The following is a 57671-nucleotide window of genomic DNA, read 5'->3' on the forward strand; positions in this document are numbered from 1 at the left end:
ATCAAAAGCGGCTTGCGTTTTTGCAGTTAAGCTCTGCAAACGTAGAATTTACCGAATTACTGCCAGAAACCAACACAAGCAAGAAGATCGAGACGATTGAACTGAGCTTCGATGAAAACGTGGATTCATACTTTTCCGACTCTCCTGTAGCAGTTGCAGCGGATTCATTCCAGCGGAAGCAAGCAAGGAAGCGGGAGAAAATCGAAATCGCCATCTGAATTTATAAAAATACTTTCTTTCGCCGTCACTTATGGTAAGGTTCAGCTTAACGGGTCTATCGGCGAAAAATCCGCCTAAGTGTGCCGCGCAGCGGCATTGCTGGCTTCAAAGCAACTTGCATTTTTGCAGCTCGGCCTTGGCGAAGCCTATACGCAGCAGGTAGCAAGGGAGGCAATGAAGCATTAACACAAGAAGCAACCAAGGAGAACACCGCTATGGTCGAGGGATCAGGCGGTAAACACTTGCTTGTCTCATTACGTGATCCCTAATGTGGAGGAAATTTCAGACGGCTCGGAGTTCAGGGCGGAAATCATTCTTGAACAGGGGTTCCAGACCATTTAGGAGAAAGCGGTGAAGAATCGCTAAAGCAAGCCGCGTGGAGGCGAGATAGAATGCGCCTTATGCGGCACTATGCCCGAAATCGGCTGCGAAAATAATATTGCTATAGAGCTGCAGAAGAGGAGGCCGTTCGGTTCCCCGGACGGCCTTGCCGTATTTATAAGCGTCGATTATTGATCGCCGCTATTTTTCCGTTCTTCCCACAAAATAGAGTAGACGGCAATGTCGATGAACCGGCCTTTCTCGAATTCATGCTGCCGAAGCTTGCCTTCGTACTGGAAGCCAAGCTTGATGAGCAGATGACCCGAGACCTCGTTGTCCGGAATAATTTTGGCTTCGATCCGATTGACGCCAATATGGCGGAAGCCGAAATCAATCACCGCTTCGGCGACTTCGGTCATAATGCCTTGCCCCCAATAACGCTTTGCTAGATCGTACCCCAGCTCGATGCGCCGGTGCCCCGGCTCGTAGTTCAAGTATCCGCATGTGCCGATAACGGTGCCGGACGACGGATCCTCGATACCCCATCTGATTCCGGTTCCTTCTGCAAAAATGTTTGTACACCATTCGACAGCCTCCATGCCGTCTTCGATGGTAACGTACGGTTCGAGCGGTGTATATCGTACGACCTCCTCGTCCGCATACAGCGCCGCCATGTCGCCGGCGTCGCGGCGCTCAATCGGCCGCAGCACGAAGCGGGCGGTAGTTATCGTGGGCATCTCAGTAAACGGAAACGACATTTCTTTACTCCTCCTCCAGAACGATGCTCGTTCTTCATAACGGGACCCTCTCCCGATGATGTATTTAATGGCTTTGCAAAGCCAAAACAATCTATTTAGGAAATGTTGTTAATTATCCTTTATCACCTGCTCAATCCCCGACAGAATCAGCTTCAAGCCGAACTCAAACGCACCATCGGTCCCCATCAGCTCGAACAAGCCGTTATTGAACATCCTCCGGAACAGGCCCGCTTCCGTCTCACTCATGGAGGTCAGAAGGCGGATCATCTCCTCACCGGAAGCACTCCCTGTTCCTTAAGGATCGTGGAGACATTGCGCTGATGCTGATAATCGTCCAGAACAAAGTAGAAGACATAGTCCCTTGATACCCCTTTACCTGGCTGCAGTACAAGTGATCAGTTCCTCCAGCCATCAACAGTATGATCTCTCTAATTCCGAGGGAAATTAGAGAAATCGATTTAATTTAATTGTTTTGATTTTGATTTTTTACTCCCCATTCACATAACTCTTCCAAAACGGGCAATAGTGTTTCCGCTTTATCTGTGAGACTGTACTCGACTTTAGGGGGAACTTGAGGATACTCTTTCCGTTTAACCATACCATCTGCTTCCAATTCCTTAAGTTGTGAACTCAATGTTTTATAAGTAATAGCCCCTATCTGTCTTTTCAGATCATTAAAGCGAACCGGCTGGTTTTCTGCTAGGAGGTAAATAATAACCATTTTCCATTTACCACCAATAACTGACAATGTATAACCAAAAGGTGTGTCTTGAATATTCTTAACTTTACCTTTATATTCAGCCATACTCATATTTACACTATCCTTTCTGGTAGTACCTATCAATAAAGTGCGTACTATTTTTATATATGTTTTCATTCTATACTAACCTTACTTTAAATAAAGGAGAGAAAAAAATGACTAATGTCAAAACCTACAATCACGATCTTTGGGATCACGGAATTACCCAGGGATACTCCGTAAACGGAACAATCTACATTTCAGGACAATTTTCCCACGACATAGAGGGCACGTTCGTTGGCGAAGGCGATATCGAGGCACAGACCCGGCAAACGCTGGAAAATCTTGATCGCGTGCTGGCGGGATTTGATGTCACGAGGTCGAACCTCGCTTATGTGGAGATCTATTTGACAAATGCTCAAGAACATTCCGAGCCGGTCATCCGGCTGTTCAAGGAATACGTAGGACAACACCGGCCAGCCGGCAGTCTCATCGGCGTGACATATCTTGCGTTCCCTGAGCAGTTGATTGAAATTAGCGCCGTCGCACGCGCGGACTAACACGGCTACCGTGGTCGGCGCAACAAGAGCGGTCGGGCTTCGGATAGGCGCGGCCGCCATTGGCACAAGGCAGAACGGTTTTTCCAAATAACAATTTAGTTGTTTTCGGTTAACGTCCAATTCATGAGCTTTGTAAATACCTCATTTATACCTCTGTAACCGGAACCAATACCTATTCTTCATCATACCACACTGTGGAAAAAAGCGAAAAACGAACTAAAGCCCCTGAAACTCAAGGTCTCAGAGGCTCTAGACTTCCTTTATATTTCAACCACAAACACTCCTCCATCATACCCACAACAAAATTTTTCGCCGTCACTTATGGTACGGTTCAGCTTAACGGGTCTATCGGCGAAAAATGCGAAAGGAGCTGCCGCGGCGCATAATTGCCAAAGTTCTTGGTCCATTGAATCAAAACAAATTTCAATCCTTGGATTATAGCCAACCTTCATAAACATGCACCGAAGACCGTCGAAATTGATTTTGGCTACTCATTACTTCAACAAATAAAGAAGGAGCCGCCGCTTGGAAGCTCCTCCGCAATCGTCTCGTTAGCTTAACAAATTTAGATTTCATTTAGCCATCCTTCGATTACCTATCAACTGATCCAAAATGACATAAAAGCACCGGAAAACGATCTTTTAAAGTCTTCAATATCAACAAAGTGATTTTCCCAATTTAATTCAATACTAGATGATGGATGATTTACAATAAAACCTTGTAAAACTCCATTTTCTCTTACCGCTCCAATAACTACTATCAAATGGCCCCCCGCCGGAATAACTTCGCCTTCACTATTTATTTTCCCGCCATTAAATCCGACAGTAACTGATGTAATGCATGGTCTATTCTTCTCTAATTCGTTAAAAACATCACTTACACTGCATTGTCTGAATGTTTGGCCGTGAATTTTATATTCCATTGCAAGCTCAACTAACCCTTTATGAATCCATCCTCGATCACAATATGCTCCTTTTTCCACCCCCTTATAAATTAATTCTCCATACGGATCACTAAGCTTAAGACCACGCTGCTTCTGGAATCCATCTATTATCATTTTGAGGGAAGCGATCCCACAACCACGAACTTGCCAATGTTCGGCCTCTTGTTTACTCTTAAACCCCTGTAGATCGTCTTCATTAAAATCTACTCGCTGACTGTAAAAAGGGATAGGGTAAGACACTTTCAAAATTTCTTTTTGTTTTTGCTCATCAATTTCCAATGTTTTGACGCCCCCTTCTTATTTTATAATATCTATTATATTTGTAATAAATGTCGGATATCCTGTTAATAATTTAACTTTTTGTAAGAAATCTACCCGGTAGCCCTTAATAAAATGAACAAGCGCCGCAGCACGTAACAGCCACCTTTTGGCCTTTCAGGGATACAACGTATCTCTAAGAGTAAGCAGAATCTGTATAAATCCAAGAAATAACCTGCAAATCGTCCTTTACCTTGGCCTAATTCCACCAACTCTTCACGAAAATCGAATTTGGTTATTTTTTTCCCGTCTCGTATGATTACTTCGCGAGGTAAAGATCCATTATCCAAAACATACGGAGGCGAAAAAATGTTATCTTGGGAAGATGTTTACAAACAATACGATATTCTTTTTATATCCATTGTTATTGATGTTCCACCCATTCCACGCAATAGCCCACTTGCTGTTAGCTTTGAAGACCTGTACAGTTTAGGGTTAATTGAACTTTATGATTGCTACATCAAGTTTGATCATCTACCTTTGGACGAATTTATGTATTTGTTTAGCACTGCATTTCTGTCGGCCCTTTCAAACCCAAACGATAAATTTGAACTTGATACCAACCAAGTCCTTTCGATCATACCTCATCTTGAGTTATCGATTAAAAAATCACCAATCTCCCTCTAGGGGGCATTGGTGATTTTTTAATTCACGCCGATTTTTTCATGATCAGATTAAATTTATAACGGATGGCTAAACGCTTGAACCAACTCTTTGTTGATTCGTTTAACAATTTCAATTTGTTCACTCTTCAAGTTGCTGATCACAGCGATAAACTCATCTGTCGCTTGCTGCCGCGCAATTTCATCTTTGCTTTTAACATCATCATTTCGAAATAAATGTGTCACATCCACTTGAAGGGCCGTATGTATTTTCTCAAGCGTATCTATCGTGAAGTTTCGTTCTCCCCGCTCCACTGCGCCAATATAAGCATCGTCTAAATTTGAAAGCTCCGCAAGTTGAAGCTGGGTAAGTCCTTTAGCCTTTCTGATCACTCTGATTCGTTCACCGACTAATAATCTCAGTTCGGGCATTTGACCACCTCTACTCAAGCGTAGAAGGTAAGCCAAACAATATGCAGGGGGTTAAAGACGGTTTTATTGTTTGATTAAACTTCTTATAAGTAGTATATTAGCATTAATTGGCATAACTATAAGAAGGAAAGTAGGATAAAAAGGTGGACAAAGAACACACAGCTTTTGACGAACTATCCAAAGAACGTGAAGGTTACATCATGAAGAACCCTGCTAACGGAATTGAAATCAAGTGCACCGAGAAGTTCATAAAACATTGGGAAAAGCGCGGGTTTGAGATTGTTAGCAAAGGCCACATTCGCTTACTCGAAGACGAACCGGAGGATGATGCATGATGGATAATGGAAATCTAACATTCACGGACGATTCGATTAAGCTAGTCGAAGTTGTTGCCGATAGCCCCATTTCAAACACACAGTCCATCAAGACGCTAATTATCGATAAGAATGGGAAGCACTACATATCGTTGCAAAAATGGTGGCGAGAAGCAAAGGAAACTCCGTGGAGGGAAGGCAAGGGCTTTCACTTTGAGCCCGCGGAAGCTAAAGGAGCTGTAGAAGCCTTGAAAAAGGCGTTGGATGCGCTGACGCGAATGGACTGATTACTTGAATATGATATTGTCACTTATTTAAGTACGATATACGGTGCCTGTGGTGTAGCGGCAGACAGCCGAATATACTTGGATATCCGATATAGAGGGGAGTGTGTAGCTTGCAGTATATTAAAAATCCCGCTGTGACCGAGGAGCACTTGCGGAACTTTGCCAGCAACGATTATTATATTGAAGCGTGGCAAAAGAATTCAAAATGGAATTGGGGCGCTTTCTGGCTCGGGGGCATCTTCCTGCTATACCGAAAGATGTACCTCGCATTTATCATCTTCTTAGCTGCGAATATTTTCATGCTGATCGTTACTTCCAGTGTGAATTTAAGCACGATAGAATTTAGAGCGCTGTTTATGCTATTGCTCAATGCCCCGCTAGCCTTCTTCATTAACGAAATCTACCTGCGGCATGCCGAAAAGAAAATTGAAAAGATCATTAAGAGCAATCAAGACGAAAAAATACAGGATTACCACATCCGTAAAGCTGGTGGGTTCAACTTTTTCATTCCATACACGGTGCTTTTCGTGGCACCGATTTGTTTAACCTTGCTCTACGTCAATTTATTTTAATTAATACCCGCTTATTTAAAACCAAAATCAATAATCGTTAACGGACGAGCGAAAGCGAAGTCCTCCGAGCGTGAGCGAGGAGTGAGTGTTTCCCACATGCTCACGAACATACATCACATGCCCACTAACGCTCACTACCATGCACCACATGTTCTCTTTTCATGTGTGGCTTTATAATGCTTTGGCCCATGGATGCCCTATGGGCCTGTATCGCTCTCGATGACCATGCGAACTCAACATGCTTCGAACATGTCCTTTCCAAAATGTTTATGGACGATTTAAACCAGCCTCAAACATGCCTTACCTCGTGAATGGATATTTCTATTCTACAATCACCTAAGCGCCCCGTATGGCCCAATCTGGACGTCTAATCGTCCATGAATTGGCCAACGTCAAGGGCGCTTTTCTTTCCAAGATCGTCCCGGCTAAAATATAATCCATTCTTCCCGGAACTAGGATAAAGGCTATCACATGGAAATGAACTGTGCCGAGGCTTTATTATTCGCTGAATTCAATAAATCACACGACTTCTCTCGGCTGCTGAACCGCTATAACCCGCTTCCACGTTTGGATTAGAACGTTTTATGATATACTGCCTGTCTCGTTACCTGTATGGCTACGCTGTTGAAATTCGATATAGAAGCGCGGAAGCAGTCTAGCTTGAACGAATCCCTGCTCATGAACGACGATGGCACTAAGCCAAACGAGCCACCCTGTCGCCATGTTCATCCAGAGGCTCAATCCATTCGTTTTTAATGTAGTGATCGTGGCCGTGTGGTACGGTGTGGAGAATACAGGTGTTCTTCCACAAATGTATGGGACAAGGGCTACTCTGTCTGTTGCTTTACCATACAAAAGAATCCAAGTGACGGTTGTATTCTTTAGCACGTTAACGCTTTAGATAAAAGGGTATCCGATATTGTTCTTCAGAAGTGAAGAAACATGTTTGAACATGAACAATTAATCATAACAGGAGAAAAAAGAACAATGTGTTAGAAACATGCTTGAAGCTGCCTGAACAATCAAGTGGCTGATAAAACACAACAGAAGGAACAAGCAAAGAAGAACAATCTTCAGCGAAGCTGAAGTCTTCTGGAGAACAATATAAGCGCCCAACACATGTCTACCGACACAAAAGTATGGATGAGCCACTCCTCGCTCACGCTCGGAGAGACTCGCTTTCGCTTCGTCCTTTCACCGTTCTTTATGATAGGGCTCTGCTTAATCACTTGACCCCACTTGCGATACAATGGACGATTAACGTCCCGGTTATCGCTGGTGGGGCTTTTTGCTTCCGATGGATTCTGAACATTGCCTCGAACTTTGCCCATTCTCCATGTGAAGCTCACGGCATGAACATTCCCCTAATGAAACGCCCCCCCCTAATTTCGGGAAACCTCAACCAAAATTCCTGTGAACTGAAATTTTGGCTCTCCCACTTACAAGCGGGGCGACAAGCGATTTGAGGTCCATAATTCCAAATTCCCTAGATTTAACGTGTTGCGACAGTATATCCTCTTGGAATGCATATTCACACGTCAAAAGATCGTCCAACAATTTTGTGATAAAAAAATTTTATCGTATAAATCTACTTATATTTTCCATCCGAGTGATCGAGTTTCCAGTGTGGATTCTTCTAATTCCACCCTTTATTTAGCCGTGGGTGGGGAAAATACTGGGCTTTTATCCCCTTCTCAATCTTATCTCTAAATTGAAGGGAGCAATTAAAAATGAATTTCGATTTTAACAACGTACCGAACTCCATCCGGAGATTAAACCAGTGGATTTTATGGAAAGTTCAAACCCGCGATGGAAAGGCAACGAAAGTGCCTTATAATATCCACGGAACGCCTTGTAATGTTCAGGACGTTCGAAATCACATGAGCTTCCAAGCGGCTATCGATACGATTCTCAATAGCCCAGCCGGGCAATTCGACGGTATCGGCTTCGTCTTCAAAGAAGGAGGCGGGCTGACCGGCATTGACTTGGATAAATGCACCGACCCGGACACGGGAGGAATTGAGAATTGGGTGGAGGACATCATTACCAGCATGGATTCCTATACGGAATTCAGCGTCTCCGGTACAGGCTTTCACATTATCGTGAAAGGAATGATTCCCGGGAAAAGAAGCCGCAAGGACAACATCGAAATGTACGATTCCAAGCGTTTCTTCGTGGTCACCGGGAATGTTTTCGGGGAGCCACAGGAAGTCATGGAGCGGCAAGGCCAGTTGAACACGCTGTATAATCAATTGTTCCCTGATGAGCCTATCAAGCATGACCCTAATAGCAAGCCGCCAGTAGCTAAACAAGTCGAAGGCAACGCAACTGTTTTAACAGATACCGAGATTCTCGAAAAGCTATTCCGAGAGCGACAAGGAGCCAAGTGGCGAACGCTCTACGAGCAGGGATGGAGAGAAGGGCTAGGCTACAAGAGCCAGAGTGAAGCCGACTCTGCACTTGCGTACAAGCTTGCCTTCTACAGCGGTGACGCTGAACAAATCCGACGAATATTTAGCGCCAGCGCATTAGGAAAACGGGGGAAATGGGAGAGCCGTGCGGACTACCAGGACAGGGTTATAACCAACGCGATGGATGGACAGGCGGAGAGGTATTCCAGACACTTCAAGCAGACTCAGAACGAGGAGGCGTCGGAACATGAAAATCATGACGTCGATGGCTACGAATATCCCGAAATCGCACCTTTCGAAGAATATTCCGTCCCTGCGTTTCCGCTAGAAATATTCCCGAAGTGGTTGCGTGAATACGTGGGTGCTGTGGCGACCTTTTCACAAACTCCCGTCGATTTGGCTGCCATGATGGCTTTGGTATCAGTCGCGGTCGCTGTACATCGACGCTTTAAACTGGAGGTCTTTCCGGGCTATATTGAACCGCTCTGCCTATATGCCATCGTCGCATTACCGTCTGCTAATCGAAAATCAGACGTATTCAGTAAAATGATCGAACCTATTTACGCTTATGAGGAAAACTTACGGGAGGAAATTGCCGAAATGATCTCAGAACGTAAAGCGGAGATTGAAAAATTGAAAGCACAGTACGCTAATGCGCTGAAAGCTTACAAGAGCGGGAAACTCGATACCGATTCTCAGCTCGCTGACATTCAAAAGAAATTGGACAGGACGAAGGAACTCTTTCTACCTGCACTTGTGAAGCAGGATATCACCGCCGAAAAGCTGATTCAGGCCATGTCCGAAAATCACAATCGAATGGGTGTGCTTAATGCCGAAGGCGGCGTGTTGGATATCATTGCCGGACTTTACTCAGGAAGAAAGTCGAATGTAGATATCTTCCTGAAAGGGCATAGCGGTGAGCATTACACCTATGACCGGAAAAATGGAGGTTCGATTCATCTGAAGTCGCCTACTTTATCGGTAGGGTTATTGGTGCAAAACGATCATCTTCAGCGCATTTTAACCGATAGTTCGTTGAGCGGTCGAGGTCTATTTGCCCGTTTCCTATACGCTGTCCCAGATTCGCCGCTAGGAAGTAGAACACCGAGAAGTACCCCGATACCGCGAGCAGTGAAGGAAAAATATCATGCGATGATGACCAGCTTGCTGAAGAGAAAACCGTTGGCGGACGGAGGCCCCGGAACCGCTCCTGCCAGTCTTGCTGAATATGTAATGAACGCAGTCCAAGGAAACTCATATGACGAGGAAGAACTATCACAAACCATAAGTTCTGAAGAAGCCGTATTGTTATACGATCACCTATTTAATAAAAATGAGCCGCGGCTACACCCCGACAACACTGAGCTAACCATCGGTTTTCAGGCTTGGGCGGGCAAGCTAGTTGGGCAAATCATGCGCATCGCAGGCTTGCTCCATATGGCGGAACATGCGGATAAGGATGAACTACCGGAGGAAGTTGCCGCATCTACGGTAGAAGCAGCGATTCGTCTGGAGGAATACTATTACGCACACGCCTTAAAAGCGTTCGGGCAAGCCACCGAAAGCGTTTCTGTCGAAAAGCAAAAGTATATCCTGCAAGCGCTTGTTAAAGCACAAGGCAATGATCAATTGATCAAGTGGTACTCTAGAACAAAAATCTTGAAGCTCCTGAAGCGAAAAGGATACGCGAAAGTAAAGGATATGGACAAAGACCTGAAAGAGCTTGTAGAACTTGGTTACCTGCTCTCAGAGAGGGTAAAACGACACGGGGTGGGACAAGATTCAACCTACTATGCGCTAAATCCTAAAGTAGCTGAACTGCCATTTAACTTGTAAGAGGAAAGGACACGTACACGTTGCGTGTCCTTTTTATCTTGCTTCACTGTTATACTTCCTGGTTTTAGATTGACGAACCTCAGAACTTCGGAATTTTGGAATTTTGGCTCGTTTAAGCCCCTCAAGCGGCCCGCGAGTTGTAAACCCTTAATTCCGCCGTTTCGGAACTTCGCCGTATTTTAGGTTGGTAATTCGAATTTTGCCTTTAATCACTTCGATCTTCTCGCTTCCCTCCCCCACTCTGCATTGTCATCCTGCCGCTTAACTACTTCGAACGTAAAGGTTAAAAACATCCAACCGTATTTATTTTTACGATTCCATGCACATTTAGGAGTATCGTTCGCTCGGAACGCTTTATTTACGATAAAGCCGCAACCCCACCCCCAGCAAGGAAAAGGTGAACGATGCGGGCTTCATTTGAAATGAGGTGCTATCCGTGAACGATGCTGAACTGGATTGCGAGTTTAACCGTGCGCTTGATCTCCTTGTAGAGCTGCTGCTGCCACACCTGAAACCAAAGCGCAATGGCGATCACCTCGCCGAAATGAAAACGCCATCCGCCCAAGCTAAAGCGTGATTGGTTGTGATTGCCCAAGTACCGACTGTCTTAAGCCAGTCCGAATGGCGTTTGAACGACTCCACAATCGGGTACTATGCTCGGTTTACCATTTAATTTCCATTCGGAGGTGGTTAATACGACTATTATTGCGATTTATGTCCGCGTCTCCTCGGAAGATCAAGTGAAAGGTTACAGCATTGACGGACAGCTTGAAGAACTGCGCGCCTATGCTGGTGAGCACAATCTTTCCATCTACCGCGAATACGTGGACGATGGATACTCAGGCAAGACCATAGACGGAAGACCCGCGATGTTGGAACTGCTGGCGGACGCGAAGCACGGCCGATTCCAAACCGTCATCACGTGGAAGTTGAATCGCTTGGCACGGAACTTGGCAGATCAGCTCAGGATGCTGGAGATATTCAATCAGCACAATATCGGCTGGATGAGCCTGACCGAGCCGCTTGAAACCCGTTCAGCACATGGGTACTTCACGGCACAGATGCTCGGAGCTATCGCTCAACTGGAGCGGGAGCAGATTGCCCAGAACACACGCTTGGGGATGCAAAAACGCAGCGCGGCAGGGAATTGGAACAGCGGCAATAACGTTCTCGGGTACGAATGGGTAACCGGAGACGGTATAGAACCACACGTTAGAATTGTTCCGCATGAGGCTAATTTGGTGCAGATGATCTTCGAGCAGTATCGGGTGGGGAAAGGATTTAAAGCCATTACGCGCTATTTAAACGCTGCTGGATACACGACGAAACGAAATAAACCGTTCAGTATCGCCGCTGTACGCGGAATTCTGACGAACATCAACTATATTGGATTAATTCGGTACACCGCCCACGAGAAGTTTACCGGAACTTCCAGCGACCGTTCGAAGCGGGTGGTGCAAGGCACACACGAGCCAATTATCAGCATGGAGCTGTGGAATGAAGTTCAAGCGCTTTTGAAAAAGCGTTCCCGATCACCAACAAAGCATATTACCCGGTATTACCCATTAGCTGGCCTGTTAAAGTGCCCGGTGTGCGGGGGTAGCATGGTTCCGTTTCATGCAAAGCACTTTCGGAAGAACGGGAGCATTCGCATGAACCACTATTACGTTTGTGGCGAGTACAGCAATAAAGGTTCGACCGCTTGTAAAGCGAACGCCATTCCCGCTTCACCTATAGAAAACGAAACGATGTCCCGATTTCAGCACATGCTCACAAACAAGGGAATGCTGAACCAGATCGTCACGCGAATTAACCGGAGGAACCGCGAAGCTGAGCAGCCTTTACGCGAACAATTAGCCAAAATCAAAACGGAGCTAAAGCAACTGGAAAACCAGCAGCGGCGCTGTTATGAGCTATTCGAGGGTGAATGCATTGGGCATGTAGAGCTTGTTGGTGAAATCAATGCCATAAAGGCAGATATAGCCATGCTGAATGAGAGCCAGCATCAATTGGGATTGAAGCTTACTGAGCTCGAAAATAGCGCTATATCTCTGAAAGAAATCCGCCGCGCATTAAAGTCGCTGTTTAAGTCGTTTCAAGAAATCGAAACGAGAAAGCGAAATACCTTGCTTCGTGGGTTTATCCAGAACATTAATGTTCCACCTGACCGCGATGTAACCAAAATACAGATTCAAGGCACTGCCACGATTAAGCATTTATCTATCTGACCATGAAAAGGGAGAGTATTCACAATGACAACGAATCAAACGAAAGTAGCCATTTACGCGCGTACGAATCAGGGACAAAAAGGAATCGATCAGCAGCTCAAGGCTTTACGTGCCTACTGTGAAGCAAACGGAAAAGAAATCTACGCGGAGTATGTGGACGAAGGGGTAAGCGGAATTAGCATGGAAGGACGCCATTCACTTCAACGCTTACTAGAAGACGCAGCGAAGCAGGAGTTTCATGAAGTGGTTGTGTGGAAACTCAATCGGCTGGCAAGAAAGTCAATGGATCTTCTAACGGTAATACACAAGCTTGATGAACTTGAAATTGGCTTTCGATCCATCACCGAGAACTTCGAGAATAGTACACCAATCGGCAAATTCGCCTTTCAAATGATGGCAACAGTAACTGAATTTGAGCTTGAAAGCGGGAAGGACGATCATCATGACCAACATGCCCGTTAAAGTGGCCATTTATGCGCGTGTGAGCACCGAAGATCAAGCCGAGCAAGGCTATAGCATCGATGCCCAGCTCGACACATTACGCGGTTACTGCAAAAAGAACAGCTTGCAAGTATATGAAGAGTACATCGACGCCGGGATTAGCGGAACGAGCTTGAAAGGACGGGTAGCCCTGCAACGCTTACAGCGGGATGCCGAGAAGGGATTATTCGATGAACTTCTTGTGTGGAAAATTAATCGATTAGCACGTAATGCTTACAATCTTCTTGGCATTTTAGACCATCTTGAACATCACAACGTATCCTTCCGTTCCTATTCGGACAATTTCGAGACAAGTACGCCTATTGGGAAATTCGCTTTTCAGATGATGGGTGCTGTCGGAGAACTGGAACGAAACACCATCGTTGAGAACGTAAAAATGGGCATGAAACAGAGAGCAAAGAAGGGCGAACATAACGGAAAACTGCCGTTGGGGTATCAAGCTGTTGCTGACCCCAGTAACCTTTCCAAACGATCCAAGGCTGTTGTTATTGTGCCAGACGAAGCCATTATCGTCCGAAAGATATTCGAGCTTTACGCTGCTGGCCGTGGATTAAGGAGCATTGCAAATGAGCTAAACCACAGCGGCTACAAGACGAAGACAGGCAACACCTTCTCCACGACAGCCATTAAGGAAATTCTGAATAATCCGTTTTACAATGGTAAAGTCCGTTACAACCGCTACGAAAACTGGAGCAATAAGCGAAGACGAGGCAAGAGCGCGGAACCGATTATTGCCGATGGGAAACATGAAGCCATTATTCACGATGCGTTATGGGAAAAAGTCCAGTTCCTTAGCAAGAAGAAGTCTTTCACACCATCCCGTGTCTTTGACGGTGAGTTCTTGTTATCCGGGTTAATTCGCTGTCCGAAGTGTGGCGCGGCAATGGTAGCCAGCCGCACTCGAAGCAAGACGAAGACTGGAGAAATCGTGAATCGCCTGTATTACTCGTGTGGGGCATTTCGGAGTAAAGGCAGCAGCGTATGCTCAGCAAATAGTATCCGTAAGCAAGAAGCCGAAACGGAAGTCATGAATCGGTTAAGGCAGGTACTATCAAAAGACCGCATTCTAAAGGCCATCGTGGATAAAATTAACCATAAACTTGTTACCCGGACAGTACCGCTCCAAGCGGAGCTATCGCACATTAAAAGCCAATTAGAACAAGCTGAAAACAAAAAGCGCCGCTACCTCGATGTATTCGATCAAGAAAGCGTCGATAAATCCATCTTCATTGGACGGATGCAGGAAATTCAGGCTGAATTAAACAAGCTTCAAACGGAGAAGTCGCGGCTGGAGCTTGAGCTATCCGAAGGCAATACGTCTCCTGTCTCTTTCGAGCAGGTGCGCGAGTTGATTCATGGATTCAATCAGGTACTTACCGCCGCGCCATTTGAACAGCGAAAAACGTTGCTGCACCTGTTTATCAAGCGAATTACGATGGATACAAGCAAGAAGATCGAGACGATTGAACTGAGCTTCGATGAGCACGTGGATTCCTACTTCTCCGATTCTCCTGTCGCAGTAGCGGTGGGGGATTCCCTCCAGCGAAAACAAGCACGGAAGCGGGAGAGAATCGAAATTGCCATCTGAATTCATGAAAACACTTTCATATCTACTCACTTTAACGTTTATGGGGTGAGCAGTTCTTTTTATGGGAACAGCGCATAGACAGAAACTCATCATTCACACTGACAATATGAAGCGCGGCTGTAAAGTGAAGGAACCTTAAATAATAAAGGTCTACGGTAGATGATGGATGGAGAAATAATGGATTGCCCACACCGCCAGTATGACGCATGTGTTGTTAAAGTTGGCCACCTTAAATTGTAAAGATTTATGGGTTATGGGCGTATTTTATCGACTGTGATCGCGCTTATGGAAACGGTGACGCGGGAATATTACGAATCCATCGGCTTGAGTGAAGCGTATGCGCAGCAGATAGCAAGGGAGGCAATGGAAGATCATGCGTGACGAGAAGGAGAACGCCTGTGATGGTCGTTCTCCTTTGTTTTGGCTTGGTGAAAGCGTGATATTAAATATCAAAATAGTTTTTTATGAATATATCTTTATTCAATTCAATAATATATTAATAAACATTTATCGAGGAGGACATATATGTTCATTAAAATGTCTATTGAAGAAATTAAATCTCTTGAGCAAAAGGAAATGGCGACTCACATCTCTTTATGGGACAGTCTTGAAAAAGCAGAGAAATTCTATTCACCCCTTGATGGTTTATATACTGCTTACAAAGAGGAAAACAAAAATCTTATATCTGCATTTTCGACACCAGTTAAAATCTATAGATTATATATCTCTGTATAAGTATTTTATTTTTCCATTGCTCTTGAAATCCTGAAGTAACGCTTATCTAATGCATCTTTCCCTCCCTCCATGATATTACAAACCGCTTCACGAACGTCGTTTTTTTGTAGTGCTCCGCTTACCTGATTATATATCTGTCCATTTTCAAAGTTCATTTGAATTATATTCTCGGCTGCACCATTAACAGGAATGTTCGGATTATGAGTTATAACAATAACTTGCTGTTTAGTTTTAAATCTCCTCAATTCAGTAACCACTAAATCAGTAATTCTTTTTGTATCTAAGTCTTCTTCTGGCTGATCAATAATAATTGGTGAGTCGTCTAATAATAACATTAAGGAAAGCATTGCAGCAGTTCTTTGACCAGCAGAGCCCGTTTCAATATCTTCTTCTTTACGATTGGTAACTAACTTTAAACTGATTTTATCTTCAGGGTACCAAACAAATAGTCTATCTATGTCTTCTGGCGTATTAATCTTTAGAGATGTCAGATGTTTTACAAAAGGCTTATTGAAGTTTTGACTCTCCTCTTCATTTGCCCTTAAAAGTCTAATTATTAATTCTTGCCTAGATTCCCATGCAGATGTGGAATTTGTTATGTTTAACAAACATCCTTTTATTGGGTTCCCTTCATCATCTCGTTCAAGTATGTCTCTTGCAAATTCTGTCCCAGGTCTTCTTATTAAGCTACGAAAGCTCGTTTCTGCAATATCGAGGTCACCCATTATTGAAAGACACATCTTTACACTAGAATTTGTGCCTTGCCAACGACTAATTACATTATTTCTTTGTGTTCTTAACTGGATTTCATGTGCATGAATATCGGTTAAATATTGCTTTACTATTTCGTCCTGTTCTTTCAATTGCTCTTCAAGGGCTGCAATAGCTTTAAGTTTTTGCTGAAGAAGATGTGATTTTGAAGATAATTCCCCATAAGCGTTAGGGTTCTTTTCTCCCTGTTCCTCTAATTTACGAACAAACTCTGAATATTTTTGTTCATTCTCCATCCTTGTTTGTTGCCAGGGGATGTAGTCTACAACTCCCTTTGTTTTTTCAATCAATTGGTTTGTTCTAGAAACCAATTGAACCAATGTATTCTTAATCGCTTCGTATTCTATTGATTGAACTCTCAACATGTCTATAGAATTTTTATCTAGTGAAGAAAAACACTCTTCATCAAAGAGATAGGGCGGGGCATCCTTAATAATATCTTTAAGTGTGACAATAAATGTATCGACTTTTGATACTGAGTTAAGGATTGTATTATTAGTTGCTTGCGTTTTCTGATATTCTTCAAGCAGAGTTTTATATCCCGATTCTTCAAAAACCTTCATTTTTGCCAGGGTGTCTTCAAGCTCCGCTTTTATATTCCCTTTTTCACTGATTTTCGATTTCAAATCCCTCTGCTTAGCGCGGGACTGCATCCATTTTTTTGTTAACTCTTCTCTTTCTTCTATCCAGCTATTTTTGTCAAATTGTTCATCAATAATTTTTAATATATGATTGGGATCTTCAGTTAGAGAATAAAGATGCTTCTGACTAAATATTCTAACAGGAAACCGAGAGTCTATATTACTACTTTCTACCTTCCTTTCCCATACTCCGTCTTCATTAAGTTGTTCCTCGATAATTTTATTGTTTTCCCACTTAAGCGCAATCTCCCTTCCATCCTTGTGCATCTGCACACGAATGACTGTGGAATCGGTAAGCATCCCTGTTTTACCACGTTCTTTTGGAATCTTATTAAATTCGATAAATTGTTCGTCAATTTTCTCAGGTAGACCATTAACCTTATTGAAGGGGAGCCTCATATATTCAATGATACTGGATTTTCCCGATCCTCTTCCGCCAATAATTGTATTTAACCAAGGGCTAAAACTAATGTTTAATTTTCTGCCTCTTCCTGCTTTCGCCCCATTAGTTATCTCTATTGATTGAATATAAAATCGTTCTCTCACGTCATTCGGATTTGTAGTTAAGACATCATTTCTAATAATACCATCTTCGCCATCATGTAATGCTAAGCGTAGGGCTTCTAAGTTGGGGCTCTCCATTTTCACCCATGTAAAAGACGATCCTGCCGAATCAGGATGATGACTATCAGAGCCAGCTATCTCAGCAAATATTAGCTTAGAGTCAATATAAATTTGTGGTTTATTGTAATTAATATTACATACCTGAATAGCAAGAAGCCCATCAGTTGTTAAACATGTTCTTAGCGAGTTGCCTTGTTCTTCAACAAATAATCCTCTTACTGTATCTACATGGGCCGGAATAGGTAAACCTTTCATTTGAAGAATTATCTCAACAACCTCATTGAAAGATTTTCTAGTACACTGGTCGGAGTCCCCCGATTGACCAAAATATTCACATCTGGCAAGTAAATTGCTTATATATTCAGAAGTTTCGCTCGGGTCAAATATAGCCAATAGATGGATATTCCCATGAACTGTAATCTCTACGCCTGGGAATATTGTTATTTCCCTGAAACCTTCAACCTGTTCTTCTCGCATAGTAACTAATTCATTTTTTAATACATCGATCCAATGCCCTGAGTTATGATCTGTCACGGCGACACAATCAATTTCTTTTCCCATGTAATCCAAAAGCCATTCACGTGGAGTTCTTTGTTGAAGTACAGTGTAATTTGATCCTTTTCCGTAATCTATGGATTTAGGAGTGTGTGTATGGAAATCAAATTTCCACCATCTTGAGCCATGATAAATCAACATAAACACCCTTCCGTTTAATATGTATAGGTCTTATAGACTGAATGTTTAATTTCTTTTGCTTATTTCCCTTCCAACATCATATCATATTATGGAAAATGGTGGGCACAAATAACTAAAAAGCCTCTGGGCCCAATAAAGTATCAGAGGCATGCATTTCAAGCTTATATTTCCTTAATAAAACCAATATTTTTCGCCGTCACTTATGATACGGTTCCCCTCGATTAATCCTAAACGCCCGGTAAACCTGCTCCAGCAAAATCACGCGCATCAGCTGATGCGGATACGTCATGCGGCCAAAAGACAGCCGCTTATCCGCCCGTGCCAGCACCGCTTGCGACAAGCCTAGCGAGCCGCCAATAATAAACGCTACAGAGCCGCCGCCATAAACGGCTTGCTTGTCCAGATGGGCGGCGAGCTGCTCGCTCGTCCACGTCTCGCCATCGATCGCCAGCGCGATCACATGCGCATCCGGCTTCAGCGCGGCTATAATCCGCTCGCCTTCCCGCGCCTTTACTTGTTCCTCTTCCGCCGGGCTCATCGTTTCCGGCGCTTTCTCGTCAGGCAGCTCACGAATATCCAGCCGCGCATAAGAGCCCAGCCGTTTGGAGTACTCCTGAATCGCCCCTGTCCAATATTTCTCCTTCAGCTTGCCGACACATACGATCTGTATTTGCATCTGTTGTCCCCTCTTCTATCCGTTTCGCCTCTGTTTCCGCGCACTATCTCATTCATATCTCCTATCGTACCATATCTTCAGCACCGTCAGCAGCAATGAGTCCACCACCCACTGCCAGCCATCAGCCCTTGCTTTTCCTCCTTTGTCCTTCCAAGTCCTGCTAAGCCCTGCTAAGTCCTCCCCAGTAAGTCCTTCCCTTTCCTCCTCATCCCGCCAAATAGCAAAAAACCGGCCAACCCAAAGGTCAACCGGTACAACTCCCCTACTGTAGCAACAAATACTCTCTCTCATTACTCCGCAGAAACCGAAACGGCATCCTTTCGCGTCTGAGCGCCTGGCAATCTCACATTCCGCCTCACACTCGAAGCCAACAATAAAACCAGACAAACTGTCGCTACTCCCCACATAACCGCTTTGCTGTCACCTACCGCACTCCATCCGCCAAAATACATCATTTCGCGCATGCCGCTCGCCACGAATCGCAGCGGTATCCACGAGTACAGCCAGTCTTGTGTCGTCTGCGACAAAAATTCCGGCGCCATATTAAGCAATGGCATCGAGAAGAACATCAACAGCACTAGAATCGGTATTGCCGGCATGCCGATCCAGTTGAACAATGCCGACTGCAGCATGAAAAAAACCACACCGCCAAACCACAAGAACACCCAAATATCGGCAGCATGCTGCAGCTCCATCCCATACCATCCCGATGCTACCCATAATAGAAAAGCAGCGGCGGCTCCGGTTAGGACAATTCCGGTCAGAGCCTGCGAAACAACCGTACCGAACGCGAACATGCCGCCAGACTTATTGTTCACCTTAAGACTGCCGGCACTCGCTCTTGCACGAGCCTGCCCCATAGACAGCATCACAGCTATAACGAGACTTCCGATCCACATTACTTGCGTGAGCATGCCGGGCGCATTACCGCTAGCCTGATTTTTTCCGACAGGATGTACGGATTCGACATTCAAATGAAAAGGCGTCAGCAGCGCCTCCGCCGCGGCATATGACAGCTGCATATTTTGCGCGTTGCCATTCGCTCCCGATCCCGATCCCGCTTCCGCTTGCGCAGCACCGGCAGTCTTTGCCGCCATGCCGAGCATCTGCTTTGGCAGATGCTGGCGCAGAGCCTCCATCACCTGGCCAAGCCCCTGCTTTACTGCAGCAGCCCCCTGCACATTCAGCCCCTCATTGGCGATAATCGTCACCGCAGCCGGCTTCGGCTCGGCAGCCCCAAGCAGCGACATCAAGCCGCGGCTAAGGTCAGCTGGCAATATTAATGCACCGTAATAGCGGCCTTCATCCATGCCATCGCGGGCTGCCTGCTCTGATTCGACAAGCTCCCATTCAAATGGCAGCGGCAGTTCCGCGCTGTTCAACAGCTTTTCGCGAATCATGTCGCCTGCAGCAACCTGACCGCCGCCATGTACAGCGACCTCCTCATCCTGCACAACGAGTGCTACTGGCAGCTTCTGCGGCTTTGCTCCCAGCACCGATCCCATCATTGCCGTGCCCAGAACGGCAATAATGACGACCACGGCCGCCAGGCTCGCCCACACAATTTTTTGCCGCCACAACACTGTGAACATACTCATCACCATCATCCCCACCCTCAAAACTTAATGAACAACCTGTTGATTACTGATCATAATGTTAATTATAATGAAGGGGTATAGGGATGCAATAATCAGCTATTGCACGCTTTGTTCAATAAACGACACTTTATAATCGAAGTGATGATTAGTGGCAAATTTAATTATTTCTCACATCCTCACATTACTGGAAAGCGAGGCGGACAGAAAAACGATGCCCAAGATACCCGATCCCCCGAAGCTCGACCGCAGGCAGCTCCGCACGAAGCAATTGCTGCAGCAGGCGCTGCTCGCTTTAATTGAAACGAAAGGGCTGGACAGCATTACCGTAACCGATGTAGCGAATCACGCCAATGTTAACCGCGGCACTTTTTATTTGCATTACAAGGATGTGGCGGACCTGCTGGAGCAGATGCAGGAGGAGGTATTTCAGCGCATTCAGTCGGTTGTCTTTCGGCTCGATCCGATTGAATTGAGCGGCTATGCCAATAAGGACGAGCCATATCCGAAAATAATAGCGATTTTTGAAGAGGTGCTGCGACACGCCGACTTTTTCAAGGTCATGTTAGGCCCTCGGGGCGATATCTCTTGTATTTTGCGCTTTCGCGAATTAATGACGACGCATATTTTCAATAAATTCAATCATTTAATTCCACATGACGACAAGCTGCTTGTGCCCCGCGAATATCTTATCGCCTACATGTCCTCGGCGAATTTCGGCATGTTTCTGCATTGGGTCGCTACCGGCATGCAGGAAACGCCGTACGAAATGGCGCGAATTGCTACGCAAATTGTCAATCACGGCCCGATCGTGTCGGCTGGCATTCGCGGTAAAGGGGCAGCAGCCAAGCACGGCAAATAACCGCTGTTTAAGGTGCAGCGGCCGGGCCTTACGTTCAGTCAGGTATAAAAAGGGACTCTATCCGTCCATCCTAATAAGGAGGAGGTGAGTCCCATGGCAAAAGACGTTTTGTGCGAGGTTAACACCTGCAAGTACTGGGCAGCAGGCAACAACTGCAGCGCTTCTTCGATCTATGTCGTCTTCAACCGCGGCAAAAAAGCGGCCAATTCGGAAGAGACTGACTGCAAAACCTTTGAAGCAAAGGTGTAATGATGTATGGCTTAATGAACGGCGGACAGCGACCCGAGCTGTCCGTTTTTCTCATCTGGCAATAGTGTAACCAAGAATGAGAATTATTATCATCAAAACACGCAAAATATTTTTCCACCGCTTTCTGCATATTCTGTCACAATCGCAACTGCAGCAGCAGTAGCAGTCGTAACCGCAGCCGCAACGCCACGCCACGCCACGCTTCACAACAAGCAACAAGCAACAAAAGCCGCCAGCCCCAAAATGGGCCAGCGGCTTCCTATTTTTCACTAGACGACTAAGAATGTCGCAATTTCCTGGCAGTCGCCCAGATCGCAGCGCTTTGGCGGCTCCCAGTCCGCGAACTCCGTTTTGTCCAGATCGACAATATCCGGCGCATCCTCATACTCGTCGACAAATTTGTCAATGGCAAGCTCTACATGCTCTTTACATACACAATACATACTAGACTGTTCCCTCATTTTCTATCTGTCTGCTGTTATGCTTTAGAATACCGTTCCTGCCGAATGTTTGTCAATCTGTCAAAACACTCATTCGTCATTCGACTTTTCTTCTAAAGTCAATGTCGTTGTCATCTTGTCGCCTTCGCGGTAATAAGTGATTTCAATGGAATCGCCAATCTTCTTTTTCGTATACAAATATTTGCGCAAATCCATCGTGCTTGTGATCGGCTGCTTATCCAGCTTCACAATCACATCGTTATATTTCAAGCCCGCGGCGGTCGACGGCCCGACAGCCTCCAGCACGACTACCCCGTCCTTGACTTCCTTAGGCAAATTCAGGCTGCTCTCCGCATTCGCATTGCCGTGACTGTCATCTCCCGGCCCGCTATCCGCCGAGCCCTCATCCAGCCAGTCCCCGCCATCGTCAGGCATGTCGCCATACTCGTCGATGACAGCGCCCATCTGCGCCATATAGTGGCGCAAATCCATCGTATATACGCCAAGATACGGCCGCTTCACCTTTCCGTACTCCAGCAGGCTTTCCACGATCGGCATGGCAAAATGCGTGGGGATCGCGAAGCCAACGCCTTCTACGCCAAAGTCCGCAACCTTCATACTGTTGATTCCGACCACTTTGCCGCTCAAGTCAATCAGAGGCCCGCCGCTGTTGCCTTGGTTGATCGAAGCGTCGACTTGAATAACCTCCTGCTCCCAGTCATACACCCCGTCCTGGCTGAGCGAGACCGGAATGATCCGGTGCGTCTTGCTGACAATGCCAAGCGTCAGCGAATCGCTCAGACCGAGCGGATTGCCGATCGCCATCACCCATTGCCCCGCACGCAGCCCTTTGGAATCGCCGATTTCTGCGACCTTGTCGATCCCTTTGCCGTCCATTTCGATCACAGCCAGATCTGTAATTTCATCGACACCGACAAGCTTTGCGCTGCGTACCTCGCCATTGCTTAATACAGCCTTGAGCGAGACCGCATCGGTGACGACATGCGCATTCGTAATAATATGCACCTTGCCATCTATCTTTTCAAAAATAACACCCGAACCGACAGCTGCCTGCACCAGCTTATCCTCTGTATCCGCGTCCTCCTCGGACTTGGACTTGGACTTGCTTTCCTTGCCCTTGTACTGCTGCGCCTTCTGCTCGTTAATAATGCTGACTACCGCAGGGCGCACTTTGTCCGCCGCCTGAATCGTGCCTAGCGGGTCGTCGCCCGCCGTCAAGGACGAGACGGATGCCGGCAGCACGGATGCCGCCGGTCCCCCGCCGCGCTCAAAGCCGGTGATCATGCCGAACAGCAGTACGGCGAAGATCGCGCTGGCTAGCGATGACACAGCTACAATACGTACAGTCGTCCAATTGTTCTGCCGCCACATCGGCCGCTTGCGCATCGGCTGGTTTGAGAAGTCCCTGCTTTCCCGCTCCGCTCCGCGAGCGCGGCGCGACACGCGGGTCGAATAAAACTCATCATCGAACAAGCTCATCTATAATCGCCCCTCTCAATGTCCCGGACATCGAGTTTTTTCTCGAATCTAGGAATGATATCGGAAGAATCGTCTACAATAATAATAGAGTATTTATAAGAAATCGGGTACCTTGAGTCCGTTCCAGAATTGCCAATAATCAACAACCATTTCTATAAAAGGAGCGATACCTATGAAAGCCAATTCTTCCGCTGCGCTAGAGCAAGTGATGCTCGCCGGCAAGCTTGCCGATCTGAAGGAAGATCATTACCGGATAGTCCTTGCCTTTAGCGCGCTGACCGAACTTTTGATTGAGAAAGGTCTTGTCACGCAAGATGAGCTGGAACGCAAGACAGGCTTGCTCGATTCAGAGCTGGAGGCGATTATTTCCGCCTCACTTCATCCCATGGCGTAGGTCGATCATGGTATGTATCCCGAAGCGGATGCTCCTCCTTGCGGAAGAACATTCCGTAGTTCTCTAATATGCTATTCACCGTCAGCTTCGCCAAGTCCATTAAATTATGATCAAGGCTCAAATGCGCCAAATACACCCGCTTCGTACGGTCGGTCATCAGTTGGCACAAGGCTTCACCTGCCGCTTCATTCGAGAGATGGCCGCTATCGCCGAGAATGCGCCGCTTAATATTCCAGGGATAGCGCCCCATACGCAGCATGCCCACATCGTGGTTGGACTCAAGCACGAGCACATCCGAATCCTCTATCACATGGCGAACTTTGTCGCTGACATAGCCCAGATCAGTTGCCAGACTGAGCTTCACATCGCCATCTTCAAAAATATACCCTACCGGCTCCGCGGCATCATGCGAAATTGCAAACGATGTGGAGCACATCGAACCGAAGGCTGCGGTTTCGCCCGTCTCCAGCACAACCCGCTTCTCCGCAGCAATCGTGCCGACATGGCGCTCCATCGCGCCCCAGGTAGCTTCATTGGCATAAATCGGCAAATCGTATTTGCGGGCAAATGCGCCAAGCCCTTTAATATGATCAGAATGCTCATGCGTGACGAGGATCGCATCGATGTGATGCCCGGCAATACCCCGCTCACGCATCAGCTCCTCTATTTTTTTTCCGCTTAAACCAGCGTCCACCAATACCGTAGCATCATCGCTCTGCACGACTGTGGCATTTCCCGTCGAACCGCTGGCCAGCACCGTAAATCGCATCCCCATAAGTTGTTCAACCAGTCCTCTCCCGAATCCGACTATGAAGAGGAACCCTTCTCCTCTTTTTCTGTAAACACTTCAGCGCTGATCGCATGCACGTAGTAGACTTTTCCGTCCTCCAACAACACGCGCCATGAAGGCGCCGAGAACTGTGTCTCCGAGTTGAAATCCTGTCCATGATAGCCAAGCTTAATGTCGCGGATGACGGTACCGGGCTTAAAATGTCCAAAAATCAAGCTTTCCAGCGCTTTCGTTGCCGGCAGCACCGTCTGCTCCTTTTCCTCCGGATTGTCCGACTCGACCAGTTCGACACGATCCTGACTGTAAGCGACAATTTTCTGATTGCTAAAATAGAGCGCCAGCCTAACTTCGAACATCGGCCTGCCATCAGCCATCCGGGTCAAAATAAAGGCGCCGTCCTCCATCCGATCGTAGCTGTATTCCTTCAGATCCGGGATAATGCCCCCTAGCTCACGGTTCAATTCCCCTTCATTAAAGACGATTTTGCTATCGACCGGATGCTCCAGCGTATGCCGGGTATTTTCGCCCAGCTTCTCCGTGACGCGAAAGGTCAGCTCGCGCAGCTTCGGTGTTTCGGATGGAATATTGGTATTTGAATCCAGCCTAATATTTTTTTCGCGCATAATCGCCCTTGTCTCTGCAGACAGATCATAAGCATCGCCATTCAGGCTGGGCCCGTCCTGAATATTGGCCCACAACTGATAGCCGAGCACAATATTCAGCACGAGAAAAGCAAAAATTAGAACGTTTTTTGCCTTGCCCCATTCCATCGTCTATCACCTCCGCGCCTTCCCGTCATCCTTGGCAGCAGCATTGTCCTTGCCATCGCTCTTTCCGCCGCCTTCGCCTTGATCGCCTGCCCTTGCCTTCTCCCCGCTTCCGTCTGAAGACAGCGGCGCTTGTCCGGCATCAGGCACAGGCTTCCCGGGCTTCTCTTTCTCCTTGCCTTTGTCTGCGCTGCCCTTGTCCGCCGGCTTCACAGTCTTTACCGGAGGCTTATAATCTTCCGGCAAAGCATGTAGGAGCACGGCCTTGTCTCCATCCGTCAGCCGTACAGCCCACACAGGCTCAAAATGCAGCCGCTCATTCTCCTCAGGCGATACAAGCATAGCCGGAAACACCGCTATTACTTCGCTCTTGCGGCTATAGCTGTTGTAAGCCTCCTCCAGTTCCTTGCCGCCCGGCAGCCAGCGTACCTGCTTCGCTTCGGCTTCCTTATTAATCGTTATTAGCGAGCGCTCATACTCGGACACAACGCCTTGCTGCAGGCGCAGCTGCATTTGGCCATACATAAACGGCTTCCTCGGTATTACCGGGTAAGAGCCGTAATATTGCTGGTAGCGCACCACACGAATCGATTGCTCGGACTGTCCTTGCATGTCCTCAATCGGCCCAGGCTGCAAATAGCGATGCAAGCCGTCCCAGCCGCCATGCTGGTTAATAAACTGCACGGATGCATAGATATTGGCGCTGAGCGTATCCTCGCTGCCTTGTCCGGCGACAGGATCGGTATAATTGATCCACTTGCCATTTTGCGCTACCTGCAAGCCGCGTTTGCCGTCAGTGAAAATTTGCGATCCGCTCCGGTCGACAAGCGCTCGGGTCTCGCTTGGATCGAGGAACAGATTGCGCTGCATCTGCTCCGGCGTGTAGGTCTCATAGCCGACGATCGCCTCCAGCGTCTGCAGCGGCTCCTCCGGCAAATAAATTTCATCGCCCGCATAACGGTACGGTGTCCAGTACTCTCCGAATCCGACATAATTCTGCACATCATTCACTGTCAAATCGGCCCGTACCGATTCATAGACCGCATTGCCGTCGGCGCTGAAGAAATAAGTGCGAACCTCGTCGCGTTCGATATTTTTATAGATCCAGATCCGATTGATCACTTCGCTTTGAAAAGCGACATCGCCATCCAGCTTGAGCGCTTCCTTCAACAGCTCGACCGGTACCCCTCTGCCGAACCGCAGCTCGACGCCAATATCCCGCTCCCGCGTCTTGTTCCAATCGACGACATAGATATTGTTCCGCTGGAACCCCTTAAATTCGCGCCCCTGGACACGGTCAAAGATCAAGTTGTAAAAATTCATCCCCGGATAGAGCACCGTATGCTTGTCATCGCCAAAGTGCAGCACCATATCCTCCGGAAAGACAACATCCGCGACCTTTGCTTCCGCCCCCATCCGCTCGGTTTTAATATAGTCCTGCCGGGGGAGCACAGCATCAATGCCCGGCATACTGTAGGCCAGCATATAGCTCTGCAGCAGGCTAAGAACGACCAGACCGGCAAGCAGCGCTGTCTTTGTCTTCTCCATCATGACAGTTCGCCTCCATCCTGCAGAGCCGGCAAAATGACCGTCACTGTCGTTCCTTCGTTAAACTCCGAATCGAGCGTAATCGAGCCGCCGTGCGCCTTGACGATTTCCCGGGCAATAGACAGTCCCAGCCCGGTTCCGCCCATATTGCGCGAGCGCGCCTTGTCGACCCGGTAGAAACGGTCAAAGATGCGGCTCAGATCCTTGCGCGGAATGCCGATGCCGGTATCTTTCACGCTGATCGCCACCGTAGCGCTGTCCGGCCGCCAGGCGGACAATACAATCCGACCGCCATCGAGCGTATATTTAATCGCATTGGATACAAGATTGTCGAGCACCTGATCGATCTGGTCGCGATCGAGCCATACCGTCGACACGCCTTTTTCCACGCGCACCTCGGAGCGGATTTGCTTTTTGCGCATTTGGAAGGAAAAGCGGTCCGCTACCTCCTCCAGCATCTCCGGAACAGCGGTTGCCTGGCGGCGCAGCGATGCCTGGCTGGAATCCAGCCGGGACAGATGAAGCAAGTCAGTTACGAGTCTGATCATCCGTTCCGTCTCATTGCGTATGACGCCGACAAACCTCAGCCCCAGCTCGCGCTCATCAAGCGCGCCGTCATCAAGCGCCTCTGCATAGCTTTTGATCGTCGTAAGCGGCGTGCGCAGCTCATGGGATACGTTGGCGACGAATTCCCGCCGCGACTGATCGAGACGCTCCTGCTCCGTTACATCCTGCAAGACGACAATCGTGCCGGATATTCCTTTATCCCGCCGGTGGATCGCGGTGAACGTAATCCGTATAATCTCATCATCATCGTCACCGTCGGCGGAAGGGAGGCGATGAATGACAGCGGACGATTCATGGCCGTTCATCAGCGCAGCCAGCCGGTCATCCTCCATCATGAAGAGTTCATTCAGATGGCGCCCTTCGCATGTTTGCTCGCGCAACATCTCGTGGGCGCGCCGATTCGTCAGTATGACGATGCCGCGCTCGTCGGCAGCGACAACGCCATCGCTCATATTCGCCAAAATAGAGGCCAGCTTCTCCTTCTCCTCCTCATTGGCGCTGAGCGCATCCCTCAACCTTGTCGTCATCTCATTAAACACTTCGCTCAGCCGGCCGATCTCATCGTCGCCAAGCACAGGCACCTGCTGATCGAACCGGCCTTCAGCTACAGCCGCCGCTTGCCGCGTCAGCCCTTTAATCGGGTTCGTAATCGTATGCGCCAGCAGTACGCCCAGTACCCCGGTCAGGCCCAGTGCAATAAGCATCCCGGACACGAAGATCTGGTTAATGCGGTCTACTGTCTGGTACAGCTCCTTCATCGAGGCTATCATGTAGACTGCGCCTACTGTCTTGGTGCCGTACATGATCGGCTTGGCGATAATCTTCTTGCGGACATTATCGTCGTCGATCACTTCCTCCTCATTATCGCGAATGCCCTGCAGCGCGCGGCTGACGGCGAGCGAGGTATTCTTTTTGCCCACATATTCCTGATGAGTCGTGAGCGAGGTGGCAAGTACGCGGCCGCTCGTATCGAGCAATTGAATCTCCGCTTCATTGATGCTGAACAAATTGCGCACCAGCGAGCTCAAATATTCCTCGGTCGTCGGCCCTTCCGCCGACGTCTTGTCCGGTTTGCTGTTCAGCGTCTCCGCAGCGAGCCGGGCCAGCAAATTGGCCTGGTCATTCATATTCGTCGTAAAATTGGACGTGAGCGAAGTTTTCATCGTGCTTATAAAATAAACGCCGATAAGCTGCATCGCAATAAGAATGAGCAGCACATAAATAATGATCAGCTTCATTTGAATGGTGCGGAAAAACCGGATTCCGCTATTCATCCGTACCCGAAGCCTCCCGATTTAGGATTGCGCATCATATAGCCCAGCCCTCTGCGCGTCAAAATATATTCCGGCCGGCTCGGATCGTCCTCGATCTTCTCCCGCAAGCGCCGGATCGTCACATCGACGGTTCGCACATCGCCGAAGTATTCAAAGCCCCATACCGCCTGCAGCAAATGCTCCCGCGTCATCACCTTGCCGCTATTGCGCGCCAAATAGTAAACCAGCTCATATTCCCGATGCGTCAGATCGAGCGGCTCGTTATCCTTGTAGACGACGTACATATCGGTATCAATAAACAGATTAAAAATACTGAGCCCCTGCTTCTCTTCCTCTACCATATTGGCCATTGCGCCATTGCCGGCCGCTGCGCCCGCTTCCGTCTTCTGCCTGCGCAAATGCGCCTTCACACGGGCGAGCAATTCACGCGTACTGAACGGCTTCGTCACATAATCGTCGGCCCCCAGCTCCAAACCCAGCACCTTATCCAGCTCTGTGTCCTTTGCGGTCAGCATAATGATCGGCGTCTGCAGGCGCGTTCTCACTTCGCGGCACACATCCATGCCATCCTTAACCGGCAGCATCAAATCAAGCAAAATCAAATCCGGCTGCTCCTCGAAAGCCAGCTTCACCGCTTCGCCGCCGTCAAAAGCGCAGATGACCTGATAGCCCTCCTTCTCCAAATTAAACTTCAAGATATCGGCAATCGGCTGCTCGTCATCCACAACTAATATTTTTCCAAACATCTAAATTTCACCGCCTGTCTGTTCTATTTGTCCATCAACAGCTTTTGCTTCTATGTGTGAGTGAAATACTTTTTTAGCCTGAAAATCCTTCTTTTATTCTACCATAGTCAAGAGCGTAGTCCCAATGAAAGTTCATTCGCCGCATACACCAAAATACAGCAAAACACCGCCATCGGCAGGCAAGCTCCGCAGCGGTGTTTTACTCCATCCCTTATAAATATTTGATCGGATTTTGCACTTCCCCGTCCTTATGGATTTCAAAGTGCAAATGGGTGCCGAAGGAATGCCCGGTGTTACCCATTATTCCCAAAGCATCACCTTTCTCCACCGTCTCTCCGGCTTTAACCGAAATTTTGCTCATATGTCCATAAAGGGTTTTGTAGCCATTTTTGTGATCGATAATAACACAATTACCGTAACCATTCTTGGTGCCGGCAAATTCCACTACGCCGTCGTCGGCGGCCATGATCGTTTCATCGCCGACCATATCAATCCCTTTATGTAGCCGTCCCCAACGCTGTCCGAAGCTGCTGGTCAAATCCGCGCCCGATACCGGCCATGCAAAAGTTCCCGTGCCTTCGCCGCTAACCTTGGTGCCTTTCATAATGATTGTCGAAATCGTCACTTCCAGCACCTGCTCGCCGAGCAGCTCCTCTTTGACCAAGTAGCCGTTGCGCTTCACCAGCTTATACACCAGCTTTTTCTTGCCTTCCTTGCCTACGCGGAGCAGCTTTGTCTCGCCTTCACGCATATTGCTGTTCTCACGGTACACGGTCATCGGCTCAATCGTCTCGATTTCCGTCACATGCTCCACAGTCTCCACCGTAACTTCCGGCTGCCGCACCGTCAGGTCCAGCTCGTCGCCATCCCGGATCATATCATCCTTGATCCATTTGTTATTTTCATAAATAACTTGCGGCGAGATATTGAACTTTTGGGCGATACAGCCTACACAGTCGCCCTTTTGCACCGTATACTTCGTCGGCTTCTCGCTGCCCTTTACCAGCTTCAAATACATCTTTTCCGGATCGGTAATTTTCTCCGGCTGCACATCGACCGCTGCTGTAGCAATTTTCTCCTTGATGGCAACCGATTTAAGCTCCGACTTCGTCTGCTCCACCGTATTGCCTTTGCCAGAATCATTCTCCTTGTAAGCAAGCGCCGTTACCTCCGGCTTTTTGACCTTCCCAGCTGATTCTTTCGGCGAAAATCTCGTTTTCACCCGGCTCAGAATAGCATCGGCAGTGGCCTGATCCCTGACAATCCCGACCGTCTTGCCATCGACCTTCAGCTCCACCCCTTCAGCATGTGAGGTGAAGAGTGTGCCCAGCTTATTCAATGTGCCTTCGCTATCCGGCACGGCCTTGTATGTCCGCTTGCTTTCGTAGGTAAGATTACCTGTATCGAGCACCATATTTAGATGAGGATTAGCTTCTTTTAATTGCTGTTCCTCCTGCTCGATGCGCTGCTTCACCAGCTCAGCTGATGCGATATCTCCAATGAGCTGGCCGTCCCGGAACACTGTATAGTAATCTACCATATTGGATTTTACATAATAATTGCCGCCAATCCCAGCTGCCACAATCAACACCAAAACGCCGCCTGTAAACAGAAGCAGCTTCTTACGCTTGTGATGCGACCGATTTATTCGAAAGGTTTGCTGAAAAGAGGCCCATACCTTGCGAAATCGATCTTTCCTTTCCGTCATGGTCGTTCTCCTTTGCCGCAATATGCTCCCAATACTGTAGCATAATGAAGCAAGCCCATTCAACTAAACCCCGGCCTCTCCGACATTAATAATTTCTTAGAACTCTAATAATTGTAAATTGCGCGACAATATTATGAAGTCTCAACCTCTTACTGCCGCTGGCCTGGCAGCCGATTAATATTTTTTCAAAATCTCCATCATTTGATTATATTCTTCGCGGCTCAAATGCTGGGCTACAATCTGCTGTACAGTCGTCATCTCTTCCTCGGTCAGACCATCCTCCATCAGCTTGGAAATTTGCTGCCAAGCCTCCTGCGGCAATTTAGTCATCATGACGGTGAACAGCTTCTCCTTGTCCTCGCTGCTGATCTCGCTTTTGGCTTTATTGATCTGCTCCGGCGTCAACGCCATTCCTTGCTCCAAAGCTTCCTTATTGCTGTCTCCCTCTCCGCTTGTGCCGCTTCCCGCCTTCGTTCCTTGCCCGCCGCCAACATCGGTCAGCGAGCCGTCCGGCAGCCCAGTATCCTTTTCTCCTTGCGCCGTTGGCGGCTTCGTGGAGGTTGAAGAATCATCCGCTGGCGGCGTTTGCTGCGCATTGTCATCCGGTGTACTGCTGTTATTGCCGCTTCCTTTAGTACCAGCACCAACACTAGCACCTGTACCTGTACCTGTATCTGCATCTGCAGAGGCGCTTTCCTTTGCCTGCTTTAAAGGCGGATTCGCTCCCCACAGTGATCCCCACATCCCGCTTAGTGCAAATGGCTTCGTCTCCAGTGGCAAATTAAATTGCTTGAGCAGTGTCTCCACATAACTATTTACAATATAGCCAGCCGTCCAAATCGACAAAAAGCTAATAATAAGTCCTGCAGCAATCGTCTTCGCCAGCCATCCTGCCCATCTCAACCACATAATCCCTCAGCCCTTTCCACCTTCAACCTTATGAAGAAGCTCATACCATCCAGTATGGGCAAGTCTGAGCGGATTCAACCCTCTAAAAAGTAATCGTGGGTGACGTGGACTCGAGCGGACCTGAGCGGACCGCGGAAACGCAAATAGCCAGGCACTGCCCCAAAAAGGCAATGCCCGGCTATCACTACGAGGCTTGACCCGGCTCCTGATGCGTGCGGTCAAGGCCGACAAACTTATTGAAGCTTTTGAGGAACGCCAGCTCTACCGTACCGACTGGCCCGTTCCGCTGTTTAGCGATAATAATTTCGATAATATTTTTTTTCTCCGATTCCTTATCGTAGTAATCATCCCGGTACAAAAACGCTACGATATCGGCATCCTGCTCGATCGAGCCCGATTCCCGCAGGTCAGACATCATCGGCCGCTTGTCCTGCCGCTGCTCAACGCCGCGGCTGAGCTGCGACAGCGCGATAACCGGCACTTCCAGCTCACGCGCGATCATCTTCAGTGTACGTGAAATCTCCGATACTTCCTGCTGCCGGTTTTCGCCGGCCTTGCCGCGGCCTTGAATCAGCTGCAAGTAATCGATCAAAATCATGCCCAGCCCGCGCTCCTTCTTGAGGCGGCGGCATTTCGCACGAATATCGGCGACGGTTATGCCCGGCGTATCGTCAATGTAGATTTGCGCCTCCGACAATGCCCCGATCGCCATCGTCAGCTTCTCCCAATCGTCGCCTTCCAGGAAACCGGTACGCATGCGGCCGGCGTCGACATTCGATTCCGCGCACACCATCCGCTGCACGAGCTGCGCCGCGGACATCTCCAGAGAGAAAATAGCGACCGTTTCCTTCGCGCGCACGCCGACGTTTTGCGCAATATTGAGGGCAAAAGCCGTCTTGCCGACGGAAGGACGCGCGGCCACAATAATTAAGTCGCTGCGCTGGAAACCGGCTGTCATTTTGTCCAAGTCGGCGAATCCCGACGGGATTCCGTTCGTGCCGCCTTTATTCGTATAGAGAAACTCAACCTTCTCGAATACTTCCATTAGCACATCGCGGATCGAAATAAAGCCGCTGCTGGATCGCCGATTGGCGATTTCCAATATGCGCTGCTCAGCTTCATTGAGCATCAGGCCGACATCGTCAGCCGCCGCGTAGCCATTGGAGACGATCTGCGTTGCCGTGCGGATTAACCGGCGCAGGATTGATTTCTCTTCAACAAGCTGGGCGTAATAATCGACGTTTGCCGCCGTTGGAACTGCATTGCCGAGCTTCATCAAGTAGCTGACGCCGCCAATTTCCTCCAATTGTTGACGATCCTGCAGGTAGGAGGTCAATGTGACAAGATCGATCGGCTCATTCGCTTCGCCCAGCTCGATCATCGCCTCATAGATCAATTGATGCGACGGCATATAGAAGTCTTCACTGCGCAGCCGTTCCATAGAAGTGACCAGTGCCTCCGTCTGAAGCAATATTGCACCTAGAACAGCTTGCTCGGCTTCAGTATTTTGCGGAGGAACACGATCAAACATCAGCATTTCATCGCTCATTGCGCTCTGTTGTCTCCTTTGCTAGCATTATTCCTCGACTGTATGCACCTTCAGCGTCGCCTTTACATCCTGATGCAGCTTGAGCGGCACCTGGGTATAGCCCAGCGAACGGATTGGCTCCTCAAGCTCAATTTTGCGCTTGTCGACACGCACACCCATCTTTTCCAACGATTCGGCAATTTGCTTGCTTGTCACTGAACCGAACAAGCGGCCGCCTTCTCCGGATTTTGTTTTGACAACCACTTCGAGCGCTTCGAGCTTGGCGGCCAACGCCTTTGCATCCTCCAGCTCTTTTTCCTTGCGCCGTTGCTCGGAGGCATTTTGCGCCTGCAATGTTTTCATATTGCCTTCCGATGCCGGCTTTACGAGACCCTTCGGCAGCAAAAAGTTACGTACATATCCTTCGGCAACTTCTTTCACTTCGCCGCGTTTCCCCTGACCTTTTACATCCTGCAAAAAAATGACCTTCATTCGAATAACCCCTCTTCCTTATCAATTTCCAGCAGCACTTGCTTCAGGCGCTGGGCAACCTCCGCCACTGTGCCCTCGAGCTGGGCGGCTGCATTCGTCAAATGGCCGCCGCCGCCCATGCGTTCCATAACAATTTGCACATTCATATGGCCCAGTGAGCGGGCGCTCACGCCGATCAAGCCGTCTGTACGTTCCCCGATTACGAAGGACGCCAGCACATCCGTCATATTGAGCAGCGTATCCGCCGACTGCGCAATGAGCAGCTGGGAGTACTTTTGCCCCGGCTCGGTCACTGCGATCGCAATATGCTCATACACAATTTCTGCATGACGGATCATCTCGGCTTTTTTGATATACTCGGCTAGATCCTCCTTCAGCATCCGCTGAATGAGCGTCGAGTCTGCGCCATTGCGGCGCAAAAAGGATGCAGCCTCAAATGTGCGCGAACCGGTGCGCAGCGAAAAGCTTTTCGTATCAACTGTAATGCCGGCGAGCAAAGAAGTCGCTTCCCTCACATCAAGCACGACCCTGTCATGAATGTACTGCAGCAGCTCCGTAACAAGCTCGCACGTAGATGATGCATAAGGCTCCATGTAGACGAGCAGCGCATTGTTGATGAATTCCTCGCCGCGGCGGTGATGGTCGATGACGACAACCTTTTTCGCCTCCGTGACCAGCCTTGGCTCCTTCACCATCGATGCCTTATGTGTATCTACCACGACAACCAGCGTGCTGCTGTCGAGAATGCCGAGCGCCTGTTCCGGCGAAACAAAGCGTTTGGCGAATTTATCGTCCTCGCATAACATTTCGATCATTTTTTGAATTGCCGGGTTAATGCCCTCCAGCACAATAAAAGCTTCCTTGCCGAACTGCTGTGCAGCCTTCATCACCCCAACTGCGGCGCCAATCGCATCCATATCCGGCATCCGGTGTCCCATTATCACAACGGTGTCGCTCTCGCGGATCAAATCGCGCAGCGCATGGGCGACGACCCGTGCCCGCACGCGAGTTCTTTTTTCCACTGCATTGGACTTGCCGCCGTAGAAGGACTGCCGCTGGCCGCTCTTGACCGCCGCCTGATCGCCGCCGCGGCCGAGCGCTATATCCAGACTGCTCTGCGCCCATTGCCCGAGCTCGACGATACTGTCCGCGCCCGCAGCAAAGCCGATGCTAAGTGTCATCGGAATTTTTTGCTCCAGCGTCATTTCCCGCACTTCATCAAGAATGACAAAGCGCGACAGCTCCAGCTGCTTCAGCGTTTTCTGGTCGGTAATGAGCAAATAACGGTCAGAGGTTAGCCGTTTGATATAAAGCTGGAACTTCTGCGCCCATTCCGTAATTTCCGCTGTAACCTTGGAGAGCAGCAGACTGCGCTGCTGGTCGTCCATCCCCTGCGTAACCTCCTCGAGGTTATCCATCGTCACAATGCCGAGCGCCAGCTTCTCTTCTTCATACCGTTTGGCCAGCTGCCAGCGCTGGGTAATGTCGCGAATATAAAGCAGCCGTTCATCGAAACGGAACATTAGCTCATAGACCGAATTTCCGATCGCTACTTCTACAGTGCCTTCCCGGTCCTTTGCCTGCGACAATGTCGGAAACAGTTCAATCAGCGGCTCGCCGACGACCGATTCGCGCTCCAGCATATGAGACACGAACGAATTATGCCATTCAATCGTCTTATCGTCTGTGTACAAAATAATACCGAACGGCAGCTCGCTGATCACTTCATTGCCAGCCCTCTTAACGCGATAGGACAATGTGCCGATATAGGTTTTCAAGTCCCGTCTAAATGCGCGCTCCGCCAGTACCGAGTAAACGCCAAGGCCGCTTGCGAGCAGAAGGCCGAGCACCCCCAGCTTCCATTCATAAAAAGCCAGCGCGACAGCCAGCAAAACCATTAGCACGAACGCCCAGGAATGATGCATCCCATGCCATCTTTTTACCAAAAACTTCGGCATATTTCCATTCGCCCCTGTTGTCAAGGTTTCTTAAACGCTCTTCGGATCGGAAATCCGGCATCGAGCACACCGATCAGACTCAGCGGCGGGAAAATCAGCACAAGCGCGGACAGCAAAAGCGGTACCGCCTTGTTCCACTGGCGCTGATCTGCAAGGAAGAAGAAAAATCCGATCGCCTGAATCGAGAAAGCCAGCCGCATAAGCGGAACCAAGTTCAGCAGTGCCACTGAAATGAAGGAGTTGCCTTCTTTGGAAACGGCCATTTCCGCAATGATGACAAGCAAATAGTAAAATACGAATACCCGCGGCAGCATCCATTCCTTTGCCGGCTGAAAGCCTGGAACCTCCATACCGTAAGAGCGCAAAATCGGTCTGACAATTGCATGTGTAATTATCGCATACAAAAATGAAACCATAATGAACGCCATCGGGATGGAGTGAAGAAGCATCTGGATAAAGACTTCTGTCGATTTGGATGACCATCCTGCAGGGAGAAGCCCTTGGGATGATACATCATTGGCCGTCTCTCGAATCAAATTGGCCATTTCCTGCAATAACGAAACATTAAGCAGGGTGTTGAACAGCACCAGTTCGAGCAATAGCTGGGCAAGAAGCGTCAAAATCGCCGCTGTAACCACTTTGCGCGCAGGCGCCTGCTTGCGGTAATAATGCCCCATCACAATTGAGGGAACTAAAAAAAACACGCCCACTATAAGAGCAGCATATCCCAGAATGGCAAAGGCCAGCCCATAGACCACTATCATGTGGACGGCAAAAGCGCGGCGCGATAATGTCGTGTACAAAATGACCGTAGGCACCATTAACAGCGACAGCATCAACGCATTAAACAATGGCACTGCCAGCGATAACAGCAGCAGCAGCGCCGCGGCGCTCCAAAGAATTGATTTCACACCGGTTTTCAAACAGTTCACCTCTTGCACATTTAAGGTTCTGCTCATAGAAGCTTTACTCCCCATTATAGCACAAAACCATCTGGCAGCATCCACAACAAAAAACCTCCACTTCCACATTGCTGTGAAAATGAAGGTTTTGCCCTTATTATTACGGCTCAACTGTCCAAACATCGCCTTGATGCTCGGCCTTGATGCCAAGCGACTTCAGGAAGGATACCGGCACGAACGCCCGCTTGCCGATGGACAGCAGCTCGGTTTCCTTGTCGCCGGCTTTCGCCTTATAGCCGCGCTCCAGCATCAACTGGCCTTCTTTCGGCTTCTCTGCCGGTGCTGCTTTTTCAGTATTACCCGCGGCAGTTCCCTGCTCTATCGTATACTGCTTGCTCACTTGATCCCAGACAATAGAATAGCCTTGCTCCCCAAGCGCCGCCAAATCGACATAGGTTGCCTGATTGTAAGCGATCAACGGATAAGCCTTACCGCCCCATTGCAGCGAGCCAGCAGCCGTACCGGCAGCTACCCGCTCAAAATGGCTCCGAAGAGCTTGTCCGGGGCGCACTTTTTTGTTGAGCTCGCCATCATCCAGAGCTACCTTGCCCGCAACCAGCACATAACGAATGCCTTCCGACATCAAGTCAGGCTTCTCAACGGTGGAACGATCCCGGATCGTATTGAAATCGAAAATGACGATATCCGCGTCCATTCCTTTGGCCAGCCGCCCCTTTTTGCGCAGCTCCGGCGCTTGCTTCTCCAGCCGCTGCGCCGGCATCAGGCTCAGCTTCGCAATCCCGTCCATCAGCGACATCACCTGCTGCTCTCTAACATAAAGGCCGATTGCTCGCGCAAACGTTCCCGACGCCCGCGGATGATTGTTGAAGCCCGGCTCCAAAATCGCATCGCTGCCGATCATCACATAAGGCGCCTTGAAGGCATCGATCACCGCTTCAGGAGGAATTGCATACGCAACCGCCAGCTTGCCTTCCTTCTTATACTTGATGAAGCTATTTTCATCCAGCCTTTCGGTCGTTCCGGCAATTTGCAAATCATGATACGTAATACGGAAACGCTCCTGCCAGCCCGTATCAAAACGGGCCGAATTCAAGTACGTCCCCCAATAATCATATGGATACGTACAAGCTGTAATATCATAGCCCTTTGCCCGGGCTTCCTCGATCAGCGCCAGCGCCTCCTTCATCGAGAAGGTGCCGCCGGTGCTGTTAATATGGTCGATATGTACGGCGGCGCCTGTTTTTTCGGCATAATCAATCAGCTCGCGCGTACCTTCCAGCTCGTTGGGCGCGTCGGAGTAGCGGCCATGGAAGTACACCGGTACATTATATTCGTTAGCCAGCTCCATGAGCGGAATGATTTCCTCCGGCGTTATACCGGGCACATATTCGAGACTGAACGAAATGCCAAGCGCGCCGTTTTTCAGAGCATCCTCGGCATCCTTGAGCAGCTTGGCCGTCTGCTCCGGCTTGGCGCCGTCATAGCGTCCCAACTTAAACTGATTGCGTGCCTGCGTATAGAAAAAGGAGGCGCCAAAGCTTACAGGGGGCATGTCCCGTTCATAATGGTCATACCACTGTTTCGGGTTAGAAGTGCCGCCATGCATGGCAATGTTGGATGTAACGCCATCGCCAATTTTTTGCCATACCCCAAGCGGATTGGGATCGTACGACAAATTGTCAATGAAGCCCGGCGAGACGACGAGGCCTTTGGCATCGATCTCCCGCTTGCCTTTTAAGGGCTTGGCTGTCACTACACCGATTTTATCGCCAAGAATCCCGACATTGAGCCCTTCTTGATCCAGCTGAGTCTCCGGATTGACAACTCGGCCTCCGCTAATGACCACGTCATACTCCCGATCTAGATCCGCTTGTGTCACCGTTTCCTCAAGCAGCTCCGCGGCCGTCTTCACTACTTCCGGCTCACTTTTACCGCCCGGCTCAGTGCCTTCAGCCTGCTTATTATTATTTTGCTCCGAAATATTTGGCTTGCCGCCATCCTTGGCGTTCTTGTCATTGAAGAGCGTATACCCGAAATAGCCACCTACTACGACAACCAAAAAGACGGCGATAACCGCGATTGCCCGCATGGATCTGCGGCCGCTTTGCTGTCCGTGCTCATTATTACTGTCCAATGTTAGCGCCTCCTGCCCTTTAAACATAGAAGAGCCGCCCTCCGCCGGAGGACGGCATCTATTCGACAATGTTTGTCATACTGTATTGTTATATCCTACTATGACTGCATGCAAACCGCAACTTACTGACTGGCTGCTATTTCTTCCTCCGCTTGTGCCGCGGCGCCGTTTACAATTATTTTTTCGCAATAATCGATAATATCACTCCGGCGGACAATGCCAATAAAACGGTTCATATCGTCGATAACAGGAACAAAATTTTGCAGCTTCGCAAGCGATACAAGATCAACCATATTCGCGTCTATCCGTACTGCCCGATGCGCAAGCCGCAGCTGGACATCGCCCAGCTTCACCTTATGCGTCTGCTCAAAGGTCAGCTCCGGATTGTTTTTCATATACCAGAGCAAGTCTCCCTCCGTAACCGTACCGGCATAACCGCCATCCCGGTCTAAGATCGGCACAGACGTATAACGGTGATGCTCCATGCGCTCCAGCGTCTGTCTAAGTGTAGCGTCCAGCGTCATACATACAACTTCCTGCTTCGGCAATAAGAAAAAAGCAATATTCATGTGTTCGCTCCCCTACTTCCGTCTTGATATTTCGGATCATGAGGATGGAGATCGTCATGGCAAATCATTGTCCGGCGAGAACAATTCTACTTCTTGTCATCGGCCGACAATGACTGCACGGGCGTCGGGTTCTTCTTCTGATACTCCTCCGGCAGCGGCAGCTCCGCCTTGGCAATGCTAGGATCAAGCCAGGCCTTGATCATCTCATTCACTTTCGCTACATCTTCTTCTTCCGCGAAGAAATACCACGGGCCGCCAGCAACTTTTCGATGCCCATCGCCCTTCAAAGTATGGCCATAGATCGTCCGGGATTCACTACTCAGCATACTTTTCGCCAAATCGATAATGTGATCCGGTGTCAAATCCGTGCTGAAATTGTCGCCCATAATATCAATAAGTTCAGGAATCTTGCTCCATTGGCCAACTTCAGCAGCCTTATTCATTATCGCATTCAAAAAGATCTGGTGCCTTCCAGTACGGTTCATGTCGCCGCCTGCATCTTCGCGGTAACGAACATAATTTAAGGCATCTAAGCCATTATATACATCCTGCCCGCCTTTTACGACAAATTTATCATGAATTGCTTCTTTATTGACAATATCCTCTGTGATTGGCAGCGGAATACCGCCCATAGCATCAATAACATCGCGGAAGCCTTTAAAATTAATCGAAGCATAGTGATTCACAGGCACATCGAGCAGATTCTCTACACTATTAACTGCCATCTCCGCCCCGCCAAAAGCAAAGGCATGCGCAATCTTATCTTCCCATGGATTTCCTTTCTTCGTCTTCTTGCCGACAATTTCTGTATAAGCATCCCGTGGAATCGACACCAGCAGAATCGCTCCGTCATTCGGCCGGACAACAGAATAAATCATCGTATCCGAGCGGCCGATCTCTTTATCGCGCTGATCAACCCCGAGCAGCAGCAAAGAGAACGGGTCTTCCTTCTTATAAGCGACAGGCTTGGAAACTCTTGTAGGCAGCGGCTTGTACGACTCATTCAGCTTTTCTTTGACAGAATCCTTAAGGAATAAATCGAATCCCCATGTTGCAAGTGTTACCCGGTTAAAATATCCAGCCGTCCCTGCAACAACCACGATGGCAAGTAAGGACAACATCCACTTCCATTTACGCGGCAACGAGCGTATATCCGGTTTCATGTATAGTGTACTCTCCTATCTGTCATTAACTAAAAAATCCTTCGCATATATTCTAAACGATATGGCAAGGCGGAAAGTTACAATTTCCTTACGATCTATATGAATTGTCGAATCATTGGTGAATTTTAATTTTTCCATCTTTTACAACATAGCGCAGCCAATGAGAACTTGAGCATAGTTTGCCCGATCTTTGAATAAGTAACAGTATGCAGACAACATATATGTGAAAGGAGTATTCCTATATGTCGCCATATATGCCAGATCGCTCATCGACCGGAATTGATCCGCGAATTGTTGGCTTATTATGCTATTTCGGTCTCTTTATAACGGGGTTGCTATTTCTTGCAATTGAAAAACAAAGCCGATTTGTTAAATTTCACGCCCTGCAATCCATACTCGTCTCTGTAGCCTTTGTCATTATTAATATCGTTCTTGGCATTGTGCCGATTATTGGAGTTATTATCAGTATTATATTGGCGCCCATCAGCTTCGTTCTGTGGATCGCCCTTATGCTCCTTGCTTTGCAAGGAAGATGGTTCAAGCTGCCCTACATCGGTGATCTTGCCGAACGCCAATCCCAACAATTCTAAATTATATTGTGGCATGAATTCTGCAGCAACGCAACAATTGCCCGTTGATTATTATTTACTTTCTATCCAATCGCCGCCTAAAATGGCGAAAATATTGTAGTCGTTTTTGCCACACTGGCATACAGGCCTTCTTAAAATAAAGCAGGCGCCTATCGAGTTATCTCAATAAGCGCCTGCTTGGCGTCCAAACTATTCTGTAGTGTAAGGCAGAAGTGCAACTTGACGCGAACGTTTGATAGCAATTGTCAGCAAACGTTGGTATTTTGCACTTGTTCCTGTTACACGGCGAGGCAAAATTTTGCCGCGCTCGCTAATAAATTTACGGAGCAAGTCCGTGTCTTTATAGTCAATGTGCGTAATTTTGTTAGCCGTGAAATAGCAAACTTTACGACGCTTGTTACGGCCTTTACGGCCGCCGAATTTGCGCTCTGGGCGCTCTCCGCCGTCTTCTCTTTGCTTGAAGCTCATGTTCATCCGTCCTTTCTATTAAAATGGCAAATCATCTTCCGATATATCGATCGGGCGCCCGTCGTCTGAGAACGGATCACGATTGTCGTTCCTGGAAGTGTTGCCGGACCAGTTGCCCCCGCCTTGCGAGCCGCCGCCGCTGCCACCGCCACTGTAACCCCCTGAACCTTGACCACCCTGACTGCCGCCGCCGGAGTTGCCTCCGCCGCCACCGCCAAAGCCGCCTTGTCCACCAAAGTTACCGCCACCGCTGCCGCCGCCATAATTACTATCTTCACGCGGGCCATTGTCCCGGTTACCGGACTCTAAGAAACGAACATTGTCAGCAACAACTTCCGTCACATAGACGCGTCGGCCTTCATTGTTCTCATAGTTCCGCACCTGAATACGGCCTTCGACCGCTGTTAGACGGCCTTTGCGCAAGTAATTGGCACAAGTTTCCGCCAGCTGTCTCCAAGTAACGACCGGAATAAAATCAGCTTCCCGCTCGCCTTGTCCGCTCGTGAACGGGCGATCCACAGCTATTGTAAATTGCGTAACAGCAACGCCTGCCGGCGTATAGCGCATTTCCGGGTCTCTCGTTAATCTACCGATGAGAATAACACGGTTCAACATCGTTTTTTCGCCTCCAATCGATCCTTGCGTTCATTAAGCTACGTCTTTAACGACCAAATAACGGATAATTTCATCCGTAATCTTCATGACGCGATCGAGCTCAGCTACAACTTCTGGTGTAGCGTTGAAATGAACGAGCACGTAAATTCCGTCACGATGCTTATTGATCTCATACGCAAGGCGGCGTTTACCCATCACGTCGTGCTTTGTGACTTCTCCGCCGTTGGAGATAATGCCTTGGAACTTGTCAGTTACGGCTTGCACCGCTTCTTGTTCCACATCCGGACGAATGATGTACATCACTTCATATTTGCGCATTGTTGATTCACCTCCTCTTGGACTAAGCGGCCCCTGTAAAAGGAGCAAGGAGCGAGTAAGTTATTTCTTTTCTCGCATACCATATTACTATATCAAAGTCGCCCGCGACTTACAAGTCAAACTGCTTCATCTTCCCGATTTTTGCCGCTCATGATGCCTTAAGCATTAGACACAATAATTGAGGAAGGAGGTGGAGCAGATGGGTGAATGGACACATTACAGACCAGGCGATCGGGCGCCTAATGATGGCACTTATATTGAAATTGGCGAAAGAGTCGACAACGTTAATGACCCGCAGCAAGTTTCTCTAAGTAAAGGGCAACGTTTTCCGGAAACATCGAACCACAACCGAAAATGGAAAAAAAAGAAATAGTATAATCTAAGCAAAGCTGCTCATAATAGTGATCAACGGCGGACAGAGAGGTGAGTGGTTCCGTTGAACCGGATGGAGCAAGGACCGCAACGTAATTTTGTCCAACTAAAGCAATGTAATGAATCAAGGAGTTGTGCGAAAGACGGCCACTCTCGTCTGTAAACACATTAAATCGGGATCTAGCCCGGTATCCAGTTCGTACAAAGCTTAAAGAAAGACGATTTTGCAAATCAATCACCGCCGTTAACGATCGATGGGGCCTATGCGCATGCATAGGCCTTATCACTGCTATTCTAGAGCGATGAGATCCTTAGTCCAGCGTAATGAGCCTCCGGTACATGTTCGTGTCCGAATCCCAAAAGCTTGCGCCCTGCGTTTGCATGTAGAGGAGATAGAACGACCGATCCGACGTCGTTTGCGGATTTTCACCGAGCCCGATTAGGTTCGGGTATACGACATAATCGGTGCCCGCCTCGATTACCTGCTCCCCTGCGCTCGAAAACAACTTCGGGTCGGTCGAGAAGCGAATGACGAAATCGGCCCAGTTCGTTTCCCATTGACGTGTCGTCGTCGCGAGCAAGATGTACTTATTGATATGGTTGTTATACGTGATCGTCACCATGCCGCCGTCATTACCAGGTACGGCGTCGGAAAACGTGCCGCCGAGCGCGGGCTCCGTCCAGCCGCCGTTATAGTATTTATTCCAAGCCGTCACGCCCGGCGTCGCCGCCTCCGCCGCACTAACGACCGATGCCACGGACGCGCGGGAAACCGATATGCCCTGCAACCCTGTCGACTCATAAAAATCGAACGCATACACGTAAAAATAGTCTGTGCCGCCGTCGTTCACGATAACGTAAGAGCCGGAGCCGATTTCATGACCGGATATATCGTCCATACTAAATGGACGGTCGTGCGAAACGATTTCGCCGCAATACGTCCAGGAATCGCCGTTATCCTTCGAAATGGCGAGGCCGATCGCACCGTCGAAGCCAGCGGCGCCGGCGGCCGGCCAGCGCTCCATGTGGAGGAAGCCGAGAAGATTGCCGGTAGCCGGAACTTTATAGATCATGTTGATCGAGACGTAAGGAAAGTCGGACGGGATGCCGGTAATCGATTTGGTCGTATAATGGACGGTCGCCGCGGGATCGCTCAGACTGCCGCTCGATTTGACCGTCCTGGCGTTGGCTGGCGAACCGGTTCCGTTCCCGCTGTAGAAATCGTAGCTGTCCCTTCCCGTCTTGATCACGCCTGTTTGGCCATCGGCCCAGTAGTTCAAGCCTTTGGACGAACGCTGCGTCGCGTCATAGACAAGCTCGCGGTCAGAAATCGTAAACGCCGGCTGGTTGCCGCCCGCTTCGATGCGAATGTAGTCGACGGAATGGGAGCCTGTAGAAGCATTGCCGTCGTTCAGGTCGATGCGAAGCTGCTTAAGCGTATCGTGCCAGCCGTAAGTACCGCACATATCGACGGTATACTCGGTTTGGTTCGAGTCGTTCGCGTTGATCGTAAAGCCTTTCGATTTCGTCTGGTTCCAGACGGTATCGTTGACGGTCGTAAAGTAGACGCGGCCGGACGTATCGGACGTACTGTTCCGGTAGCGGATCTTGACGAGGCAAGACTTGTCGATGCGAAGGCCCAAGTTGTCCGGCGAGGTGATATTAGGATCGCTCGCCGACAATGATGCGTTCAGGTTCCCACCGCTGGCGCTGAGCGTATAGTTCCAGCCCGTCCAGCCTTCCGTTCCCGACGTGAACTCCCATGCCTTGGTAGTGGGAGTAAATTCGATTTTCGGATCCCACAACGTGCCGTCGTTCAAATTTGTCGCTTTCATGTTGACCCGAAAATAGATGGCGTCTCCTGAAGCGACCGTGCGGACGGCGTCGGTTTTATACCCGACGTTGTCGTTATATGCGACGTCTTGATCGTAAATCGTGGTGGCGTTATGCAAAATTTTGGCGTTAATGCCGTCGCCTCCGGTAATATCGCTTTTTTTCACGACGCCGGAGATGCGAACGACGCCCGCGGCCGGCGCGACCCATTTGCGCACGGAGTCTTTGCCGCTGTCGGGATGATGAGCGTTCGGGTAAACGTTGGAGAACGTTCCTGCGACTTCCCAGCGGTTGTTCGCGCTGTTGTAGGTCGGATAATTCGTATATGCGGTGCCGTCCCAATACTGGTAATGCCACTGGTTCGCGCCTTGGGTCGAACTGAAACCTGACGAAGCCTGGTAAATCGCGGGTGACGCTTCCGCGCTATTCGGCGGGGTGACCGCAGCAGAGCAGGCGTAAGTCGTGGTCATGACCGTCAAGGAAAGCAGAATGAGGCGAGCCTTGCGCAACAGCATGTTCATTTCCTCCTCCATCGGATGAATTCGGCTGCGTCTGGCCGCAGCCGCTCATAGGCTTCGATCGGATCCGTCCGGCTCAATTGGTTCGAATCGCAATGAGTCTCCTTTTAGCATTACAAGCCTCCGTGTACAAACGGGTATGCGCTTTCAAATGCAGTTAGAGCCCCTCAATCGCCGTTCGGATGACCGCCACTCTTTCTTTCTGGATCGAGAAAATTATGTATAGATATCCGTCATGTATGAGCGAGTGGGGATAGCCGTAATCTCCGCCCTTATGTAAACCGGGGAATTTCTGGCCGAAGCTTTCGTCCCCCAGAATATAATGACGGTCGAACATATTTCCGTCCGCGGACAAGGAGAGCACGAGCGGATTTCGCCGCCCTATCGGGACCGGGTCAGGGCATCCGACATAATAATAACGCCCGTCCGGCAACCGGCCGAAATGAAATTTCGTGCAGTTGTCGGTAAAACCGGTCACCTCGGGGGACGTCCACGTTTCTCCCCCATCGCGGCTTTCGGTTACCCACAGCCTCTCTGTGTTACTCCTCAGCAGCATCCGGACCGTTCCGTCGCCCATCTCGTAAAAGGATCCTTCGCACAGTCCTGCAGCCCATGCCATCCGTTCCTTTACCTTCCGGAATGATTCGGAGTCGTCGTATATCTCGTCAGCCATACTCTCGGGATAAATCCCCGTCTTCTTCCATCCTGCGAGTCCGGACGGATCGTCCGTGTACGGGAACATGGTATTTCCGCTAATGATAAGCCTGCCCGAAGACAGCGCCGCAGGACCGTGATTCGGCACGATCGGCACATGCAAATCGAGCGGCGTGCTCCAAACCTTGCCGTCCGACGACGTGACCGCACGCAAGCAAGTTTCCATATGGCCTTCATCGACAGGCTTTCGCTCCCCTTTCTCAAGATATTCAGGCTTATATTCGTATTGCCCGAAATACGCGACCAGCCGTTCGTCATTGAAACAGTGAAATCCCGCTGCGGTTAGAACCAGCTCGGAATGTTTGCCCATAAGGGAGTCTACAAGCGGAACGGGAGCTGACCAGTTATAGAAATCGCCCGATACAGATATCAGTACGCGCTGCCCCATGTCGTCCTCGTTCATTCGGCCGTTGGACCAGATCGCATACAGTTTCTTTTGGAAAAAGGCAATGTGCGGATGATGTGAAAACGTCCATTCCGATTCCAGAACGGGCGAATATAAGCTGACAAATTCTACGTTAAGCTTGGGCCGTACGGCCGTCGGATCGTAACAGTTCGTAATCATTCTTTGCATGCAGTGCCTCCTCGCATGATTCAGCGCATATCGATCTTTCATGTTCTCTGATCTCATACGCAGGATTGGTCAGAGTTGCGGTGATTACAGCTCTCAACACCGAACGCTGCGTTTGATTTCAAATAACCTTGCCTGGTACTGGCCGGGAAAACGCACGGTGAGCGAGCCTTTCCGTTTGTTATAATAGGATTCGATCAACTGGCAGCCTGCAGGATACAGCACGTTCACTTCAGCCGAATGGTTCGCCCACCCCCGAAGCGGCAATTCCATATATTCGTCGTGACTGCCAAGCCGCCACACAGCCAGAAGCATCCGTTCCGCTTCCTCAGACATGAGGCCGACGCTGGCCCAGCTGTTGGAATCGCCGATTCGGGTAAACCCGATCGGCCAAAAGGGGTACGCGCATCGCACAAAAGCCCGTTCACGCTTCGCTATGCCGACACCCTCCGTAATCAGTGCCGCGTTCCGCTCATCCGCCGCATCGATGCGGCCGGACAAATACAATTGACCGCACAATCCGTTTACCATGTTGAAAATCGTCTGTTCACCACTAGCCATAGATTCCCTGTAACGATCAGTATCGACCGTTTCCGGCGAGCCAAGGTTGCTGTGCAGCAGCGGATAAGGGTATGCCCAAATGCCGAGCTGCTCCGGCAGCACCGTCGCAAGGCTTCCGCCCAGAATGCTGGGGCATCTCGTATAAATTTCCTGATCGGTGAAGCTCTGCAGATGGAAGTGGCGCAATATGCCGTAATCCTGCCTCATCGCGCCGGAAGCACAATTTTCGATGATGAGCGACGGGTGTTTCTCGCGAACTTCGTCAATGAACGAGTAAAAAGCGCGGGCATGCAGCAACGTTCCGTTCGCGCTGGAACCGCCAAAGCCGTCGGCTCCCGTCCCAACCGTATCATTGTAGTCGTTCTTGATGTAGCCGACACCAAGCGAGACGAGCCGGTCGATCACACCGAGCATATAGCTCCGGACATCGGGATTGGCGAAGTTCAGAAACCAGCGCGAGCCTCCGCCGACCCGCCGGCCGTTCCGCATCAGAAACCAGTCGTCAGGCTTCGAACCGAGCTCCGCTTCCTCCCCGCACACCTCCATCTCCAGCCAGACGCCGGGGATCATGCCCCGATTCCCGATTTCCGCCAAAATACCGCGCAGCCCCAGTGGCCCGAACCGGTCCGGACTTTCCCGCCAGTCGCCCAGTCCCATCGACCAGTTCTCCTCCCTTGTCGCGAACCAGCCCGCGTCGATGCAGAAGCATTCCGCCCCAGCCCGGGACGCGGCTTCGATCAAAGGAAGAAGACGTTCCGATGTCGGATTCCCCCACAGCGCATTCATATAATCGTTATACACGATCGGAAACTCCTCGCGCGCCGTCCTCGGCTTGCAGGAACGTCGGCGGTATTTGGTCAGCTCCCGCACCGCGTCTTCGAACGAGCCTTCGCGGCAGCCGTATGCGATCGGCACCGCTTCGAAGCGCTCGCCCGGCTGCAGCTCCTTCATCCAGCCGCCAACCCGCTCGTTGGCTCCGTCCGCGTAGACATACAGCGATCCGTTCGGCCGATTCCAGGCGCGCCGATGGCCGATTTCGATATTCCAGTTGGAGGAAGTTTCTATTTGCAAATACCAGACCTGGCTTGTTTCCATATCTTCGATAACGATCATGGGAACGTAATGCGCGGTACTGAAGCTGCCAACAGACGAGAACGAGATGGTGGCTAATTCGGGATGGACGGAGGTCTCGAATAACCCGAGCGTTTCCAGATCGTCGCTTCGCCATTGGCCTTCTCCTTCCCAGGCGTTCCGGCAATAGTGCACCTTCACTTTGCTCCGATCGTGCCAAGGCCTGCAGCCGCCCAAAGCAATCCCCTGCAGATGCAGGGAGGACAGCTGCGTCAACACGATCGGTTCGTCTCCCTCGTTGACGGCGGAGACGGATTGATAAATCATCGCCGTACCTGGTATGAATGTCATGGCGACTTCCACCGCAAGCCCCAGTTTGTCGTGCTTGTAGCGGGTGAACAATCCGCTCTCGGACGGTTCAAACCGTTCCATTCGCATCTCCGCAAACAATGCAGAGTAGCCGGTCGCTCCGGCCGAACTGCGTCCTTGGGGAAAGCCCGCAATCGCCACCTGGAAATGGGGATAAGCGACGCTTCCCTCATCTGGCTCCAGCGGCAGGGGACTGAACGCCCGCTGCCAGTTCCCGTTATCCGTCTCTTCGTAATGCAAATGCATCCCTTCATGTATGATCGTTGGATACCGCTTCGTCATGATGATCATTCCTCTATTTGAATTTCGGCTTGAACTTTTTACTCGTTGATTCGGCACGTTTCGGGAACGAATGACGACCAGTATCGCTCCGCCGGCTCCCAAAACCGGTCTTTCTAGTCCAGCCGCATTCTCTACGATTTAATAGAGCCCGTCATAATGCCGCTGATCAAAAACCGTTGTCCGAACAAAAAAACGATCAGAATCGGCAGAACGAAGACGAGCATAGCGGCCTGCTTTACTTGGAACAGGTCCACATTGGGTGAATTCGGCAAGATGTATCCGACCTGCATCAGTTGTGTCGATAACGGATACTGCCTCTCCTGCAGGAACATGAAGGGTGCCAGGTAGTCTCCGCCCCAGCTTGCGTTGAAAGACATGATGGCCGCCGTAGCGACAACCGGGACCGAGATCGGGATGTAGATGCGCCAGATGATCGCGAAAGTCGAGCAGCCGTCGATGCGCGCCGCTTCATCCAATTCTCTCGGCACATTCATGAAAAATTGCCGGTATAGAAAGATGATGAACGGACTTCCGCCAAGTCCGCCGATGATCCATGGCCAGTAAGTTCCGAGCAGCCCGTATTGTTTGAACAGGACAAGCTGGGGGATTTGGGTTACCGTCGGCGGAATCATCATCGTCGCCAAAATAACCATAAACATCAAGCCCTTTAACTTGGCCCTCAACCTAGCAAACGCAAAGGCGGAGAAAAAGCTCGTGAAAATCGGGATCCCGACCGAAATCAGAGCAAGAATGCACGAGTTGCGAAAAAACATCCAGTAAGGCTGAAGCGTAAAAGCTAAGCGGTAGTTTTCCAGCGTCGGTTTTACGGGAAACCAAGTCGTACCCGTTAGAAGAGGCTGGAGAGAGTTTGCCGCCATCCAATACAGCGGAAACGAGAAGACGAGCGCCAGCGCCAGGAGCAAGCCGTAGAGGAAGATTCGGGTTGCGTTATGCTGCGTCAAGAGTCAGCCTCCTTTTCGATCACCTGATTCGTAATGTACCCACAGCCTGCTCGTGCCGAAGACGATAAGGGTAAGCAGAATTGTGATGATGAATAGAACCCATAGCAAAGCAAGCCCATACGCATAGCGCTGGAACATGAAGATTTGCTGGAACGTATGGACCAGATACAGGTAGATCGGCCGGATCGGAACGCCCATCAAGCCACCGTTCGGGGAAAGAAGCGTCGCCTGGGCAAAAATTTGCAGAGAACCGATGATACCGAAGACGAGATTGAAAAATATGACGGGTGTCATTAACGGAACTGTGATCAGCCGAAAACGTCTGAACGCGCCCGCTCCGTCGATCGCCGCCGCCTCATACAACTCCGGCGAGATACCCTTCAACCCCGCCAAATAAATAATGATACCTCCCCCGCAGCCCCAGCTGAGCAAAATAAGCAGCGACATCGCGGCATGGTCGTACCCGAGCCAATTGATCGGCTGGAAGCCCGTCCAGGCAAGGAAGTCGTTGAGTACGCCCGTCGATGCGAACAACTGCTTCCACATCAGCCCGACCGCCGTAATGGGCAGAATAGCCGGGAGGTAATAGAGCGACCGGAAGAAACCGATCGCTTTGAATTTATTGTTCAGCAGGACGGCGATCAGGAATCCAAACACCGTGCTGAACAATACATTCAGGGAGCCGATATAAAAAGAACGTCCCAGCGCGTACATCGCGTCGCTGTCAAAAAACACGTTGTTGTAATTTCGAAGACCGACATATTTCACATTATCGAAATTGAATCCCGCGTAGTTGGTAAAGCTCAAGTAAAGACCGTAAAGCATCGGATAGAAGGACATCAACAAAAACACGGCGAGCCACGGAAACGTCAGTATGTAAAACTCCCGGCTCTCTTTTCGCACGGCCTTCCCCATCGGAGCCAGTCATCCTTCCTCTTGTTGTATTGTCATTTTACGCCGACGATATCTTTGTTCTCGCGGATTTGAATTTTCACTTCTTTCGCGATTTTATCGATCGCTCCATCCGCCGTATCCTTGTCGAAAAACACCGGCGTCATATATTTGTCCAGCAGCGTTCCGAAAGCCGTAGCCGATATATAAGGATTGTAAGGAAGGGTGGAAAGCTCATTCAGCGCGTCCGTTATAACGCCGTAAGTCTGCTTGTCGAAATTCGTCTCCTTCGGCAGAAGATCGATCTTCGACTTGAAGCTCGGCAGCCCCCAGCCGCTCTTCGCCCGTTCGTCCGCCGGCTTGCCGCCGTAGAACCATTCGAATACGGTCCATGCTTCCTCCGGATGCTTCGTCTTGCTGTAGATGATGCCGCCGGTTCCGCTGCGGGTCGCCTCGACGCGTTTTCCTCCGCTCATCACGGGCGCGGGAAGCATCATAAAATCGTCCAGACGGTTCTTCGTCAGGTCGTTGCTCCTAAGCAAGCCGCTGAACCAATATCCGACCATAATCATGCCGATCTTGTTCTGGGCGAACAACTCGACGGGATGGGCCGCCTCGGAGTGCAGCAAGCTGGGGCCGATCGGCTTCTTCACGGCGTCGACCCAGTATTGGACGACTCGCTTCGCCTCGGGCGAGTTCAGCACGATTTCATTATTGTCGGCGGTGTACAAAGATTGGCCAAGCGAGGATAACTGTGCCAGCATGATGTCCTGATTGAGTCCGATTCCTCCTATGAGCGGATCGTATATTCCCCACTGGGTGATCTTGCTCCCTTCCTTGACTGTCATCTTCTCGGCGTACTCCATCACCTTTTCCCAGGTTAGCGGCTCCTTGTCGCTCGGAATCGGAATGCCTGCGGCTTCGAACGCTTTCTTATTGATGAACAGGGTGAAATCCGGCGCCCAGTCTTTAGGAAAACCGTAAATATCGCCTTTCCCCGACACTTTTCCGTCCCAACGGTAAATATTAGTCGTCTCGATCAAGTCATCCGGTTTAAAATATTTACTTTTGTCAAAATACGGCTGCAGATTGAGCGCAAGCCCTCGGCTGGCATAAAACGGAAACTCGCTGGCTCCCATCAGCCTGAAAATATCCGGCGTTGTGTCGGAGTTGGCGGCGATCTGTCCCATCAGCTTGTTGAAATCGGTATCGACCCGCTCCAGATCGATATTCGGATGTTCGGCTTCGAACGTTTCGATCTGCTCCTTCGATATTTCCCCTTCGGCCAGATGGATTCGAATGGTCACTTTCTTTCCGGCATCCGCCGCCGATCCCTCTGTTGTCTTTCCTTCCTTGCCAGTATCGGTACCCGAAGACGTTACGTTGCCGCTGCATCCGGCGATCCCCAGCGAGAAAACCAGCAGCAGCGCCGCCAATGGATTTATTCGTTTTTTTGACACCAAGCGCTCCCCCTAATGGACGTAGTTGATCCGGACTGCGGCCGCAATTCCTGCTCTAATTGTAACAAGGACATCTATTGCGCTCAATTAGAGAAAATTCACCGTTTTCTATCGTTTTTTTCATCTTGTCCGCGGAATCGGTTGCGGAATCACGAGCCGGACCGACGTTCCTTCAAACCATTCGCTCTCGATCTCCATCTTGGCCGCCCCATCATAAAACAGTCTGAGCCGGTGAAAAACATTGTTCAACCCGATGCCCGTGCCGCCCGCAAGCGGTGCATGCGCTTCTTCCGTTCCCTCAGATTCCTTGCCGGTTCGCATGCCATTTCCCCATTTCTCCTTAATTGCGGCCAATCGCTTCGGCTCAATCCCCATACCGTTGTCTCTCACCGAAAGTATCAATTCCCCCATGCTTAGTGAAGCGTCGATCCATACCGTCCCGCTGCGGATCGAATTCAGAAATCCGTGCGTGATCGCATTTTCGACGAGAGGCTGGAGAATGAACCGGATCGTTCGGCATGAAAGGGCCTCTTCGGAGACATTCCATTCAACCGAAAACTTATTTTTGAAACGGAATTCCTGGATTGTTAAATAGTTCCGCGTATGCCTGATTTCTTCCGCCAGGTCCACGTGGTGGCCGTCATGACCGTCTTGTCCGATGCTATAGCGGAAAAGATCGGCCAGCGCGTATATCATAAAGCTGGCTTCTTCGTCTCCCGAGCCTTTCGATCGCATGCCGATGCTTTGCAGCGTGTTATAAAGAAAATGAGGGTTGATTTGCAGCTGCAGCATATTCAGCTCGGCCTGCATTTTGAGAGACTGCAGTTCTTGCTGCTTCATCCTGCCGAGACTGTTCTCCTCCGCAATCCGGATGTTTTCCTCCATCAGTCCGTTTATCCGTGTCAGCATACGATTGTAATTTTCGATCAGTTCGCTGATTTCGTCCTTCCCCTTGCCCGCGACGGCGATTCTCCGATCCATCTTCGCTTCCTCGATTTGATTATTCATGGCCAGCTTAAGATGCTCCAGCGAACGAAGCAGCCATCTGGACAGTCCGAATGCGAGCAGCATCGCGATTGCAATGCTTACGACGATTACGCTCGCATATTGGACGATAAGCTCGCGCTGCACCGCATCGACGGCATCTGTCGGCTCCATGAAATGCGTACGCCAGTTCCTATCTTTGTCATCGTAGACCAGCGCCACGCCCGGTCGCCCGATCGACACGATATATTCAGGCGAGCTCCCCGCTTTCGAGAGTGAAATGCCTGACGTTTTGCGCAGCATATCGTTTTTAAAAAGCAGATTTCCACTAGCATCCAATGTCGCGGTAAAGGCGTCGTTTTGCGGAAGAATCGATTGGAAAGCCGACTGCGCAAAAACAATTTGGATGTAGCCGATCGGTCTCAAGGAGGGCGAATTGATGTCAAAAACGGCTTTAACAAGCGATACGGTCGGCTGATTAAAGAGATCTCTGCCGTTCGATAGCCAAATGGCGTCATTCGCGCGATCGATTCGTTGTCTTGTCTCCCCGTCCAGCGTTAAATAATTGAAGGATTGGGCGTTTTGATTGGTGTAGACAAGCGTCCCGAGCAAATTGTACAGAACGAAATAAGAGGCGTCGTTAATCCCCGAATACTCAAGAAAGGATATGTCGGGCGCTTGGAGGGGGGCGGATGCCCTTCCCAGGCTCTGGCTGGTCAATTGCTGGATAAACGTCTGATTCAACGATAATTTGCGAATCAAATCCACGTACATGACCGATTGCCGGCGAATATTCATGCCGACCTGATCCGCATACCGCTTGACTGCAGGCTTCATTTGCTGGACTGCAAACGAGTGAAGGAAGCGATCGTATGCAACTCCGGAAGACAAGGACGGCAAGCAGACGGCAATGAAAAACAAAACGACCAGCTTCTTCTGCAAGGAAAACGAGGGCAGCACTCCCTTGTTCACTTCATCCGGGCGCAAGTACTGCAGCGGAAACACCAAATGCTGCTTGGTCATCCGGTGGGAAAGCTTGCGGAAGGGCAAGATCAGATATCGCGAGAAAACTTGAGCGATGAGGAAGGTTAACGCCGTTACGGTCATGAAGAAGAGCATATATTTTCGCAAGAAAGCCGATTTATTCGCTCCTGCGCCAGCGCTTCTTTGCGTATGCAAGGTTAGTTTCAGCCCCGAGGCGTCGATCGTCTTCTCTTGACTGACAACATCCTTGCCTGTGAGCGGGGCCGTCCTATCGATAATCCGCCCGTCAGGGTCCGCCAGCGTGAACGAGTCGTACTCATCGGCATTGGCCAGCGAAGCAAGCAAGTTTTCCTTCAAGACCACAATGACGATGAACGATTTCGGATTGGCCTCGATGACGCCTCCGTTCAGAATGACGCGCCCTTCAAGCTCCTTCGCCAGCTTGCGGACATCCTCTTCTTGAGCGGGCGGCATTGCAGGCGAAATCCTAAGGCGGCCGGTCAGTTCCCCAGGCCTGAAAACGATGGGACGATTTCTCATATAATGCAAGATCGGCAGCAGATTGGCGTTAACCAGATCGTCAACGGTCGGTGCGGTTTCCTCCGACAAATATTGCTGCCCCGCGCGGATCACTACGCTCCGTTGAAACGAGAAATTGCCGAGCAAATAGATCGAATCGATAAGGCTGTCAGAAAGGCGGATTTGCCCAAGGACCGCGTTTACTCGATCCGTCTTTCTGGCGATCGAATCAGCGTCCTGAAGTCCTAAATAGGAACTGACGTATTCGCCTAACTCGCCGGACTGGAGGAAGCTGATCATGGAAGTCATTTGACTGAAATATGCGGCTATGTTGTGGCTGGCGGAATCCAGCAGTTTGGCGCGGGCTTGCGCCTCGATTTCGCGATCCATCCGGTTCGCCCCAATAATCCCTATGAGGACAAGCACGATCTGCGTACAGAGCGACAGCCCGATGACCGCTATGATAATCCGTTTGCGATGCGTCCAGTTCAATGCTCCCCCTCCCCGGCGTTTCCGAGAGGAGATCGGAATTCATTCGGGGTTTGCCCGTAACGTTTCCGGAACAAATCGACGAAATACGCGGGCGTGGAATAACCCACCGATTCCGAGATTTCATAGATCTTGTAAGCGGTCGTCCGCAGCAGCTTGATCGCCTGCTCCATTCGGCGGTCGGTCAAGTAGTGGATATAATTTTTACCCGTCGTCTTGCGAAACAGCGAGCTCAAATAGTTGGGATTGCAGTGAATGTGCTCCGCCACATCCTGCAAAGAAATCGACCGTTCGAAATTCGCGTCGATAAACCGCTTCGCTTCTTCAATCAAGCCGATGGCGGCCGCTTCCTTGATCTGGAGTCTGCTCCCGTTATCGGCAGTCCTGTCGCAGCCCTCTTCCCTCCCCGGAACCGTCATCGGCTCGACAAGCGCAATGCCCTTGCCTGCATTCACATTCATGGCGTCGGCAACAGCAAGGCAAGATAAATAAATCTGCGAGGGGTCCCGAACGACAGGCCCTAGTCCGTAGGACACGGTGGACATAATCAGCCCCTGAAAACGCTTAACATTTTCCGCGACAAGAGCCGCCTTGTCCGCCGCCTTTGCAGGCATCGAATCCGATTCTTCCAAAAGCTCGCCGTTGGCGCACAACAGCCAGCATCTGCCCGTATTCGTATCGATCCAATGATAGCCTTGCCTTGTACCGTCCCAGATTTCCGTCAAAATATTGCCGAGCGCGAACAGAATCAAGTCCCACTCCCGGTCTGTATAGTACCCCGGCAGCTCCGCCTTACGGTCAATCCTTAACATCCAGACGGCATAGCGGCCGCTCTCCAGCACCATCTCGCCTTCCGAGCAGCCTTCCTCGATTTCGTCCGGTGTCAGCCGCTGGAATAGCAGCCGCTGCATGAAACGCTGGCGCAAGAAATGTGCCGACAGCTTCGCCTTTCTCTCCAATGCCGCCGTCCGGATTTCGATTAAGCGCTTGGCGTCCAGTTCCTTTATGATCTTCCCAAAGGCCTCGTCGATATCCGCTCCGCTTACGGGCTTCAGCAAATAATCGGAAACGCCGTACCGGATGCCTTGACGCGCGTATTGAAAATCGTTGTAGCCGGAAAGAAGGACGATTTTCGTAAAAGGAAACCGCTGCATAATCCAATTGGTTAACTCGAAGCCGTCCATGAAGGGCATACGAATATCCGTGAGCAAAATGTCGACCGGCTCGCCGTACAATCGCTGACAAGCCGTCAAGCCGTTATCGCAGCAACCGGACAAGCGGATGCCCAATGCTTCCCAATCGTGGACTTCCAGCCCTCTGCGGATTTCCTCTTCGTCATCTACAATCAGCATATTATACACCGCATCACCGCCTTGTCGAATTGGGGAACGTACAGCATAAAAATTACGTCATAACGGACGAGCAGCTTCGCATGTCCGATTTCTGTCACAATTCGACAATACGAATCGTTTCTCCTTCTTGACGGTACGCGCTGCAGGGCCGCAGCCGAAACTCCTTCATTTTCCGATATCAACAGCCTAAAATATCGATATTTTCGAGCGGAATGCCAGTGCTATAATCGGGTGGAACAATTTCTGACAAGGGGATGACAAAATGATCATGAACGAAAAGGAATACCGCAACAAGGTGCTCGGCTGCTGGATGGGAAAAAATATCGGCGGTACGCTCGGCGCTCCTTTCGAATTCAAAAGACAGTTGAACCGGGTATCGTTCTACACGCAGCAGCTTGACGGAAACCCTTTGCCGAACGACGATTTGGATATTCAGCTGCTGTGGCTGATCGCTCTCGAAGAGAAAGGCATCGACGTAGACGCGCGGTTGCTCAGCGAGTATTGGCTTCATTACGTCACGCCTCACTGGGCTGAATACGGCATTGCCAAGGTGAACATGCGCGCGGGACTGATGCCCCCGCTGAGCGGCACCGCCAACAACATATTCAAGCATAGCAACGGAGCTTTCATTCGATCGGAGATATGGGCATGCATCGCGCCGGGTTATCCCGAGCTGGCCGCGCGTTATGCATACGAGGACGCCATCATCGATCACGGCAACGGAGAAGGCGTCTATGCGGAAGTGTTCTGCGCCGCCCTAGAGAGCGCCGCTTTCGTCGAGCGGAATATCGATTCTCTGATCGCGATCGGCCTTTCTTACATTCCGGACAACTGCGGCGTTGCACGCGCGATCCGGCATG

General features: G+C 49.7%; 51 protein-coding genes and 1 pseudogene (1 of these 52 only partly in view). 17 read left to right on the forward strand and 35 right to left on the reverse strand.

Going from position 1 to position 57671, the window contains the following annotated elements; translation table 11 throughout:
• Positions 1-728 precede the first annotated feature (728 nt).
• The 3 genes and pseudogenes from ACFQ0N_RS29790 to ACFQ0N_RS29800 form a co-directional block, all read right to left on the reverse strand.
• The gene (locus ACFQ0N_RS29790) at positions 729-1298 is read right to left on the reverse strand and encodes a GNAT family N-acetyltransferase (protein WP_379333338.1); all 570 of its coding nucleotides are present in this window, start codon (positions 1296-1298) and stop codon (positions 729-731) included.
• Positions 1299-1406: 108 nt separating this feature from the next.
• Positions 1407-1657, reverse strand: a pseudogene (locus ACFQ0N_RS29795) (TetR/AcrR family transcriptional regulator C-terminal domain-containing protein); the annotation flags it as partial.
• Between the two features lie 104 nt (positions 1658-1761).
• Entirely contained in the window at positions 1762-2109 is a 348-nt protein-coding gene (locus tag ACFQ0N_RS29800) for a winged helix-turn-helix transcriptional regulator (RefSeq protein ID WP_379333340.1), read from the reverse strand.
• Positions 2110-2213: 104 nt separating this feature from the next.
• Here ACFQ0N_RS29800 and ACFQ0N_RS29805 point away from each other — a divergent pair, with 104 nt between their 5' ends.
• The gene (locus ACFQ0N_RS29805) at positions 2214-2597 is read left to right on the forward strand and encodes a RidA family protein (protein ID WP_379333342.1); all 384 of its coding nucleotides are present in this window, start codon (positions 2214-2216) and stop codon (positions 2595-2597) included.
• 598 nt (positions 2598-3195) lie between these two features.
• Here the strand turns inward: ACFQ0N_RS29805 and ACFQ0N_RS29810 are convergent.
• Positions 3196-3819 carry a C39 family peptidase gene (locus ACFQ0N_RS29810; protein ID WP_379333344.1) on the reverse strand — a complete coding sequence of 208 codons (624 nt, stop codon included), beginning with the start codon at positions 3817-3819 and terminating at the stop codon, positions 3196-3198.
• A 348-nt stretch (positions 3820-4167) separates the two neighbouring features.
• On the opposite strand from ACFQ0N_RS29810, the gene ACFQ0N_RS29815 reads away from it, so the two are divergent.
• Complete coding sequence (locus tag ACFQ0N_RS29815; protein ID WP_379333346.1) at positions 4168-4485, forward strand: hypothetical protein; 318 nt, start codon at positions 4168-4170, stop codon at positions 4483-4485.
• 53 nt (positions 4486-4538) lie between these two features.
• On the opposite strand, the gene ACFQ0N_RS29820 is transcribed toward ACFQ0N_RS29815, so the two are convergent.
• A complete protein-coding gene (locus tag ACFQ0N_RS29820; RefSeq protein ID WP_379333348.1) occupies positions 4539-4892 on the reverse strand; it encodes a helix-turn-helix domain-containing protein in 354 nt (117 codons plus the stop codon).
• A gap of 143 nt (positions 4893-5035) precedes the next feature.
• Here ACFQ0N_RS29820 and ACFQ0N_RS29825 point away from each other — a divergent pair, with 143 nt between their 5' ends.
• From ACFQ0N_RS29825 to ACFQ0N_RS29865, 9 genes are all read left to right on the forward strand, one after another.
• Positions 5036-5227, forward strand: coding sequence for a hypothetical protein (locus tag ACFQ0N_RS29825; RefSeq protein WP_379333350.1), 192 nt, complete (start codon positions 5036-5038; stop codon positions 5225-5227).
• Positions 5224-5493 carry a hypothetical protein gene (locus ACFQ0N_RS29830; protein WP_379333352.1) on the forward strand — a complete coding sequence of 90 codons (270 nt, stop codon included), beginning with the start codon at positions 5224-5226 and terminating at the stop codon, positions 5491-5493. Before ACFQ0N_RS29825 ends, ACFQ0N_RS29830 begins: the two co-directional genes overlap by 4 nt.
• 110 nt (positions 5494-5603) lie before the next feature.
• Entirely contained in the window at positions 5604-6065 is a 462-nt protein-coding gene (locus tag ACFQ0N_RS29835) for a hypothetical protein (protein ID WP_379333354.1), read from the forward strand.
• A 1730-nt stretch (positions 6066-7795) separates the two neighbouring features.
• Complete coding sequence (locus ACFQ0N_RS29840; RefSeq protein WP_379333356.1) at positions 7796-10312, forward strand: phage NrS-1 polymerase family protein; 2517 nt, start codon at positions 7796-7798, stop codon at positions 10310-10312.
• Positions 10313-10748: 436 nt separating this feature from the next.
• Positions 10749-10889: a hypothetical protein gene (locus ACFQ0N_RS29845; RefSeq protein WP_379333358.1), complete on the forward strand. Its 141-nt coding sequence runs from the start codon at positions 10749-10751 to the stop codon at positions 10887-10889.
• Between the two features lie 76 nt (positions 10890-10965).
• On the forward strand, positions 10966-12540 hold the full coding sequence (locus ACFQ0N_RS29850) for a recombinase family protein (RefSeq protein WP_379333360.1): 1575 nt from the start codon (positions 10966-10968) through the stop codon (positions 12538-12540).
• A gap of 24 nt (positions 12541-12564) precedes the next feature.
• Positions 12565-13002 carry a recombinase family protein gene (locus ACFQ0N_RS29855; protein WP_379333362.1) on the forward strand — a complete coding sequence of 146 codons (438 nt, stop codon included), beginning with the start codon at positions 12565-12567 and terminating at the stop codon, positions 13000-13002.
• Positions 12983-14629: a recombinase family protein gene (locus ACFQ0N_RS29860; RefSeq protein WP_379333364.1), complete on the forward strand. Its 1647-nt coding sequence runs from the start codon at positions 12983-12985 to the stop codon at positions 14627-14629. Before ACFQ0N_RS29855 ends, ACFQ0N_RS29860 begins: the two co-directional genes overlap by 20 nt.
• A gap of 525 nt (positions 14630-15154) precedes the next feature.
• Entirely contained in the window at positions 15155-15364 is a 210-nt protein-coding gene (locus ACFQ0N_RS29865) for a hypothetical protein (protein ID WP_028591467.1), read from the forward strand.
• 5 nt (positions 15365-15369) lie between these two features.
• Here the strand turns inward: ACFQ0N_RS29865 and ACFQ0N_RS29870 are convergent, their stop codons facing one another.
• From ACFQ0N_RS29870 to ACFQ0N_RS29880, 3 genes are all read right to left on the reverse strand, one after another.
• The gene (locus tag ACFQ0N_RS29870) at positions 15370-18093 is read right to left on the reverse strand and encodes a TrlF family AAA-like ATPase (RefSeq protein WP_379333489.1); all 2724 of its coding nucleotides are present in this window, start codon (positions 18091-18093) and stop codon (positions 15370-15372) included.
• Positions 18094-18292: 199 nt separating this feature from the next.
• A complete protein-coding gene (gene rlmH, locus ACFQ0N_RS29875; RefSeq protein WP_379333367.1) occupies positions 18293-18772 on the reverse strand; it encodes a 23S rRNA (pseudouridine(1915)-N(3))-methyltransferase RlmH in 480 nt (159 codons plus the stop codon).
• Between the two features lie 290 nt (positions 18773-19062).
• Positions 19063-20370 (reverse strand): YhgE/Pip domain-containing protein, encoded by a 1308-nt coding sequence (locus ACFQ0N_RS29880; protein WP_379333369.1) that lies wholly within the window; start codon positions 20368-20370, stop codon positions 19063-19065.
• Positions 20371-20581: 211 nt separating this feature from the next.
• Here ACFQ0N_RS29880 and ACFQ0N_RS29885 point away from each other — a divergent pair, with 211 nt between their 5' ends.
• Together ACFQ0N_RS29885 and ACFQ0N_RS29890 are read left to right on the forward strand one after the other, a co-directional pair.
• A complete protein-coding gene (locus tag ACFQ0N_RS29885; protein WP_379333371.1) occupies positions 20582-21229 on the forward strand; it encodes a TetR/AcrR family transcriptional regulator in 648 nt (215 codons plus the stop codon).
• A 93-nt stretch (positions 21230-21322) separates the two neighbouring features.
• Positions 21323-21478, forward strand: a complete 156-nt coding sequence (locus ACFQ0N_RS29890) for a DUF1540 domain-containing protein (protein WP_379333373.1) — start codon at positions 21323-21325, stop codon at positions 21476-21478.
• 269 nt (positions 21479-21747) lie between these two features.
• Here the strand turns inward: ACFQ0N_RS29890 and ACFQ0N_RS29895 are convergent, their stop codons facing one another.
• Entirely contained in the window at positions 21748-21921 is a 174-nt protein-coding gene (locus ACFQ0N_RS29895) for a CxxH/CxxC protein (RefSeq protein ID WP_379333375.1), read from the reverse strand.
• Between the two features lie 87 nt (positions 21922-22008).
• Positions 22009-23418 carry a S1C family serine protease gene (locus tag ACFQ0N_RS29900; RefSeq protein ID WP_379333377.1) on the reverse strand — a complete coding sequence of 470 codons (1410 nt, stop codon included), beginning with the start codon at positions 23416-23418 and terminating at the stop codon, positions 22009-22011.
• A 172-nt stretch (positions 23419-23590) separates the two neighbouring features.
• Between ACFQ0N_RS29900 and ACFQ0N_RS29905 the strand changes: the two genes are divergently transcribed.
• Positions 23591-23812: a hypothetical protein gene (locus ACFQ0N_RS29905; protein ID WP_379333379.1), complete on the forward strand. Its 222-nt coding sequence runs from the start codon at positions 23591-23593 to the stop codon at positions 23810-23812.
• On the opposite strand, the gene ACFQ0N_RS29910 is transcribed toward ACFQ0N_RS29905, so the two are convergent.
• The 14 genes from ACFQ0N_RS29910 to ACFQ0N_RS29975 form a co-directional block, all read right to left on the reverse strand.
• On the reverse strand, positions 23781-24587 hold the full coding sequence (locus ACFQ0N_RS29910; RefSeq protein ID WP_379333381.1) for an MBL fold metallo-hydrolase: 807 nt from the start codon (positions 24585-24587) through the stop codon (positions 23781-23783). The two genes, ACFQ0N_RS29905 and ACFQ0N_RS29910, sit on opposite strands and share 32 nt — an antisense overlap.
• A gap of 32 nt (positions 24588-24619) precedes the next feature.
• Positions 24620-25372: a two-component system regulatory protein YycI gene (yycI, locus tag ACFQ0N_RS29915; RefSeq protein ID WP_379333383.1), complete on the reverse strand. Its 753-nt coding sequence runs from the start codon at positions 25370-25372 to the stop codon at positions 24620-24622.
• Positions 25373-25378: 6 nt separating this feature from the next.
• Positions 25379-26920, reverse strand: coding sequence for a YycH family regulatory protein (locus tag ACFQ0N_RS29920; RefSeq protein WP_379333385.1), 1542 nt, complete (start codon positions 26918-26920; stop codon positions 25379-25381).
• Entirely contained in the window at positions 26917-28758 is a 1842-nt protein-coding gene (walK, locus tag ACFQ0N_RS29925; protein WP_379333387.1) for a cell wall metabolism sensor histidine kinase WalK, read from the reverse strand. The genes ACFQ0N_RS29920 and walK overlap by 4 nt, the downstream gene beginning before the upstream one ends.
• Positions 28755-29504 carry a response regulator YycF gene (yycF, locus tag ACFQ0N_RS29930; protein WP_379333389.1) on the reverse strand — a complete coding sequence of 250 codons (750 nt, stop codon included), beginning with the start codon at positions 29502-29504 and terminating at the stop codon, positions 28755-28757. Before yycF ends, walK begins: the two co-directional genes overlap by 4 nt.
• Positions 29505-29715: 211 nt before the next feature.
• Positions 29716-31212 carry a peptidoglycan DD-metalloendopeptidase family protein gene (locus ACFQ0N_RS29935; RefSeq protein ID WP_379333391.1) on the reverse strand — a complete coding sequence of 499 codons (1497 nt, stop codon included), beginning with the start codon at positions 31210-31212 and terminating at the stop codon, positions 29716-29718.
• A 174-nt stretch (positions 31213-31386) separates the two neighbouring features.
• The gene (locus ACFQ0N_RS29940; RefSeq protein ID WP_379333393.1) at positions 31387-32121 is read right to left on the reverse strand and encodes a hypothetical protein; all 735 of its coding nucleotides are present in this window, start codon (positions 32119-32121) and stop codon (positions 31387-31389) included.
• A 184-nt stretch (positions 32122-32305) separates the two neighbouring features.
• Positions 32306-33670, reverse strand: coding sequence for a replicative DNA helicase (dnaB, locus tag ACFQ0N_RS29945; RefSeq protein ID WP_379333395.1), 1365 nt, complete (start codon positions 33668-33670; stop codon positions 32306-32308).
• 27 nt (positions 33671-33697) lie between these two features.
• Positions 33698-34141, reverse strand: a complete 444-nt coding sequence (gene rplI / locus ACFQ0N_RS29950; RefSeq protein WP_379333397.1) for a 50S ribosomal protein L9 — start codon at positions 34139-34141, stop codon at positions 33698-33700.
• The gene (locus ACFQ0N_RS29955) at positions 34138-36099 is read right to left on the reverse strand and encodes a DHH family phosphoesterase (RefSeq protein WP_379333399.1); all 1962 of its coding nucleotides are present in this window, start codon (positions 36097-36099) and stop codon (positions 34138-34140) included. The genes rplI and ACFQ0N_RS29955 overlap by 4 nt, the downstream gene beginning before the upstream one ends.
• 20 nt (positions 36100-36119) lie before the next feature.
• Positions 36120-37058, reverse strand: a complete 939-nt coding sequence (locus ACFQ0N_RS29960; protein ID WP_379333401.1) for a DUF2232 domain-containing protein — start codon at positions 37056-37058, stop codon at positions 36120-36122.
• A 103-nt stretch (positions 37059-37161) separates the two neighbouring features.
• The gene (locus ACFQ0N_RS29965) at positions 37162-39156 is read right to left on the reverse strand and encodes an amidohydrolase family protein (protein WP_379333403.1); all 1995 of its coding nucleotides are present in this window, start codon (positions 39154-39156) and stop codon (positions 37162-37164) included.
• A 122-nt stretch (positions 39157-39278) separates the two neighbouring features.
• Entirely contained in the window at positions 39279-39725 is a 447-nt protein-coding gene (locus ACFQ0N_RS29970) for a CBS domain-containing protein (protein WP_379333405.1), read from the reverse strand.
• A gap of 86 nt (positions 39726-39811) precedes the next feature.
• Positions 39812-40888, reverse strand: a complete 1077-nt coding sequence (locus ACFQ0N_RS29975) for an LCP family protein (protein ID WP_379333407.1) — start codon at positions 40886-40888, stop codon at positions 39812-39814.
• 242 nt (positions 40889-41130) lie between these two features.
• On the opposite strand from ACFQ0N_RS29975, the gene ACFQ0N_RS29980 reads away from it, so the two are divergent.
• Positions 41131-41478 (forward strand): DUF4870 domain-containing protein, encoded by a 348-nt coding sequence (locus tag ACFQ0N_RS29980; RefSeq protein ID WP_379333409.1) that lies wholly within the window; start codon positions 41131-41133, stop codon positions 41476-41478.
• Between the two features lie 189 nt (positions 41479-41667).
• On the opposite strand, the gene rpsR is transcribed toward ACFQ0N_RS29980, so the two are convergent.
• From rpsR to rpsF, 3 genes are read right to left on the reverse strand one after another with little or no spacing between them, the layout of a single operon-like run.
• A complete protein-coding gene (gene rpsR, locus ACFQ0N_RS29985) occupies positions 41668-41946 on the reverse strand; it encodes a 30S ribosomal protein S18 (RefSeq protein ID WP_379333411.1) in 279 nt (92 codons plus the stop codon).
• Positions 41947-41964: 18 nt separating this feature from the next.
• Positions 41965-42561: a single-stranded DNA-binding protein gene (locus ACFQ0N_RS29990; RefSeq protein ID WP_379333413.1), complete on the reverse strand. Its 597-nt coding sequence runs from the start codon at positions 42559-42561 to the stop codon at positions 41965-41967.
• A gap of 33 nt (positions 42562-42594) precedes the next feature.
• On the reverse strand, positions 42595-42879 hold the full coding sequence (gene rpsF, locus ACFQ0N_RS29995; RefSeq protein WP_379333415.1) for a 30S ribosomal protein S6: 285 nt from the start codon (positions 42877-42879) through the stop codon (positions 42595-42597).
• A 199-nt stretch (positions 42880-43078) separates the two neighbouring features.
• Here rpsF and ACFQ0N_RS30000 point away from each other — a divergent pair, with 199 nt between their 5' ends.
• Entirely contained in the window at positions 43079-43252 is a 174-nt protein-coding gene (locus tag ACFQ0N_RS30000) for a YjzC family protein (protein ID WP_379333417.1), read from the forward strand.
• A 310-nt stretch (positions 43253-43562) separates the two neighbouring features.
• On the opposite strand, the gene ACFQ0N_RS30005 is transcribed toward ACFQ0N_RS30000, so the two are convergent.
• From ACFQ0N_RS30005 to ACFQ0N_RS30040, 8 genes are all read right to left on the reverse strand, one after another.
• The gene (locus ACFQ0N_RS30005; RefSeq protein WP_379333419.1) at positions 43563-45599 is read right to left on the reverse strand and encodes a hypothetical protein; all 2037 of its coding nucleotides are present in this window, start codon (positions 45597-45599) and stop codon (positions 43563-43565) included.
• A gap of 160 nt (positions 45600-45759) precedes the next feature.
• Entirely contained in the window at positions 45760-46890 is a 1131-nt protein-coding gene (locus ACFQ0N_RS30010; protein WP_379333421.1) for an exo-alpha-sialidase, read from the reverse strand.
• A gap of 93 nt (positions 46891-46983) precedes the next feature.
• On the reverse strand, positions 46984-49170 hold the full coding sequence (locus ACFQ0N_RS30015) for a glycoside hydrolase family 36 protein (protein WP_379333423.1): 2187 nt from the start codon (positions 49168-49170) through the stop codon (positions 46984-46986).
• A gap of 131 nt (positions 49171-49301) precedes the next feature.
• Positions 49302-50132, reverse strand: a complete 831-nt coding sequence (locus tag ACFQ0N_RS30020) for a carbohydrate ABC transporter permease (RefSeq protein WP_379333425.1) — start codon at positions 50130-50132, stop codon at positions 49302-49304.
• A gap of 3 nt (positions 50133-50135) precedes the next feature.
• The gene (locus tag ACFQ0N_RS30025) at positions 50136-51047 is read right to left on the reverse strand and encodes a carbohydrate ABC transporter permease (RefSeq protein ID WP_379333428.1); all 912 of its coding nucleotides are present in this window, start codon (positions 51045-51047) and stop codon (positions 50136-50138) included.
• A gap of 32 nt (positions 51048-51079) precedes the next feature.
• Positions 51080-52483, reverse strand: coding sequence for an ABC transporter substrate-binding protein (locus ACFQ0N_RS30030; RefSeq protein ID WP_379333430.1), 1404 nt, complete (start codon positions 52481-52483; stop codon positions 51080-51082).
• Positions 52484-52603: 120 nt separating this feature from the next.
• Positions 52604-55462 carry a sensor histidine kinase gene (locus tag ACFQ0N_RS30035; RefSeq protein ID WP_379333432.1) on the reverse strand — a complete coding sequence of 953 codons (2859 nt, stop codon included), beginning with the start codon at positions 55460-55462 and terminating at the stop codon, positions 52604-52606.
• Positions 55459-56811 (reverse strand): response regulator transcription factor, encoded by a 1353-nt coding sequence (locus ACFQ0N_RS30040; protein ID WP_379333491.1) that lies wholly within the window; start codon positions 56809-56811, stop codon positions 55459-55461. Before ACFQ0N_RS30040 ends, ACFQ0N_RS30035 begins: the two co-directional genes overlap by 4 nt.
• A 262-nt stretch (positions 56812-57073) precedes the next feature.
• Here ACFQ0N_RS30040 and ACFQ0N_RS30045 point away from each other — a divergent pair, with 262 nt between their 5' ends.
• Positions 57074-57671: the 5' end (the start) of an ADP-ribosylglycohydrolase family protein gene (locus ACFQ0N_RS30045; protein ID WP_379333434.1), read on the forward strand. It continues 917 nt past the right edge of the window; 598 of the gene's 1515 nt are visible here — the first part of the coding sequence; the start codon lies at positions 57074-57076; the stop codon falls past the right edge of the window.

This window comes from Paenibacillus sp. GCM10027626 (assembly GCF_042676285.1).
Taxonomy (GTDB): domain Bacteria; phylum Bacillota; class Bacilli; order Paenibacillales; family Paenibacillaceae; genus Paenibacillus_Z.

What these genes read in the sequence shown, in the direction of transcription:
- ACFQ0N_RS29790 (WP_379333338.1), bottom strand. Translation starts at nt 1,298, where the DNA reads ATGTCGTTTCCGTTTACTGAGATGCCCACGATAACTACCGCCCGCTTC.
- ACFQ0N_RS29800 (WP_379333340.1), bottom strand. Translation starts at nt 2,109, where the DNA reads ATGAGTATGGCTGAATATAAAGGTAAAGTTAAGAATATTCAAGACACA.
- ACFQ0N_RS29805 (WP_379333342.1), top strand. Translation starts at nt 2,214, where the DNA reads ATGACTAATGTCAAAACCTACAATCACGATCTTTGGGATCACGGAATT.
- ACFQ0N_RS29815 (WP_379333346.1), top strand. Translation starts at nt 4,168, where the DNA reads ATGTTATCTTGGGAAGATGTTTACAAACAATACGATATTCTTTTTATA.
- ACFQ0N_RS29820 (WP_379333348.1), bottom strand. Translation starts at nt 4,892, where the DNA reads ATGCCCGAACTGAGATTATTAGTCGGTGAACGAATCAGAGTGATCAGA.
- ACFQ0N_RS29830 (WP_379333352.1), top strand. Translation starts at nt 5,224, where the DNA reads ATGATGGATAATGGAAATCTAACATTCACGGACGATTCGATTAAGCTA.
- ACFQ0N_RS29840 (WP_379333356.1), top strand. Translation starts at nt 7,796, where the DNA reads ATGAATTTCGATTTTAACAACGTACCGAACTCCATCCGGAGATTAAAC.
- ACFQ0N_RS29850 (WP_379333360.1), top strand. Translation starts at nt 10,966, where the DNA reads ATGCTCGGTTTACCATTTAATTTCCATTCGGAGGTGGTTAATACGACT.
- ACFQ0N_RS29855 (WP_379333362.1), top strand. Translation starts at nt 12,565, where the DNA reads ATGACAACGAATCAAACGAAAGTAGCCATTTACGCGCGTACGAATCAG.
- ACFQ0N_RS29860 (WP_379333364.1), top strand. Translation starts at nt 12,983, where the DNA reads ATGACCAACATGCCCGTTAAAGTGGCCATTTATGCGCGTGTGAGCACC.
- ACFQ0N_RS29865 (WP_028591467.1), top strand. Translation starts at nt 15,155, where the DNA reads ATGTTCATTAAAATGTCTATTGAAGAAATTAAATCTCTTGAGCAAAAG.
- rlmH (WP_379333367.1), bottom strand. Translation starts at nt 18,772, where the DNA reads ATGCAAATACAGATCGTATGTGTCGGCAAGCTGAAGGAGAAATATTGG.
- ACFQ0N_RS29880 (WP_379333369.1), bottom strand. Translation starts at nt 20,370, where the DNA reads ATGAGTATGTTCACAGTGTTGTGGCGGCAAAAAATTGTGTGGGCGAGC.
- ACFQ0N_RS29885 (WP_379333371.1), top strand. Translation starts at nt 20,582, where the DNA reads ATGCCCAAGATACCCGATCCCCCGAAGCTCGACCGCAGGCAGCTCCGC.
- ACFQ0N_RS29890 (WP_379333373.1), top strand. Translation starts at nt 21,323, where the DNA reads ATGGCAAAAGACGTTTTGTGCGAGGTTAACACCTGCAAGTACTGGGCA.
- ACFQ0N_RS29895 (WP_379333375.1), bottom strand. Translation starts at nt 21,921, where the DNA reads ATGTATTGTGTATGTAAAGAGCATGTAGAGCTTGCCATTGACAAATTT.
- ACFQ0N_RS29900 (WP_379333377.1), bottom strand. Translation starts at nt 23,418, where the DNA reads ATGAGCTTGTTCGATGATGAGTTTTATTCGACCCGCGTGTCGCGCCGC.
- ACFQ0N_RS29905 (WP_379333379.1), top strand. Translation starts at nt 23,591, where the DNA reads ATGAAAGCCAATTCTTCCGCTGCGCTAGAGCAAGTGATGCTCGCCGGC.
- ACFQ0N_RS29910 (WP_379333381.1), bottom strand. Translation starts at nt 24,587, where the DNA reads ATGGGGATGCGATTTACGGTGCTGGCCAGCGGTTCGACGGGAAATGCC.
- yycI (WP_379333383.1), bottom strand. Translation starts at nt 25,372, where the DNA reads ATGGAATGGGGCAAGGCAAAAAACGTTCTAATTTTTGCTTTTCTCGTG.
- ACFQ0N_RS29920 (WP_379333385.1), bottom strand. Translation starts at nt 26,920, where the DNA reads ATGATGGAGAAGACAAAGACAGCGCTGCTTGCCGGTCTGGTCGTTCTT.
- walK (WP_379333387.1), bottom strand. Translation starts at nt 28,758, where the DNA reads ATGAATAGCGGAATCCGGTTTTTCCGCACCATTCAAATGAAGCTGATC.
- yycF (WP_379333389.1), bottom strand. Translation starts at nt 29,504, where the DNA reads ATGTTTGGAAAAATATTAGTTGTGGATGACGAGCAGCCGATTGCCGAT.
- ACFQ0N_RS29935 (WP_379333391.1), bottom strand. Translation starts at nt 31,212, where the DNA reads ATGACGGAAAGGAAAGATCGATTTCGCAAGGTATGGGCCTCTTTTCAG.
- ACFQ0N_RS29940 (WP_379333393.1), bottom strand. Translation starts at nt 32,121, where the DNA reads ATGTGGTTGAGATGGGCAGGATGGCTGGCGAAGACGATTGCTGCAGGA.
- dnaB (WP_379333395.1), bottom strand. Translation starts at nt 33,670, where the DNA reads ATGAGCGATGAAATGCTGATGTTTGATCGTGTTCCTCCGCAAAATACT.
- rplI (WP_379333397.1), bottom strand. Translation starts at nt 34,141, where the DNA reads ATGAAGGTCATTTTTTTGCAGGATGTAAAAGGTCAGGGGAAACGCGGC.
- ACFQ0N_RS29955 (WP_379333399.1), bottom strand. Translation starts at nt 36,099, where the DNA reads ATGCCGAAGTTTTTGGTAAAAAGATGGCATGGGATGCATCATTCCTGG.
- ACFQ0N_RS29960 (WP_379333401.1), bottom strand. Translation starts at nt 37,058, where the DNA reads ATGAGCAGAACCTTAAATGTGCAAGAGGTGAACTGTTTGAAAACCGGT.
- ACFQ0N_RS29970 (WP_379333405.1), bottom strand. Translation starts at nt 39,725, where the DNA reads ATGAATATTGCTTTTTTCTTATTGCCGAAGCAGGAAGTTGTATGTATG.
- ACFQ0N_RS29975 (WP_379333407.1), bottom strand. Translation starts at nt 40,888, where the DNA reads ATGAAACCGGATATACGCTCGTTGCCGCGTAAATGGAAGTGGATGTTG.
- ACFQ0N_RS29980 (WP_379333409.1), top strand. Translation starts at nt 41,131, where the DNA reads ATGTCGCCATATATGCCAGATCGCTCATCGACCGGAATTGATCCGCGA.
- rpsR (WP_379333411.1), bottom strand. Translation starts at nt 41,946, where the DNA reads ATGAGCTTCAAGCAAAGAGAAGACGGCGGAGAGCGCCCAGAGCGCAAA.
- ACFQ0N_RS29990 (WP_379333413.1), bottom strand. Translation starts at nt 42,561, where the DNA reads ATGTTGAACCGTGTTATTCTCATCGGTAGATTAACGAGAGACCCGGAA.
- rpsF (WP_379333415.1), bottom strand. Translation starts at nt 42,879, where the DNA reads ATGCGCAAATATGAAGTGATGTACATCATTCGTCCGGATGTGGAACAA.
- ACFQ0N_RS30000 (WP_379333417.1), top strand. Translation starts at nt 43,079, where the DNA reads ATGGGTGAATGGACACATTACAGACCAGGCGATCGGGCGCCTAATGAT.
- ACFQ0N_RS30005 (WP_379333419.1), bottom strand. Translation starts at nt 45,599, where the DNA reads ATGCTGTTGCGCAAGGCTCGCCTCATTCTGCTTTCCTTGACGGTCATG.
- ACFQ0N_RS30010 (WP_379333421.1), bottom strand. Translation starts at nt 46,890, where the DNA reads ATGCAAAGAATGATTACGAACTGTTACGATCCGACGGCCGTACGGCCC.
- ACFQ0N_RS30015 (WP_379333423.1), bottom strand. Translation starts at nt 49,170, where the DNA reads ATGACGAAGCGGTATCCAACGATCATACATGAAGGGATGCATTTGCAT.
- ACFQ0N_RS30025 (WP_379333428.1), bottom strand. Translation starts at nt 51,047, where the DNA reads ATGGGGAAGGCCGTGCGAAAAGAGAGCCGGGAGTTTTACATACTGACG.
- ACFQ0N_RS30040 (WP_379333491.1), bottom strand. Translation starts at nt 56,811, where the DNA reads ATGCTGATTGTAGATGACGAAGAGGAAATCCGCAGAGGGCTGGAAGTC.